General features: G+C 45.4%; 46 protein-coding genes and 1 riboswitch (1 of these 47 running past the window's edge). Of the genes, 22 read left to right on the top strand and 24 right to left on the bottom strand.

Going from position 1 to position 57,671, the window contains the following annotated elements:
- Positions 1 to 523 carry the 5' portion of a Na+/H+ antiporter NhaC family protein gene (locus tag ACVBIO_RS04440; RefSeq protein ID WP_447160925.1) on the bottom strand. It extends 830 nt beyond the left edge of the window, so only the first 523 of its 1,353 coding nucleotides appear in the window; it begins with the start codon at positions 521 to 523; its stop codon lies off the left edge, out of view.
- A 414-nt stretch (positions 524 to 937) separates the two neighbouring features.
- Here ACVBIO_RS04440 and ACVBIO_RS04435 point away from each other — a divergent pair, with 414 nt between their 5' ends.
- The 4 genes from ACVBIO_RS04435 (at position 938) to ACVBIO_RS04420 (ending at position 6,580) form a co-directional block, all read left to right on the top strand.
- Complete coding sequence (locus ACVBIO_RS04435) at positions 938 to 1,462, top strand: DUF3087 domain-containing protein (protein WP_447160926.1); 525 nt, start codon at positions 938 to 940, stop codon at positions 1,460 to 1,462.
- A 233-nt stretch (positions 1,463 to 1,695) separates the two neighbouring features.
- The gene (locus ACVBIO_RS04430) at positions 1,696 to 2,976 is read left to right on the top strand and encodes an O-acetylhomoserine aminocarboxypropyltransferase/cysteine synthase family protein (RefSeq protein ID WP_447160927.1); all 1,281 of its coding nucleotides are present in this window, start codon (positions 1,696 to 1,698) and stop codon (positions 2,974 to 2,976) included.
- Between the two features lie 326 nt (positions 2,977 to 3,302).
- Positions 3,303 to 5,162: a diguanylate cyclase gene (locus ACVBIO_RS04425; protein ID WP_447172073.1), complete on the top strand. Its 1,860-nt coding sequence runs from the start codon at positions 3,303 to 3,305 to the stop codon at positions 5,160 to 5,162.
- Positions 5,163 to 5,398: 236 nt separating this feature from the next.
- On the top strand, positions 5,399 to 6,580 hold the full coding sequence (locus tag ACVBIO_RS04420; RefSeq protein WP_447160929.1) for a porin: 1,182 nt from the start codon (positions 5,399 to 5,401) through the stop codon (positions 6,578 to 6,580).
- A gap of 348 nt (positions 6,581 to 6,928) precedes the next feature.
- On the opposite strand, the gene ACVBIO_RS04415 is transcribed toward ACVBIO_RS04420, so the two are convergent.
- The 3 genes from ACVBIO_RS04415 to ACVBIO_RS04405 all read right to left on the bottom strand — a co-directional run bounded on the left by ACVBIO_RS04415 (position 6,929) and on the right by ACVBIO_RS04405 (position 9,916).
- Complete coding sequence (locus tag ACVBIO_RS04415) at positions 6,929 to 7,642, bottom strand: oxidative stress defense protein (protein ID WP_447160930.1); 714 nt, start codon at positions 7,640 to 7,642, stop codon at positions 6,929 to 6,931.
- Positions 7,643 to 7,826: 184 nt separating this feature from the next.
- Positions 7,827 to 8,471: a 5,6-dimethylbenzimidazole synthase gene (bluB, locus tag ACVBIO_RS04410; RefSeq protein WP_447172072.1), complete on the bottom strand. Its 645-nt coding sequence runs from the start codon at positions 8,469 to 8,471 to the stop codon at positions 7,827 to 7,829.
- Positions 8,472 to 8,599: 128 nt separating this feature from the next.
- Positions 8,600 to 9,916: an anaerobic C4-dicarboxylate transporter gene (locus ACVBIO_RS04405; RefSeq protein ID WP_447160932.1), complete on the bottom strand. Its 1,317-nt coding sequence runs from the start codon at positions 9,914 to 9,916 to the stop codon at positions 8,600 to 8,602.
- A gap of 374 nt (positions 9,917 to 10,290) precedes the next feature.
- Here ACVBIO_RS04405 and mpl point away from each other — a divergent pair, with 374 nt between their 5' ends.
- The 5 genes from mpl to ACVBIO_RS04380 all read left to right on the top strand — a co-directional run bounded on the left by mpl (position 10,291) and on the right by ACVBIO_RS04380 (position 14,741).
- Complete coding sequence (gene mpl / locus ACVBIO_RS04400) at positions 10,291 to 11,685, top strand: UDP-N-acetylmuramate:L-alanyl-gamma-D-glutamyl-meso-diaminopimelate ligase (protein WP_447172071.1); 1,395 nt, start codon at positions 10,291 to 10,293, stop codon at positions 11,683 to 11,685.
- Positions 11,682 to 12,335 carry a flavin prenyltransferase UbiX gene (locus ACVBIO_RS04395; protein ID WP_447160934.1) on the top strand — a complete coding sequence of 218 codons (654 nt, stop codon included), beginning with the start codon at positions 11,682 to 11,684 and terminating at the stop codon, positions 12,333 to 12,335. The genes mpl and ACVBIO_RS04395 overlap by 4 nt, the downstream gene beginning before the upstream one ends.
- Positions 12,336 to 12,342: 7 nt before the next feature.
- On the top strand, positions 12,343 to 12,876 hold the full coding sequence (gene hpt, locus ACVBIO_RS04390) for a hypoxanthine phosphoribosyltransferase (RefSeq protein ID WP_447160935.1): 534 nt from the start codon (positions 12,343 to 12,345) through the stop codon (positions 12,874 to 12,876).
- 147 nt (positions 12,877 to 13,023) lie between these two features.
- The gene (locus ACVBIO_RS04385) at positions 13,024 to 13,968 is read left to right on the top strand and encodes an ABC transporter ATP-binding protein (RefSeq protein ID WP_447172070.1); all 945 of its coding nucleotides are present in this window, start codon (positions 13,024 to 13,026) and stop codon (positions 13,966 to 13,968) included.
- Between the two features lie 2 nt (positions 13,969 to 13,970).
- Complete coding sequence (locus ACVBIO_RS04380) at positions 13,971 to 14,741, top strand: ABC transporter permease (protein WP_447160982.1); 771 nt, start codon at positions 13,971 to 13,973, stop codon at positions 14,739 to 14,741.
- Between the two features lie 128 nt (positions 14,742 to 14,869).
- Here the strand turns inward: ACVBIO_RS04380 and ACVBIO_RS04375 are convergent, their stop codons facing one another.
- The 9 genes from ACVBIO_RS04375 to sfsA form a co-directional block, all read right to left on the bottom strand.
- Positions 14,870 to 15,208, bottom strand: coding sequence for a DUF4144 family protein (locus ACVBIO_RS04375; protein WP_447163152.1), 339 nt, complete (start codon positions 15,206 to 15,208; stop codon positions 14,870 to 14,872).
- A gap of 85 nt (positions 15,209 to 15,293) precedes the next feature.
- Positions 15,294 to 15,800 (bottom strand): DUF4124 domain-containing protein, encoded by a 507-nt coding sequence (locus ACVBIO_RS04370; RefSeq protein ID WP_447172069.1) that lies wholly within the window; start codon positions 15,798 to 15,800, stop codon positions 15,294 to 15,296.
- 489 nt (positions 15,801 to 16,289) lie between these two features.
- Complete coding sequence (panC, locus tag ACVBIO_RS04365) at positions 16,290 to 17,141, bottom strand: pantoate--beta-alanine ligase (RefSeq protein ID WP_447163153.1); 852 nt, start codon at positions 17,139 to 17,141, stop codon at positions 16,290 to 16,292.
- A 64-nt stretch (positions 17,142 to 17,205) separates the two neighbouring features.
- Positions 17,206 to 18,000 (bottom strand): 3-methyl-2-oxobutanoate hydroxymethyltransferase, encoded by a 795-nt coding sequence (gene panB, locus ACVBIO_RS04360; protein WP_447160940.1) that lies wholly within the window; start codon positions 17,998 to 18,000, stop codon positions 17,206 to 17,208.
- 135 nt (positions 18,001 to 18,135) lie between these two features.
- The gene (folK, locus tag ACVBIO_RS04355) at positions 18,136 to 18,630 is read right to left on the bottom strand and encodes a 2-amino-4-hydroxy-6-hydroxymethyldihydropteridine diphosphokinase (protein WP_447160941.1); all 495 of its coding nucleotides are present in this window, start codon (positions 18,628 to 18,630) and stop codon (positions 18,136 to 18,138) included.
- Entirely contained in the window at positions 18,630 to 19,934 is a 1,305-nt protein-coding gene (gene pcnB, locus ACVBIO_RS04350) for a polynucleotide adenylyltransferase PcnB (RefSeq protein WP_447163154.1), read from the bottom strand. Before pcnB ends, folK begins: the two co-directional genes overlap by 1 nt.
- 180 nt (positions 19,935 to 20,114) lie before the next feature.
- Positions 20,115 to 20,993, bottom strand: coding sequence for a tRNA glutamyl-Q(34) synthetase GluQRS (gene gluQRS, locus ACVBIO_RS04345; RefSeq protein ID WP_447160943.1), 879 nt, complete (start codon positions 20,991 to 20,993; stop codon positions 20,115 to 20,117).
- Between the two features lie 54 nt (positions 20,994 to 21,047).
- Complete coding sequence (gene dksA / locus ACVBIO_RS04340) at positions 21,048 to 21,491, bottom strand: RNA polymerase-binding protein DksA (RefSeq protein ID WP_248998233.1); 444 nt, start codon at positions 21,489 to 21,491, stop codon at positions 21,048 to 21,050.
- Positions 21,492 to 21,650: 159 nt separating this feature from the next.
- A complete protein-coding gene (sfsA, locus tag ACVBIO_RS04335; protein ID WP_447160944.1) occupies positions 21,651 to 22,355 on the bottom strand; it encodes a DNA/RNA nuclease SfsA in 705 nt (234 codons plus the stop codon).
- A gap of 302 nt (positions 22,356 to 22,657) precedes the next feature.
- On the opposite strand from sfsA, the gene pepB reads away from it, so the two are divergent.
- Complete coding sequence (gene pepB, locus ACVBIO_RS04330; protein WP_447172068.1) at positions 22,658 to 23,935, top strand: aminopeptidase PepB; 1,278 nt, start codon at positions 22,658 to 22,660, stop codon at positions 23,933 to 23,935.
- A 271-nt stretch (positions 23,936 to 24,206) separates the two neighbouring features.
- Complete coding sequence (locus ACVBIO_RS04325; protein WP_447172067.1) at positions 24,207 to 25,274, top strand: winged helix-turn-helix domain-containing protein; 1,068 nt, start codon at positions 24,207 to 24,209, stop codon at positions 25,272 to 25,274.
- A 331-nt stretch (positions 25,275 to 25,605) separates the two neighbouring features.
- On the opposite strand, the gene ACVBIO_RS04320 is transcribed toward ACVBIO_RS04325, so the two are convergent.
- Positions 25,606 to 25,917, bottom strand: a complete 312-nt coding sequence (locus ACVBIO_RS04320; RefSeq protein WP_447160947.1) for a hypothetical protein — start codon at positions 25,915 to 25,917, stop codon at positions 25,606 to 25,608.
- 65 nt (positions 25,918 to 25,982) lie between these two features.
- Entirely contained in the window at positions 25,983 to 26,504 is a 522-nt protein-coding gene (gene thpR / locus ACVBIO_RS04315; RefSeq protein ID WP_447160948.1) for an RNA 2',3'-cyclic phosphodiesterase, read from the bottom strand.
- Positions 26,505 to 26,672: 168 nt separating this feature from the next.
- Here thpR and hrpB point away from each other — a divergent pair, with 168 nt between their 5' ends.
- Both hrpB and mrcB read left to right on the top strand, forming a co-directional pair.
- Positions 26,673 to 29,177: an ATP-dependent helicase HrpB gene (gene hrpB, locus ACVBIO_RS04310; RefSeq protein ID WP_447172066.1), complete on the top strand. Its 2,505-nt coding sequence runs from the start codon at positions 26,673 to 26,675 to the stop codon at positions 29,175 to 29,177.
- 24 nt (positions 29,178 to 29,201) lie between these two features.
- Positions 29,202 to 31,565 carry a penicillin-binding protein 1B gene (gene mrcB, locus ACVBIO_RS04305; protein WP_447163159.1) on the top strand — a complete coding sequence of 788 codons (2,364 nt, stop codon included), beginning with the start codon at positions 29,202 to 29,204 and terminating at the stop codon, positions 31,563 to 31,565.
- A 127-nt stretch (positions 31,566 to 31,692) separates the two neighbouring features.
- Here mrcB and ACVBIO_RS04300 read toward each other — a convergent pair whose 3' ends face one another.
- From ACVBIO_RS04300 to ACVBIO_RS04275, 6 genes are all read right to left on the bottom strand, one after another.
- Positions 31,693 to 32,865 (bottom strand): sugar transporter, encoded by a 1,173-nt coding sequence (locus ACVBIO_RS04300; RefSeq protein ID WP_447160951.1) that lies wholly within the window; start codon positions 32,863 to 32,865, stop codon positions 31,693 to 31,695.
- 423 nt (positions 32,866 to 33,288) lie between these two features.
- Positions 33,289 to 33,723: a GNAT family N-acetyltransferase gene (locus tag ACVBIO_RS04295; protein ID WP_447163160.1), complete on the bottom strand. Its 435-nt coding sequence runs from the start codon at positions 33,721 to 33,723 to the stop codon at positions 33,289 to 33,291.
- A gap of 285 nt (positions 33,724 to 34,008) precedes the next feature.
- On the bottom strand, positions 34,009 to 34,782 hold the full coding sequence (locus ACVBIO_RS04290; RefSeq protein ID WP_447172065.1) for a PepSY-associated TM helix domain-containing protein: 774 nt from the start codon (positions 34,780 to 34,782) through the stop codon (positions 34,009 to 34,011).
- A gap of 381 nt (positions 34,783 to 35,163) precedes the next feature.
- Complete coding sequence (locus ACVBIO_RS04285; protein ID WP_447160954.1) at positions 35,164 to 35,916, bottom strand: hypothetical protein; 753 nt, start codon at positions 35,914 to 35,916, stop codon at positions 35,164 to 35,166.
- Positions 35,917 to 36,130: 214 nt separating this feature from the next.
- Complete coding sequence (locus ACVBIO_RS04280; RefSeq protein ID WP_447160955.1) at positions 36,131 to 36,658, bottom strand: FMN-binding protein; 528 nt, start codon at positions 36,656 to 36,658, stop codon at positions 36,131 to 36,133.
- A 177-nt stretch (positions 36,659 to 36,835) separates the two neighbouring features.
- The gene (locus ACVBIO_RS04275) at positions 36,836 to 38,014 is read right to left on the bottom strand and encodes a porin (RefSeq protein WP_447160983.1); all 1,179 of its coding nucleotides are present in this window, start codon (positions 38,012 to 38,014) and stop codon (positions 36,836 to 36,838) included.
- A gap of 312 nt (positions 38,015 to 38,326) precedes the next feature.
- Here ACVBIO_RS04275 and ACVBIO_RS04270 point away from each other — a divergent pair, with 312 nt between their 5' ends.
- From ACVBIO_RS04270 to ACVBIO_RS04245, 6 genes are all read left to right on the top strand, one after another.
- Entirely contained in the window at positions 38,327 to 39,031 is a 705-nt protein-coding gene (locus tag ACVBIO_RS04270) for a DUF3581 domain-containing protein (protein ID WP_447172064.1), read from the top strand.
- Positions 39,032 to 39,417: 386 nt separating this feature from the next.
- A riboswitch (glycine riboswitch) is annotated at positions 39,418 to 39,551 on the top strand.
- Positions 39,552 to 39,758: 207 nt separating this feature from the next.
- Positions 39,759 to 41,129, top strand: a complete 1,371-nt coding sequence (locus ACVBIO_RS04265) for an alanine/glycine:cation symporter family protein (protein WP_447160957.1) — start codon at positions 39,759 to 39,761, stop codon at positions 41,127 to 41,129.
- A gap of 424 nt (positions 41,130 to 41,553) precedes the next feature.
- Entirely contained in the window at positions 41,554 to 45,243 is a 3,690-nt protein-coding gene (locus ACVBIO_RS04260; RefSeq protein WP_447160958.1) for an ATP-binding protein, read from the top strand.
- Entirely contained in the window at positions 45,243 to 45,896 is a 654-nt protein-coding gene (locus tag ACVBIO_RS04255; protein ID WP_447160959.1) for a hypothetical protein, read from the top strand. The genes ACVBIO_RS04260 and ACVBIO_RS04255 overlap by 1 nt, the downstream gene beginning before the upstream one ends.
- A 1-nt stretch (position 45,897) precedes the next feature.
- Positions 45,898 to 47,118 carry a phosphoenolpyruvate carboxylase gene (locus tag ACVBIO_RS04250; protein WP_447160960.1) on the top strand — a complete coding sequence of 407 codons (1,221 nt, stop codon included), beginning with the start codon at positions 45,898 to 45,900 and terminating at the stop codon, positions 47,116 to 47,118.
- A 483-nt stretch (positions 47,119 to 47,601) separates the two neighbouring features.
- The gene (locus ACVBIO_RS04245; protein ID WP_447172063.1) at positions 47,602 to 48,864 is read left to right on the top strand and encodes a dicarboxylate/amino acid:cation symporter; all 1,263 of its coding nucleotides are present in this window, start codon (positions 47,602 to 47,604) and stop codon (positions 48,862 to 48,864) included.
- Positions 48,865 to 48,948: 84 nt separating this feature from the next.
- On the opposite strand, the gene ACVBIO_RS04240 is transcribed toward ACVBIO_RS04245, so the two are convergent.
- Positions 48,949 to 50,331, bottom strand: a complete 1,383-nt coding sequence (locus tag ACVBIO_RS04240) for a sigma-54-dependent transcriptional regulator (protein ID WP_447160962.1) — start codon at positions 50,329 to 50,331, stop codon at positions 48,949 to 48,951.
- Positions 50,332 to 50,403: 72 nt separating this feature from the next.
- A complete protein-coding gene (locus ACVBIO_RS04235; protein ID WP_447172062.1) occupies positions 50,404 to 52,422 on the bottom strand; it encodes an ATP-binding protein in 2,019 nt (672 codons plus the stop codon).
- Between the two features lie 405 nt (positions 52,423 to 52,827).
- On the opposite strand from ACVBIO_RS04235, the gene ACVBIO_RS04230 reads away from it, so the two are divergent.
- The 3 genes from ACVBIO_RS04230 (at position 52,828) to ACVBIO_RS04220 (ending at position 56,051) form a co-directional block, all read left to right on the top strand.
- Positions 52,828 to 54,618: a flavocytochrome c gene (locus ACVBIO_RS04230; protein ID WP_447160964.1), complete on the top strand. Its 1,791-nt coding sequence runs from the start codon at positions 52,828 to 52,830 to the stop codon at positions 54,616 to 54,618.
- A gap of 660 nt (positions 54,619 to 55,278) precedes the next feature.
- Positions 55,279 to 55,656 carry a hypothetical protein gene (locus tag ACVBIO_RS04225; protein ID WP_447172061.1) on the top strand — a complete coding sequence of 126 codons (378 nt, stop codon included), beginning with the start codon at positions 55,279 to 55,281 and terminating at the stop codon, positions 55,654 to 55,656.
- 44 nt (positions 55,657 to 55,700) lie between these two features.
- On the top strand, positions 55,701 to 56,051 hold the full coding sequence (locus ACVBIO_RS04220) for a RidA family protein (RefSeq protein WP_447172060.1): 351 nt from the start codon (positions 55,701 to 55,703) through the stop codon (positions 56,049 to 56,051).
- A 171-nt stretch (positions 56,052 to 56,222) separates the two neighbouring features.
- On the opposite strand, the gene ACVBIO_RS04215 is transcribed toward ACVBIO_RS04220, so the two are convergent.
- A complete protein-coding gene (locus ACVBIO_RS04215; RefSeq protein ID WP_447172059.1) occupies positions 56,223 to 57,299 on the bottom strand; it encodes a DUF5694 domain-containing protein in 1,077 nt (358 codons plus the stop codon).
- Positions 57,300 to 57,671: the final 372 nt, after the last annotated feature.

Below are 57,671 nucleotides of genomic sequence, written 5' to 3'. Positions count from 1 at the left end.
CGCCAGCCATAATGGCTAAGTCAATTTGCGCTTCGTTAGCGACGCCAAGTGCAATAGGGGCTACTGCTGCGATGGTGCCCATCGAGGTACCCATGGCTGTTGCGATAAATGCCGCTATCACGAAAAAGCCAGGTAGTAATAAGTTAGATGGCACTAGAGACAGACCTAAGGCGACAGTGGCATCAACACCACCGGTTGCTTTAGCGACTGCGGCAAAGGCACCTGCTAACAAATAAATCATACACATGGCAATGATATTTGAGTGACCGATGCCTGCGATAAAGGTTTCAATCGTTTGATTAAGCTTTTGCTTTGAAATCAAAATGGCAAAGATAATGGCCGGTAAAATTGCCACTACGCTGGGTAGCTGATAAAACGCAAAATCTACGCCTTGGCTTTGAAAGTAAACGCCAGCACCAATAAATAGCGCTAAAAACAAAAATAGCGGCGTAAGGGCTAAAAATGATGGGGCCGTGGCCGCAGCGGTGTTTTGGGCTTGTGGGGCATTACTGGAAGTCGTCAATGTTATCTCTCTTATCTTCAATCAGTCTTTGAACCATTGTTCCCATCGCCCTCCTAGCTGGAACAGACTCGTCATTAGTGTTAGCTAAATCATAGAATGGTACATCTCAATAGTTGAGAGGATATGAGATTGAAAGACGTCTGTCAATTTAGACGTCTAGATGTTTTTACCGCTAATCGAGTAATTAATGAAACTTGTGAACTCGGTTGGGTTATTTAGGTGTGGCTTAAGTAGTCGAGGCTCGTTACCAATTAGACACTACTCCATATGATGCTGGGTATATTGCTAGCGTGCTTTCATTTAGCATTTTAATATTTAGTTTTAGCGGCTAAGCGCTACTTGCAATATACTTTACTCATCGCGGCCATGGCATTATTCATCGGCTAAATAACGACTTTAAATAAGAGAACCCATATGCAATTGATGGAAGTTGATAAGCAAAGCTATCGTAAGAGCACTAACCTAGTGATCATGGGGTTCGTGGCAAGTTTGGCAATATTGGCGCTAGCTTTTGGCGCGTTGCTGATCCACTTTTTTGGTGCTCCAGTGTCAGCGAGTGGTGAATCAACCGGGAATTTTCATTTAAACTTTATTGGTGTGCTTTTAGCACTCGCCACCTGCAGTGCGGTGCTCAATAGTCAAAAGCAAAAGCCGTTTTTCAAAGAAGTGTATTACGTTTGGCGTTTAAAGCAGTTACATAACCAAATTTATCGAAAATTAGCCAAGATAAAAGCAGCAGCAGACAATGATGACACCAATGCGTTTATCATCTTGAGTTTTTACTTTGCTAGCTTAAAGCAGGTTTACACCCTCGATGACAACACACTGACGATATCCAAAGTAGAGCAAGATCAGGCGCAGCTAAATGAAAAGATAGCAGCGTTAGGGTTAACCATTACGCCTGAGCAGTTTGAGCCGGAAATACTCGATAAGATTTAAGATTGCTGTATTAGCTCTGCACCATTGGGGCAGCTTGGGCCATCGAGTCGCGTTTACAATGCAGGCGACTTTGAGTTTAAGCCCAAGCTTTAAAACTCTAGCTTTAAAACTCTAGCTTTAAAACTCTAGCTTTCAAACTTTAGCTTTAAAGTTCGGGCTTTAAAATTATTTAGACTTCTAGATGGCTAACTGTTATGTTCGTATTTCAATCAAATGGAATAGGACATGACGCGATGAAACTCGAATCTTTAGCTCTGCACCACGGATATAAATCGGAAGCGACCACCAAGGCTGCAGCGGTTCCAATTTATCAAACGACCTCTTATACCTTTGATGATACCCAGCATGGTGCAGACCTCTTTGACTTAAAAGTGCCTGGCAACATCTACACTCGCATCATGAACCCAACGACTGATGTGCTTGAACAGCGCCTTGCGGCGATAGAAGGCGGCATCGGTGCCCTCGCACTTGCATCGGGTATGGCGGCCATTACCTATGCGATTCAAGCGCTCACCGAAGTGGGCGACAACATCGTTAGCACCAGCCAGCTTTATGGCGGCACCTACAACTTGTTTGCTCATACTTTGCCGCGTCAAGGTGTTGAAGTACGTATGGCGGGCTTTGATGATTTCGAGCAGCTTGATGCATTGATTGATGATAAAACCAAGGCGCTATTTTGCGAATCGATTGGCAATCCTGCGGGCAATATTGTTGACCTACAGCGTTTAGCTGCCATTGCTCACAAGCACGGTGTGCCCTTGATTGTAGATAACACGGTTGCCACGCCTGTGCTGTGTAAACCATTTGAACATGGTGCAGATATCGTTATCCATTCTTTGACTAAATACATCGGCGGCCATGGCACCACTATTGGCGGCGCAATTATCGATAGTGGCAAGTTTGACTGGACAGCGCAGCCTAAGCGTTTTGCGCTACTCAATGAGCCCGACCCGTCTTACCATGGTGTGGTTTATACCCAGGCATTCGGTCCGGCAGCCTTTATTGGCCGTTGCCGCGTTGTGCCGCTGCGTAATACTGGCGCCGCATTAGCGCCTCAGAGCGCTTTCTTGCTGTTACAAGGGCTAGAAACCTTGGCGTTAAGAATGGAGCGTCATTGTGACAACGCTTTGGCCTTAGCTCAGTATTTAGCGTCGCACCCCAAGGTGAGCTGGGTGAACTATGCTGCGCTTGAAAATAGCCCGTTTCAGGATAACTGCCATAAAATTACAGGTGGTAAGGCATCAGGGATCATCAGTTTTGGAATAAAGGCCGATGATGGCAAAGTGGCTGGGGGGCGCTTTATTGATGCACTGCAGATGATTTTGCGATTGGTTAATATTGGCGATGCGAAGTCTTTAGCCTGTCATCCTGCTTCAACCACTCATAGGCAATTGGATGCAACAGAATTAGCCAAAGCTGGGGTGTCAGAGGATTTAGTGCGTATTTCAGTGGGCATCGAACATATTGATGACATCATTAGCGACGTGGCGCAGGCACTAGATAAAGCGAGTTAATGTACAGAACAAGCTGTAGTGAAGCGTTAATCCGTCATGTTCTTGCTGGTGTCGATTCAGTACAAAAGGCTAGCGCAGGTCGCTAGCCTTTTGTGTGTTTAATATTGATATTTACCGTTATCTTCATTGCTTATTGATATTAATATGAAGCGATTTTCTGCTGTTTTAGCATAAAAAATATGGGCTATGTAAAGGGGGGCTTCTAATGATAAGTCCTTATTAAATCAAGCCTATATACAGGATAGGTGTTTGTGTTAAGCTGGTTAAGGATTTTTGTAAAAGAACCTGGGTTGGCAGTGCTTGTTGCAACAAAATGGCTAAAGACAATGATACTTTTTACAGTGGCTTATTTGGCCTCTGTAGCGGGTATATGCGCGCAAGTATCACAATCATTACAATCTTTAGAGCAACAGCTTGCTGACGCTTCTACGGCCGATGGACTGACCCTTCTTGATAGTTTCGATTTAAATTTTACTCACGCCAGTATTCAAGACCAAGCCCAACTGCATTTTTTGTATGCTCAGCAATATGAAAAAAACCGTCAACTTGATCAAGCGATTGCCCGCTACGATCAAGCTATAGCCATCGCAAAGCCGCTTGGTGCATCTAACGTTTTGATCGACAGTTACCTAGAGCGCTCTTTTGCTCTCTACTTAAAGAGCAACGATCCCCTGGTTTATTGCGTCGACAGAAAAAAAGCCTTGGTATTGGCCCGACAACAAAGCGATAAAGAGCTCCTAGCCAAAACACTGACCCAAAATGCTTTTTGCTATAACAAGGTTACCAATGTTCATCAAGGCATTGCCTTGCTTGATGAAGCTATGCTGCTTATTGAAACTGAAGCCAATACTAATTATAACCGTAAGGCGATGATTTATAACGCTACAGGGTCGCTTTACCGTACGGTCGGTTTACATAAACGTGGCTATAGCAACTTTGAAAAAGCCTATCAAACATGGAGTGAGATAGACGATATTCAAGATATGTTTAACATGCAGCACAATATGATTAGTGAAGCGGTTAAGCTCGGTGACTGGGACAAGGCAAAGCATAATATTGAGCAGCAATTTAAATTAACGGAGTCGGCGCCAGAGTTTATCGACTTTGGTTTTTTTGCCCAGCTTAATGCAGGTCGAGTTGCACTGGCAACACACCAGTATGTCACAGCGATTGAGCACTTAGAAAAAGCGCTATCTTTGCAACAAACCACTCAAGAACAGTACTTTATTAGTAGTGGTTACCTGTTTTTAGCCGAAGCCTATTTGCGAACCGGAGATGTTGAAAGAGCAGCGGCGATGGCGCGTATTTTTAAACAAGACCGTAGTTTCCCTAAAAATATGACCAGTTTGACGCTAAAGGCTAATGCGATTATTGCCTTGGATGAGCAGCATTACTTAACTGCGGTAAACATCTTGCTAGAAGTGATCGATCAAGAGCGGCAAACTAATAATCAGATTATTGATAATGAAGTGATTGATTTAGCCTTAGATCATAACTCTAAAGTCGCTGAATTCGAGAATCTACTGCTAGCGAACAAGCTAGCGATTAATGAGCTGAGTTTAGCGGCGGTGGTCGATAAAGAGCGCATCTATGACTTAAGGTTAAGCATCTTCTTCTTAGTGGCCACAGTCCTTCTGATCGCAATCTTGTTTTTGTGGCAATCACGCAAAGCCTTTAAGCTTAGTGCACAAACCGATTTTCTAACGGGGATTGCTAATCGCGCGCATACCTTTAGCCTTGGGCAGCGTATGGTCGATAAAGCGCTTAAGAAGCAGCGACGTTTAGCGGTGATCATTTTCGATATCGACAACTTCAAATCCATTAATGATCAATACGGCCATTATGTTGGTGATCTCGCCATTCAAGCGGTGGCGAAACGTGGTGCTCGTTGGCTAAGAGAGAGAGACTTAATTGGCCGAATTGGTGGTGAAGAGTTTTTAATTGTCTTGCCAGAGACAAGTCAAGAGGAGGCGATGCAGATCTCCGACCGTTTGCGTGAGGGGATTGCCGCTCAAGCGTATACATTTGACGATGTGACTATTGAGTTGACCGTGAGTATTGGTGTTACGGCGTTAACTGAGCAGCAAAGGTGTTTAACAGAGCTAGTTAATCAGGCGGACAAGGGACTCTATAAGGCCAAATTTTCAGGCAAGAATGCGGTGTACTTTATCCAGAGTTACGCTTAAGTTCGAAACCACTATTCCCCTATCATATTCCACATGTTTCCCCGTGACTGAATGAGTATAAGCCTATTTCACTGTTTTCAAGTGATTAAGTCTGCCAAAACTTGTATTAAGTCATTTGTTTGCTATGTTTTTTATTTAGCGAGAGCTGAATTTTATTCGTGCTAGAGCGCGAGACTATTTCAGTTAGGATGTTCGCTAAACGGATTGATGAATAGATAACCAAGGTTGGAGATCCCATGAAAAAAGCGCTAGCAATATTACCCCTTGCCACATTGGCTTTAACGCCATCGGCTTTCGCTGTTGAAATCTATAAAGATGATAAAAACTCCATAGGAATTGGCGGCTACCTTGATGCACGTATTATCGATACCCAAGGACAGACTCAAGTCGTAAACGGTAGCTCTAGAGTCAATATTGGTTTTACACGTGAGATGTCTGATGACTGGAAGGCCTACGCTAAGCTCGAGTGGGGGGTAAACCCTTTTGGTGATACGAACCTGTCATATAGCAGTGAAAGTTTCTTTGAAACCACCACTGATAACTTTCTGAGCAATCGCTTAGGCTATGTCGGTGTTAGTCATGACAAGCTTGGCTCCCTCGCTATTGGTAAGCAGTGGGGGGCATGGTATGACGTTGTTTATAATACTAACTATGGCTTTGTATGGGATGGTAATGCATCTGGTACATACACTTATCAAGGAGATGGCTCCTTTAATGGTACGGGCCGTGCCGATAAAGCACTGCAGTACCGTAACAGCTTTGGTATGTTTAGTTTTGCGTTGCAGGCACAGTTAAAAGATGACTCCTTCGATGTTATCGAACCGGTAGACCAAGTAGCGGCAATGGTAACGACTCCTGCAACAGTCACTCATGTTGAGTATAACTATACCTACGGTGCAGGCCTGACTCTTGATGCAACCGATAGGCTGACCTTCACTGCTGGTGCCAACTTTGGTGAGTTTAAAGCGAGATCGTCTAATGGTTCGCGACTAACCGAAACTGATTATATTTATGGTGGCGGTGTTACCTGGGGAGCATGGGACGACGACGGGTTTTATGCGGCATTAAATGCCAATCAACAGCAATACCATGATACCGATAATATTGGGCGGATTATCCCGGATGCAACGGGTCTAGAGTCACTTTTCTCCTACCTATTTGAAGATGACTTTAAGGTATTTATCTCGTACAACATCTTAAAGGCGGGTGACGAATATGAAGACGCTTATAACGGTGATATTTTTGAGCGTGAATCACTCGTTGCCGGCGGGCACTATATTTGGCAAAACAGTGTTATTTTCTATCTTGAAGGCCGTAAAGATTTGAGTAACTTTGACAGTACTAATAAAGAGCAAGAAAAGCTGATGGGTAAACCTGAAGATGATGGTGTTGCAATAGGCGTACGCTTTATTCTGTAGTATATATACTCAAGCCACCTGAAGATGCAGGGTTCAGTGGGAATTTAATGCGCTTTAAGCAAGGCGTTGATTGCAGTTAATGGTTGTTCCCTTAGCAAGATCAATAACGCAGCAGAAAGTGCATTAAACCCCATCGAAGAAGGCTTTGCGCAAGCCCACTTCGTTGTTGCACTAGCTTAAAAGGGAGTTACCATTCCTACGCTAATACGCCTAGAATTGAACTCGCGCAAGGCCTCTGAAATGAGCATGTTCAAGTCGTTTGGGTATAGTTTTAATAACATTAAAGGCTTACCTAGTTGAAATTGAAACTGGGTAAGCCTTTTTTCTACTTCATTTAACCTAATAAGGCTATTTTAAGCGATAGGTCACTTCGACTCTATCTTGGATCACGACCTGCCCTTGCTGGTAAGTTTGAGCTGCATCGAAGCTTGCTGCTTCAGAGTTCATACGTAACATTACCGGTTGAATAGGGCGCTGCTCAAAGTAACTAATCTGCCAAACACCATCGAGTTTTTCCCCAAACCCTTCAGCCAGCATCTTCGCTTTCTGTTGGGCATCTTTTATCGCGGCCATTCTTGCTTGTTCAACATATTGCGTTTCTTTACTCGACTTTAGCGCGATGTTATTGATGCGGTTTATCCCTTGCTCAAGGGCTGAATCAAGGATGCTATTAAGCTTAGCTAAATCCATCACTGTGACCTTGATGCGGCGGCTAGCGCTATAACCGGTAAGCTGATTAGGCTTATCTTTCTCATAGCGGTATTGCGGTTGTAGGCTGATATTGGCGCTTTGCACTCGCTCTTTATTAACGCCAGCTTTTTCTAGGCGTTGTAAAAAGCGAGCCACGGCTTTATCTGATTCTGTTTTGGCTTCCAGTGCGGTCTTTGCTTTAATCACCACTTCAACATTAACTTCTGCCATATCCGCTTTTACGGTGAGCTGGCTTGTGCCTACAGTGTTGAGGCTAGGAAAATCTAGGCCGTCGGCTGCATGAGCGGTACTTATCATGCTAGTTGAAGCAATAAGGCCTGAGATGAGTGCTGCGATAATTGATGATTTCATAATGACTCCAAAAGTAAAAACGGATGAGATTTATCAAGGTTTGTTTATCTTGTTATGTATAAACGTAGTCATTTTTAAAAAGGGTTTTATTTTTTTAACTATTTTTTTAATTAGTTTTTTTTAATGTGGTTTTTCTAGCAGAGCGGTTCTTTAGTTTATCTCGATAGTTTTATGCCGCTTGGTATTAGTTAAAGCTCTCGGTAAATATCACCTGGCTCTTGTTTTTTTGTTTTTCCCAACCAGCAGTTTTTAACTCAGGTTCAGAGAGAAAATCTTCAACATAGCCAATACATAGATAGCCAATAAGCTCACTATTGCTGGGGGCATTGAGTATTGTTTTAATGGCTTCTGGATCGACGATGCTGACCCAACCTACACCAATATTGAGTGAGCGAGCCATTAACCAGAGGTTTTGAATCGCACAAACTACGCTAAATCGACCCATATCAGGCATGCTGGTCTGTCCCAGCACGGGCTTTGAGACTGGTTGATAAAAAACGGCTAAATTGACCGGGGCTTCCATGATCCCCTCAAGCTTTAAGTTCTGATATTGATGCTGTTTAGTAGAGCTAAACTGCTTAGCGCCAGTGGCATTTTCTTTAACAAATGATTGATGTACTTGTTGTTTAACGTTATCAGAGCGGATGACTACAAATTGCCAAGGTTGAGAATAGCCTACTGACGGGGCATTTAAGGCGGCGTTGAGTAGCTTATCCATGATGTCATTATCAATATCGGTAGCTAGAAAGCGATTACCTCTTACATCGCGCCTTAGTTGAATAATATCGGCAAGTAAAAGGCTGTCATCGGTTGAAAATTGGCGGCTCATAGGGTTATCTGCATGAAATAGTGCTCTCTGCATGAAATCGAGATAATAAAAAGGCGTCGTATATACAAAATATGACGCCTTAGAACTTAACTATATGTTTACTAAATCAGCTTTATTTTAGTTTAAAACTAATTGACCATCATAGAGATAAAGTAGCCTATAACCGTTGCCGTTACCACACCGATAAAGCCTGGCATGATAAAGCTGTGATTCACTATGTACTTACCAATATGGGTGCTGCCAGTTCTATCAAAGCTGATGGCGGCTAAGTCACTTGGGTAGAACGGGAAGAAAAAGTATGCGTAACAAGCTGGCAGGACACCGATAAGAACAGGTGCGGGAATACCTAATGAGAATCCAAGCGGTAGCATGATGGTCAGCGTTGCAGCTTGGCTTTTAAGAAATACCGAAGCGGTAAACATTGCTATGGCAAATGACCAGGGATGGGCATGAACAATATCGCTAACTGATTCAATCAAATACGCTTTGTGATGACCAATAATGGTGTCACTTAGCCAAGCAATACCGAAGATAATGATCACCGCTGTCATACCCGCGATAAACACATTGCTGTGTACGATTTTCTTCGGATCAATTTTAGTCGCCAGTAATATCACCGCACCAACCGATAGCATCATAAACTGAATTGCTACCGACATCTTGACCCCTTCAGGCAGCAGTTGTTCGCTGAATATGGCTAGGGCAATAACCGACAATATACCCAGTAGAAAAATACTTAACCCTTTCTTCGCGGTGCTGTCTGATTTAGCTACATCGTCAGTTTCAACTTCGCTATCAACTAGGCTATTTCTAAATTCTTCATCTTGAAGGCGCGCTTGAAACTCTGGGTCTTTATCCAGATCTTTACCGCGCTTAAGGCTCCAGGCTGATGCGACTAACACACCTATTAAGGTCGACGGAATCGTGACGACGAGTACGTCAACCAAGCTGATATCGAGATTGTTTTCCATCGAGGTGGCAATAACGACCGCTGCCGCTGCTGCAATTGGGCTAGCAGTGATCCCCATCTGCGAGGCTACAGTGGCTATTGCTAGCGGGCGCTCTGGGCGAATGCCTTTTTTATAGGCGATATCATAGATAACCGGCAATAGCGGGTAAACCGAGTGACCCGTACCCACCAATACAGTCAATGAATAAGTGCAAAGAGGGCCAAGAAAGACGATTTGGTTTGGGTGTTTGCGCAGTAGCTTTTCGGCGTAGCGAACCAATAGTTTGAGGCCTCCTGTGGCCTCAAGTGTCGCTGATGCGGCAACGACAGCGAGAATAATCAACATTACATTGATAGGGGGCGAGCCTGGCGCAATGCCAAATGCAAACGCTAATACCGAAACACCTAAACCACCGAGTAAACCAAAGGCCACACCACCGTGGCGGATCCCCACAAAAATTACAGTTAACAACAAGAGCATATGTATGAAAAACATAGCGGGGTTCCTTTAGGATTTTTGCGCAAACAGGCGTATTGACTGAGCGATAATGATAAAGCGTGCCATTGAAGCTCGCTGTTAAGATGGAGTTATACCGTATGTTACCGAATGCTTAAATAGCGCGATGACAGCAAGGTGATAGGGCGCAATCATTTGTCGAAGTTTTGGTAAAAACTGTGAAGTTACACATGCCCCCTGTGGCGAGAAATAGTGGCGAGAAATCACGGCACTAATCTGGTGTAAATAGTTTAAATGAGCTATGCCGTGCTAAGGCCGAGTGTGACTCAACAGATTTAAACGCGAGTTAACTGCCAAACTGGCACGCAATTGGGTAGAATGAGGCAGATTTTTCATTCATCAGAGTGACTGGTATGCACGTACATATTTTAGGGATTTGTGGCACTTTCATGGGCGGTCTAGCGTTATTGGCTAGAGCAGAAGGGCACAAAGTCACCGGCAGTGATGCCAATGTTTATCCGCCAATGAGCACGCAACTTGAAGAGCAAGGCATTGGGCTTATCCAAGGCTTCGATCCATCTCAGCTCGGTAGCAGTGAAGATGACGCGCCTGATTTGGTGGTGATTGGTAATGCGATGAGCCGAGGTAACCCTTGTGTTGAAGCGGTATTAAATCGTGGCCTTAAGTACACCTCAGGTCCACAGTTTTTAGCTGAGCATATTTTGCCTCAGCGCTGGGTGCTAGCGGTATCAGGCACTCACGGTAAAACCTCAACCTCAAGCATGCTCGCATGGATTTTGGAAGATTGTGGCTATGAGCCTGGGTTCTTGATTGGCGGCGTACCGCAAAACTTTGGGGTGTCAGCCCGTCTTGGTGGTTCATCTTTCTTTGTGGTAGAAGCTGATGAATACGACAGCGCGTTTTTCGATAAGCGTTCTAAGTTTGTACATTATCAGCCTCGCACCTTAGTGATTAACAACTTAGAGTTTGATCACGCTGATATTTTTGATGATTTAAAAGCGATCCAGCGTCAGTTTAATCACGTAATACGCACCGTGCCGGGCGAAGGCAAAGTTATATGGCCTGCCGATGCGGCGAGCGTGCAACAAGTGATAGATATGGGCTGCTGGAGCGAGCAAGAGACTTATCATCTTGCACAAAGCTCACAGGGTTGGTATGCGGTAAATTTGACCGAAGATGGTCATAAGTTTGAAGTCTTCTTCGATGGTGAATCACAAGGTGTGCTCGATTGGCAATTAATCGGCCAGCACAATATTGAGAATGCCGTTATGGCGATGGCAGCAGCAAGACATGTGGGCGTTAAACCTGAGGCTGCCATTGCTGCATTAACTCAGTTTGCACCGCCTAAGCGTCGTATGGAGCTGCTTGATACGGTTAATGGGATTGAAGTCTATGATGACTTTGCCCATCACCCAACAGCGATTACGACTTCACTTAATGGCATGCGTGCGCGTGTAGGCGACGCTAAAGTCACAGTAATTTTAGAGCCGCGCTCGAACACCATGAAAAGCGGCGTACATAAAGATACCTTGGCTAACTCATTAGCGTTAGCGAGTAATGCTTATCTGTATCAAGCTGGCAATATCGACTGGGATGTGAGTTCTGCAATGCGCTCTGCTTCAATTCCGGTCGAGGTCTTATTCGATATTGATGAGATTGTTGATAAGGTCGCAGCACAAGCGACTAGCACTGATACTATTATTGTAATGAGTAATGGTGGTTTCGGTGGCTTACATCAAAAGCTGCTTACTAAGCTTCGCAGCAAACAGGTAAATAATGAGTCATGACTTCAACATACCGTAAAGCAGAAAAGTCGATCAGCCTGGCGTGGACCGGTGCATCTGGTGCACCTTACGGACTGAGACTGCTCGAGATCTTATTGAAAAGTGATTATCAGGTGTTCTTGATGATCTCTTCTGCCGCTAGGGTAGTATTGGCTACAGAGCAAGGCTTGCAGCTGAGCGCTAATGGCGATAAAGCCAAGATGCAGCTACTGGCGCAGTTTGGTGACGTCGGCGGTGAGCTGATTGTACTTGGCAAAGAGGAGTGGTTTTCGCCGCCTGCATCGGGTTCTGCCGCACCTAAGCAGATGGTTATCTGCCCTTGTAGCACAGGTACGTTAGCGGCCGTTGCCACAGGTATGAGTAATAATTTGCTTGAAAGAGCTGCCGATGTAGTAATTAAAGAGCGTGGTCAATTAATCGTTGTTCCGCGAGAAACTCCGTTTAGTGCCATACACTTAGAGCATATGTTGTCACTTTCAAAGCTCGGTGTGACCATTATGCCCGCGGCGCCAGGCTTTTATCATAATCCCAAATCGGTTGAAGATCTGGTAGACTTCATGGTCGCCCGAATTCTTGACCATTTGGGCGTTAACCATGCACTAACGAATCGTTGGGGTTATGACAAACATAACGTTAGCGACATCGACTACTGAGAGTTTTATGAAACACACCACTGAAGTGATGATCACTGCTGAAGAGATCAATCAAAAATTGGATATTTTGGCTGAGCAGATCAATGCTCATTATGCTGATAGCGACCGTCTATTGATGGTAGGTTTGTTGAAAGGTTCTGTTGTTTTTATGGCAGATCTTTGCAGACGTATTAAAGGTCATGTTGAAATCGATTTTATGTCGGTATCAAGCTACGGTAATGAGATGAGTAGCAGCCGCGACGTAAAAATCCTTAAAGACGTACAGTCTGAAATTCAGGGGCGTGATGTACTGATCGTTGAAGATCTCATTGATTCAGGCAATACCTTGAACAAGGTGCGCGAAATGCTGATGCTACGTGAGCCAAAGAGCCTAGCCCTTTGTACGTTGCTTGATAAGCCTGAACGCCGCGAAGTAGATGTACCAGTTGATTTCATTGGATTTACTATCCCTGACGAGTTTATCGTTGGTTATGGTATCGACTATGCAGAGCAGTACCGTAACCTGCCTTACATCGCTAAAGTTGTCCCGTTAGAGGACTAACTAGGTATCAATTACGTAACAAAATAGGCATTGGAATTAGGCTGTGATTGCATACTGATTTGAGTGCTCATTTTGAGACGTAATTACCTTATCGACTCCCGCAATCGCGGGAGTTTTTATATATCTTTCAAATGGATTGAAATAACCATGGCAAATTCAGAAGCCGCCCTCGTTATCGACTCTCTTAAAAAAACCTACAAAGGCGGAGTAGAAGCGGTTAAAGGGATCAGCTTAACGGTAAATAAAGGTGATTTTTTTGCACTTTTAGGACCCAATGGCGCAGGAAAATCGACCACGATAGGCGTGATTAGCTCACTGGTACAAAAGAGCGCGGGTAAAGTCTTTGTGTTCGAGCACGACATCGATAAAGAGTTAGAACTGGCTAAGCTGTGTATTGGATTAGTGCCGCAAGAGTTCAATTTCAATCAATTTGAGACAGTACTGCAAATCGTGGTTAACCAGGCTGGCTATTACGGCGTAAAACGCGATGTAGCAATGGCTAGAGCCGAAAAATATCTAAGTCAGCTCGATTTGTGGGAAAAGCGCAATAGCGCTGCCCGTGAGCTTTCAGGCGGTATGAAGCGACGCTTAATGATAGCTCGCGCATTGATGCATGAGCCTAAGCTGCTTATCCTCGATGAGCCAACCGCAGGGGTGGATATTGAGTTACGCCGCTCAATGTGGACCTTCCTAACTGAGCTCAACGCCCAGGGCGTGACGATCATTCTTACTACGCATTATTTAGAAGAAGCAGAAATGCTATGTCGTAATATCGGCATTATCGACAAAGGTGTGCTGGTGGAATGCACTAGCATGAAGTCGCTGCTTAGTCGCCTAAATATGGAAACCTTCATTCTCGATTTAAGAGACGATTTGAGCATAGAGCCTCAGCTTGTCGGCGTCGAATGCCGTCTTAGCGATAGCCATACATTGGAAGTTGATGTGGCTAAAGAGCAGGGCTTAAATAGCGTATTTGTGCAACTCAGCGAGTTAGGTATTCAGGTATTATCGATGCGTAACAAGGCGAACCGTCTAGAAGAGCTGTTTGTTGAGTTAGTTGAAAAGGGTAAAAATAGCGGAGATGTGAAATGAATATGAATGCGCTGTATTTCACGGCTTTTAAAAGTATTTTAACCAAAGAGATTAACCGCTTCACCCGTATTTGGGTACAAACGCTAGTACCGCCAGCTATTTCTATGACGCTGTATTTCTTAATTTTCGGTAATCTTGTTGGTAAGCGGATCGGTGATATGGGCGGGGTGTCCTATATGGAGTTTATCGCGCCAGGCCTTATCATGATGGCGGTGATCACCAGTTCATATTCTAATGTGGCCTCATCATTTTTCAGCGCTAAGTTTCAGCGAAACCTGGAAGAGTTAATTGTTGCGCCAGTGCCTCATTATGTGATTATCGCCGGTTATGTCGGCGGCGGTGTTGCCCGTGGCTTATGCGTGGGCGCTATTGTCACCATGGTGGCGATGTTCTTTGTGGATATCACCATTCATCATGCAGGTTTAGTGGTCGTGACTGTGTTGCTGACGTCGATACTGTTTTCCTTGGGCGGCTTAATCAATGCGGTCTTTGCGAAGAGTTACGATGATATCAGTATTGTACCCACCTTCGTTTTAACGCCTTTGACCTACTTAGGCGGCGTGTTTTACTCGTTGTCACTGCTACCAGATTTCTGGCAAGGCGTGTCGGCACTTAATCCTGTTGTGTACATGATCAACGTATTTCGCTATGGCTTCTTGGGATACGCAGATATGAGCATCCCCTTATCTGTAGCTGTGATGGTGGGGTTCTGTGTTGGTTTGTGGAGTGTGGCTTACTACTTGATCTCTCGCGGCATTGGCCTTAGAAGTTGATCAGCGCTGAGCGCTTACAGCATCTCAATTGGTATAATAGCAATTGAGATGCTGATTGAAAAAACGCCAACAGTTTTGCTGTTGGCGTTTTTGTTTCTGTTGGTATTAGTATTGATCTTTGTATTGGCTTATTGATGCTCGATAAACGCGATAATCTCAAACAATGACCTTATATCCTTAGCACTGAGTTTACTGGTGCAGCAGTGTCCTGCTTGGCTAGCATGCAGACGTGTCCATTGGATCAGGGTCTCAAAATCGATTTGAGGTGAACACAAATGCAAACATGGCGTGTGATGACTCTTATCTAGCTGATAGCTTTTGCCATCACTATCGATAAAGATGGCGTTGTGAAGCTCAGCGAGCATGCTTGTCTGCTCTGCATAGTCATCTATAGAGTCAAGGTAGAAAAGCTCGTCTTGCTGCTTTTGTTTTAACAAAATAGGCCAATTAAGGGATTGGATATCCATTTGAAAAGTCTCCTTGTCGTCGACTCGGGCGGCCATTAAAAGATGTTGTTTAAATATGTAGGTAAGAGATGATAGCAATCACTGCTTAGTTTGCTGCAGTGGTTTCTTGTTCTATCAATGATTTTCTATCACTAAGCAGGGTAATGGCATCAGCGTTAACTTGCACGAGTTGGTCGAAGTGTAGATTCATCTCTTTGAGTGATGCTACATATTCAGGATCATTAAGTGGTTTCTTCTGCCAATAACGGTCACGTTCAAGTTTTTGCAATTCGCTGGCTCTGAGTATTTCGTAATAGCTGTTTTCTTGGCGTAGGCGATACACTTCGCTATCAAGTAGTTGAAGTAAGCGTTTTTTAGAGATGGTTTTTTTGTTAAGTAAGGCTTGTAGCGGATCTTGCACTTTGGTGCGTTTATCTGAATCGATTTCAGTGGTGATCCCTAGCTGATACTCGATTTTATGCTGACGGAATTCTTTTGGACACGACTGCTGACTAAAAACGATTTTGTCGTTTTTTATGCACTTAAAAATACTATTGGCCTGTGCAGAAGCAGTAAGAATCAGGCAAATTAAAGTGAAAATTACTCTCGCCATCCGGCTAACTATCCTTATTGACCGTCGATAACAGTACTTAGTCGATATCAGTAAATCTATGTTGATTTAGCGTGCAGGTTGTTTTTGATTAACAATAGTACTTAAAAATTAACAACGTGCGTACTATGGCTTAAGTTGACTGAAAACACCAGTTTTTTGACACTAAAAAATTGCACTTTAAAAGTATCGATAACTCCTATATAGCAGGCAGGGATGAGTTATTAACTTGATGATTTTTGGAGCTATTGCTTGATGGTTCTTTAATCTAGTGATTGGTGCTGTAACTGTGGAGAATGGCCATTTTTGGCAAGCTCTGCTGATGTTTGTGCAATAAAAAACGGCTCAAAACTAAGTTGTGAACCGTTAAATTGCACAGCATCAAAATGCTTATGGGCCGATACTTAAATTAGCACTTAAATCTAGCACTTAAACGCAAGTACTGGAACTTAAGCACTGAACGCAAGTACTGCAAGCACAGATAGATAAATGTTAGTTCGCCAAATTGACGACGAGATTGTCAATCAATCGTGTCGAGCCCATATAGGCAGCAACCAGAATGACCAATTCGCTATCATCCGCAGTCGCGCTAGCAAAAGTATTGGCATTTCGTACATCAAGGTAATCGTTTTTAAAGCCTACCTCGGTTAACTCGGCTTGCGCCTGTGCTATAACATCTTTAATTGCTAAGCCAGCAGTGAGCGCCGTGGCCATCTTGTCTAAGCTGCGCTTAATCTGTGATGCCTGAGCTTTTTGCTCCTCGCTTAGGTAACCGTTGCGCGAGCTCATGGCAAGGCCAGAAGCTTCACGTATGGTATCAACGCCGACAACCTCAATCGGCATAGAGAGGTCTTCAACCATAGTGCGGATCACTAATAACTGCTGAAAGTCTTTTTGTCCGAATACCGCAATATCGGGCTGTACTATGTTAAATAGCTTGCAGACGATAGTTGCCACACCTCTAAAGTGACCAGGGCGGCTAGCGCCACAAAGCTGCTCTGAAATACTCGGTACTTCAACATAGGTTTGTGCATCCATTCCTTTTGGATAGATGATGGCTGGCGTTGGGGTGAACAGCAGTTCGGCTCCCGCTGCCGTCAATGCGGCTTGGTCGTTGGCCAAGGTTCTTGGGTAGGCATCTAAATCTTCGTTTTGACCAAATTGCATCGGATTGACAAAGATAGAGGCAACGACATGGTCGGCACGGGTTTTAGCTTCTTTGACTAAGGTTATATGGCCTAAGTGCAAGTTACCCATAGTGGGGACAAATGCAACGGTTTCACCTTTTTGACGCCATGCTTTGATTTGCGCACGGATATCTGAAATAGATTGAGTCGTGATCATGGTTTTACTGCTCTAACACTCAATTTGAAAATGCGCTCCCAGTGGATGGACCAGGAGCAGATAATTAGTTAAAGGTATGCTCTTCGCCAGGAAAAGCGCCTTGAGCCACTTCGTCAATATAAGCACGAACAGCTGCGCGGATCTCACCGGTCTGCTTGAGGTAGTTTTTAGAAAAACGGGGAATATAGCCGCTAGAGATCCCAAGTACATCGTGCATAACTAAGATCTGGCCATCGGTGTCTTTACCTGCACCAATACCAATCACCGGAATAGTAAGTGCTTGAGTAATCGCTTTTGCTAACGGTGCTGGAATACATTCTACGACCAACAACTGTGCGCCTGCGGATTCTAAGGCTTTAGCCTCATCAAGAATGCGCTGGGCATTATCGGCGTCACGACCCTGTACTTTGAAGCCACCAAAAACATGAACTGATTGCGGCGTTAGTCCTAAATGAGCACAGACTGGAATGCCGCGCTCAGTCAGCATCGCGACACTTTCTAGCAGCCACTTACCGCCCTCAACCTTAACCATGCTAGCGCCAGCTTGCATCAGCGTTGTGGCATTAATCATGGTTTGTTCAGGCGTGGCATAGCTCATAAATGGCATATCAGCGATCAGCAGTGAACGCTCAATACCACGACGTACACAACGAGTATGGTAGGCAATATCGTCAACCGTTACTGGCAGGGTGTCGCTATGTCCTTGTAGTACCATTCCCATTGAATCACCGACTAATAACACGTCAATACCTTCACTATCGAACGCGCTAGCAAAGCTGGCATCATAGGCCGTTAATGCAGTGAATTTCTTACCTTCTTGCTTAAAGGTACGCAGTGTAGAACTTGTAATTTTGGACATAATGGTAATTTTAAAACCCAATTTGTGAGGTTGTTATATGCCAATAAAGGCTCAACTTCAATGATCTCGGTGTCGAATATTTATTTAAACAGATGCTCGCCATACTAGCAGAAATCAACATTGACTGAATGTCTGTTATTTCACAGTTGACGCTTGTGCCAATACTAACTCTGCTTTTAATGACTTATTGATAAGACTCGATAGCGGCGTATTATCTGGCAAGATGAGCTCTGGGGCGATATCGCTCAGAGGTACCAGTACAAAGCTGCGTTCACGCATGCCATAGTGGGGCACCACTAGGCGAGGAATATCGATGTGTTGATCGTCATAGAGTAACAAGTCGAGGTCGAGTGTTCTTGGTCCCCAGCGAAGTGCGCGTAAACGGCCTTGCTGGTTTTCAATATGTTGCAATGCATCGAGGAGTTCAATAGGAGGCAAGCGGGTGTGAAATCCAGCAACAGCATTAACGTAATCAGGCTGCTCGACATCTCCCATAGGGGCTGAGCGATAGTAGGGAGAAATGACAAGAGAGCCCGGACTTGCCAAACTCAATAATGCTTCACAAGCACTATTGAGCTGGCTAATCGGATCGGCTAAGTTTGCGCCTAATGCAATATATACTTGAGCCATTATTCTGCAGAATTTGGCGCCGGTTTTGTACCAGGCTTGCGGCGTCGGCGTTGATTAGAATTACGGTTACGGCCGCCTTTATTGGCTGAGCGAGCAATCACATTGCGCTGATCTTCATTGCCTTCGACAAAGCTCTTCCACCAAGCAGCATTTTTAGCGGTAAGGCCGCCTTCAGCATTGCCACGTAGCAAGAGTAGATCGTAAGCGGCCCTAAACTTAGGGTGCTCCATAAATCGATAAGCTTTGGTGCCCTTGTTACGCTCGAATCTAAGTTGTAACTGCCAAATGTCTTTGGCTACAGTGCTAAAGCGGCGCGGAATACTAATCGAGCGGCATTGCTGCTCCATAATATCACCCATAGCTGCAGTGTATGCATCATAGGTTGATAGGCCACTTTCTACTGCAATATCATCGGCACGCTGGCTCAATGGATACCAAAGCAGTGCTGCATAGAAAAATGCTGGGGTAACCGGTTTATCCTGGGCGACCCGCTCATCAGTACTTTGCATCATCTCTTGCATTAACTTAGCGGTTTCACCGTTTGGATATTCTTTTAGCAGTGTTTCTACTAATGGGAATAACGGTTCGAAAAGGCCAAATTCACGCATCATATTAAAGTTTTGCAGCGCTTTTCCGGCGAAAAACATCTTCAGTACTTCTTCATACATGCGGGCAGCTGGAATATCTTTAAGCAAACCCGCTAAACCTTTAATCGGTTCTGCGGCTTTCGCTTCAATAGTCATATCCAGTTTAGTGGCGAAACGCACTGCACGTAGCATACGCACAGGGTCTTCACGATAGCGCGTCTCAGGATCGCCAATTAAGCGAATAGTACGAGACTCTAAATCTTGTAATCCACCGCCGTAGCTGTGAATAGAGAAATCGCTGATATCGTAATACAGGGCGTTGACGGTAAAATCACGACGCTCGGCATCTTCATCAATACTGCCATAGACATTGTCGCGTAATAGACGACCCGACTCATTAGTCTTTGAGATTTTTTCACCGCTATCAACGTGATGGCCACGTAAGGTCGCAACTTCAATGACATCGCGTCCAAAAACGATATGCGCGAGACGGAAGCGACGGCCAACTAGTCGGCAGTTACGGAATAAGCGTTTAATTTCTTCAGGGGTGGCATTGGTAACAACGTCGAAGTCTTTTGGTTGCAAGCCCAATAAAATATCGCGTACACCACCGCCTACCAAGTAAGCTTTAAAGCCTGACTTGTGCAGTCTATAGAGTACTTTGATCGCATTGTCACTGATCTGTTTGCGAGAAATAGCGTGCGCATTTCTAGACACGACCTCTAAACTAAGACCTGTCTGTGTGTGTTCTTCAGCTTTTGGACTATCTTCAAATAGCTGTTTACAGAATTGGCTAATACGGCGAAAAATGGGACACCTCTGATTTGGATCTTAATTTGGGTAAAAACAAGTGCGCTATGATAACTCAATTAAAGCTTAATGAGTATACGATTGATCTCACGTATCAAGCAGTATTTCCGATTGTTTTGGCACCTTGGCCAAATCAAACTGACTCACGGCCTGTTCAATCATCTTACTTACGTGAGACTCCATAGTCACCGGACGTTGGCCTAGAAAAGCTAAGGCCGCGTTAATACTGGCTTGCGGGTGTAAATTATCGATCGCAGCAGCATGATTTTGCTTAGACAGTTTTCTGCCTTTTTCTGCACAGGCTAACGGCAAGTGTAGCCATTTGGGCACCGGTGCTTTTAGGATCTGATATAAGCTTTCTTGACGACAAGTCGGCTCCAGCAGATCACATCCTCTTACCACCTCAGTAATTTGCTGATGAATATCATCGAGCACGACTGCGAGCTGATAAGCATATAATCCATCGCTACGCTTGATAATAAAGTCTTCACTAGCAAAGCCTTTATCAACTGACACTCGCCCCATATGCTGGTCGACAAAATGCTCGATTGCGTACGGATTACGTACTCGAATCGCGCCTTGTGTCAGAGGCTGTAATAACGTGCCACATCGGCTGTCGTAACTACCGCCCATGCTTTGGATCTGTTTGCGTGTGCATTGACAATAATAAGCTTGATTATCAGCAAGTAACTGCTCAATTTTAGCTTGGTATGCATCAAGGCGTTGACTCTGATAGAGCACGCTGTCATCCCACTCTAAGCCATAGGCTTCAAGGGTTTTCAAAATAGCACTGCTTGCGCCTAAGATTTCACGTGGTGGGTCGATATCTTCGATACGAACCAGCCATTTTCCGCCTTGCGAGCGGGCACGCAAAAAACTGCCGAGGGCAGCGATTAATGAACCAAAATGAAGAGGACCAGATGGGGACGGCGCAAAACGGCCTATATAGGGAGTCGTATTAATCATGTGCTGATAATAAAACGAAAGAGCGGAGCCTAAGCTCCGCACTTCAGACAGAAATTAACCTGCCATTTGCTTTTCTTTGATTTCAGCAAGCGTTTTACAGTCGATACACTGATCGGCTGTTGGACGAGCTTCTAATCGACGAATACCGATTTCGATACCGCAAGATTCACAGAAGCCAAAATCATCTTCTTCAATCTTTTGCATTGTCTTTTCGATCTTCTTAATAAGCTTACGCTCTCTATCTCGAGCACGTAATTCTAAGCTGAACTCTTCTTCCTGAGCTGCACGGTCGACAGGGTCTGGGAAATTCGCAGCTTCGTCTTGCATGTGATTAAGAGTGCGATCGACTTCTTCACGCAATTGGTTACGCCATGCTTCAAGAATCTTCTTAAAGTGACCCAATTGAGCCTCGTTCATGTACTCCTCACCTGGTTTTTCCTGGTAAGGATCTACACCTGCGATAGCGAGCACGCCAAGTTTTCTAGTGCCTTGAGGCATAACGCATCTCCTGTTAATCATTTGCGTTGTAGGGCGTCATTTAATAACGGCCGCTATCTATACCAGAAAGCTTTATACTAGGCAAATAATTTGTGTTAATCGGGGTCTATTCTTTGACTATGTCCGCTATTACGGACAATTTCAACCCTATATTTTGAATTAAAGCCTAACTGGACAGGATTTAACCAAACGTGTCTCTATAGGCGATGAGTCGGCTTTATAGGCGATTATCTCTACACCTTTTAAATGAGCCTCGCTAAGTAGTGCGGCATAATCTGGGTCAATATGCGCCGCAGCTTGCACACTATTTATACCCGAATGCTGAACAACAAATAGTAATACGGCTCGTTGACCTTGCTGGACCATTTCCATCAGTTCTCGCAAGTGTTTTTGCCCACGTGTAGTGACAGCATCTGGAAAGTAACCTTGCCCCTCTTCTAATAAAGTACAACTTTTGACTTCTATATAGCAGTTAGCTTTATCAGCATCTTCGAGCAGAATATCGATACGACTATTTTCGCTACCATATTTTACTTCTCGGCGTAGTGAGCCATAACCTTGCAGTTCGCTGATAACACCGTTGTTAATCGCTTCTTCTGCGAGAGCATTAGCGCGGCCAGTGTTAATGCCAATCATATGGCCTTCAGGTGTTTCGGCTAGCTCCCAAGTACGGCTATATTTTCGCTTAGGATTGTCAGACACGGAGAACCACACCTTTTCACCTACAAATAAACAGTTTCTCATCGAGCCAGTGTTGGGGCAGTGAATTGTCACCTCTTCACCGTTATCAAGGGTAATGTCGGTTAGAAAGCGTTTGTAACGTTGGATGAGTACGCCACTTTCGAAGCTAGGGATAAATTGCATAAGGCTTCTTTATATGAATGATTTTGCGATAGGTTAACAGAGTTTTGGTTAAAGTTGGCGGTGGATGGCGAAGGCTTTGTATCAGTGGTTTTGTAGCTGTGGTTCTACAGCAGTCATTTTGTATTAAGGGCTTTAACCTGTCTTTAAATAGTTCCACTACTATAGCTGCGCAGTTTGAAGCGCTGCCTTTAGAAATAGATAAGGATCCAGTAGACTGCTTGCACTAAAAATAGGCTGGTTGTCGAAAACTCAGGCTACATAGCTACAGTCTTGGCAACATAGATTCATATAAAGGACCTAGAATGATAGATTTAATGAAAGTCACCCTAACTCACGAAGCTGCTGCAGCCCATTGGGGCAGAGCAGATGTTACCTTTCAAGGCGACGTTGCCTGTATTCATTTGATTGAGGGCGACGCCCTGCTTCATGTTCAGCAAGCCGCACGCAAACTCGAACTGCAAGGGGTCACTCAAGTGGCACTGACAGGCGCTCTATGGACGTTAGATCTGCAGTGGGCATTTGCCCAAGGCTTTGCTACCGCAATGACAACACCTGTTATTCACTGGACTGGCGATGATGCCACTCAGGCATTGCTGACTAGTCGCCTAGAAAGCGCCACTTTTGCGCGTCAGTTGATCAACGAAACACCTGAAAATCTCTCTCCCGTTGTTCTGGCAACGCAGGCGGCAAAGTGGCTCAGTACTATCGGTGGCGACAAGGTGAGCTATCGCATTATTGAAGGCGAAGAGCTATTAGAGAAAAAGTGGATTGGTATTCATGCTGTAGGTCGCGGCAGTGATCGCCCCCCAGCATTACTAGAGTTAGACTTCAACCCATTAACTGATGACGCGCCAGTCTCTGTTGCACTAGTGGGTAAAGGCATCACCTTTGACTCAGGCGGTTATAGCATTAAAGGCTCAGAAGGCATGCTGGGTATGAAATGTGACATGGGCGGCGCGGCAACGGTGACCGCAGCCTTAGGTCTTGCGATGAAATCTGGCCTTAATAAGCGCGTTAAGCTGTTTTTATGCTGCGCGGAAAACTTGATTAGTGGCCATGCTTATAAGCTAGGTGACATTTTAAAATACAAAAATGGCGTAACAGTTGAAGTGGTGAATACCGATGCTGAAGGTCGTCTAGTGTTAGCTGATGGTTTACAAGCTGCATCAGAAACCGGTGCGCCACTGATTATTGATGCTGCGACACTGACAGGCGCTGCTGTGATGGCGGTTGGCACTAACTATAATGCGATTTTCTCGCCAAAGGCTGAAGTGCTGGCGCTTGCACAGCAAAAGGCACTGGCTGTGGGTGAGCGTGTTTGGCCATTGCCACTGGATCCTTGGCATAAAGACAATTGCCCTAGCCCATACGCAGACACGGCAAACAGTCGCCCAATGAAAGGCGGCGGAGCAGGCGGTGCATCAAATGCAGCGGGGTTCCTATGGCGCTTTGTTTCGCCACAAGCTAATTGGTTGCACATTGATTTAGCCTCGGCGTTTTCTGATGCGGGTGATCACCTTTGGTCTCCGGGCGCGACGACCCATGGGGTGTTGACTATCGCGGGTTTACTTGAAGACTAATTTGTAAGGCTGTGATCATTGCTAAAATGAGTCGTTTAAATGTGCCATTAAGATGATTGATTAAGATTTAACGATTTTTAAGACTACAACGACTTACCATTCAAGGCCTCGCAATAGCGGGGCTTTCTTTTTGTGGTGGCAGTTGGTGGTTGGCGGTTAATAATCAACCACTAATACCAAAGGCCTAGCAATCAGTCTTTGCCAAATCTTGTGTTATGTTGCAGTATTGTTGCTTAACTACCATTGCAACAAAACATAGGCTCTTCTCCCAATGATGCTGAGTTTTAGTGAGTTCTCCATAGACAGTGAAGCATTAGAACTGTATATCGATGGCAATGGTGTGGCTATCGATGAACGAAATATCACTCTGTTGCTTACCTTGGCGCAGGCCTACCCTGAACACTGCAGTAAACAAGACTGTTTAAGCCTGATCTGGCCAGACACGGTCGTCTCAGATATGTCTTTATCTAAGCTTGTGTCCGATACTCGAAAACTCTTTAGCCAAGCTGGCTACCAAGGCCCACTCATTCATACGGTTCATGGTCGCGGTTATCGCTTAGAGCAGGTGCTGGGCAAGCAGCTCATGGCTCAGGCTGAGCTAAAGAAGGCTGAGTTAGAACAGGCTGAGCTAGAACAGGTTGAGTTAAAGCAGGCAGAGTTAGCACAGCAAAGCCAGCAACAAGCATTGTTGCACAAGCAGCGCGCTAATAAAGCAGAGCAAAAGGGAACGGTTGAACGTGCAGAAGATAAGCCGCAGCCTGCAGCTTCACATCCGCAGCGTAAGGCCGGTTTGAACTGGCTGCCAGTTTGGTGGGAGAACGTTGCTAAGCTTGTCATTGCATTTTTGTTGCTACTCGGTCTGATATTGCAGTTTTGGCATGTTAGTCGTCCAAGTCACGAGCATGGTAACAGTGTAACCCTTGAGCATAATGAACCCGTAAAGCAACTGGTTTACAGTGAACAAAATGGTTCGATAGGGCGAGTGCTGTGGGTTGATGACCATCCCGAAAATAATTTGCTAGAAAAAGCTTTTTTTGAGCAAAAGGGGATCGGTGTTTATAACACTGTGACTTCGGAAGAAGCCTTAATGCTGTTATCTATGTATAGCTATCAAGCGGTGATCTCTGACATGGGCCGCCACGGAGACTCATTAGCTGGGCTCAAGTTATTACAATCGATTAGGGCGAGTGGTAATAAGACTCCATTTTATCTATACACCTATGTCGAGTCGGCGGGGGTTGTGGATGCGATTTATAAAAGCGGCGGGCAGGCCGTCGTGCTCGACTCTGAATCGTTATATAACTTGGTGCTTGCTCATTTTGAGCCTGAAAAGCGATAGGGTTGGAATGAATTCAACACTTTTCAGATTATTTCAAAGTTTGTAAGTGGGTCATTAAGGGAGTCTATGGTACCAATAGAGACAGCAAACAATCAGCAAGCGACGACAAGTTATCGTTTGTCTGCAGGCAGAGTGGCCCACAATTTTTTATGAATGAATTGAGTTGGTAACGAATTTTAGGGCTCTAACTGCTCACTATTTATCTTAGCTTGTTTAGCTTCATTTGATGGTTATCAATGGTTAGACACTAAAGCTTCTTCGATTAGCCACCTAAACCAGGTGGCATTTTTTTGTCTGCTTTTTGTCAGATTTGTTAATCTGGCTAAGACGCTTAATCGATAAATCCATCATGAATAAATAGATGCTTAGTTTGATTAAAGTTGCTCTCACTGCAATTAACAAAGTCGATAGCGTATTGAGCATTGTCTAATCTAAACTTGGCGATTTTGGCAATTTCATACTCATTCATCACGATATTCATCGCTTCTTGAGTCCACTCGGCTTCACCTGTACCAATTTTCACTTCTGGTGGATCGTAGTGAGTTACCATCCAGTTTTGTAGTGCTTCGGCATCGATCTCACCTAGCTTCCAAGAAGTGAGTAGAGCAAGCAGTTGCGCTTTGGTTATTTCGGTGTTTTCCATCGTTATCTCATTAGCAAGAACTTAATACTGCATAGGGTAGCTCAGATTGAATCGATGACAAAGGCTTAAGCTAAATCCCAGTGCTGGAGTGTTGGATATTCGACCCCATTGGTGCCGGGGTAGGATTCAAACAAATGCAATTGTAACGGTTGTAAGCAGATGGGGTGATAAACGACTGTTCTTGCTTCACCTTTAGCCTTGCGCGCAAGAGTAATGTGGGGGTTATAACTGTGCTCACTACAATGTAAGCCAAGCTTTGCGGCAATGAGCTGCGCATCTTGGGCGAATTGGCGCAAGCCGTTGTCGCTCGCATCCCCTTTGAGGCAGATAATTTTGGGCTTACTCCAATGGCTCAGGGTATCGAGCGTGACGCTAAACGTAGGTTTACTCATTTTATCGACACTATCGATAAGTGCTTGCAGTTGACTTGGGGTGGCAGCGCCTAAAAAGGCGAGCGTCATATGCAGGTTAGCACTCGGAACTAATCTCACCGTATCGACAAGTTGAGCTTGGACCGCCGTTATCTGCTCAGTTTGCGCGGCATTGAGGCTAAAGCCTAAGAATACACGTTTAGTTGTCGCTGGCATTTAAGGTTCTCAAAGTTTAGGTATTAAAGCCGATGATACGTTTAGCCTTAGGTGGCTTTTAGAGTACACTAGCGAGCATGGGTTTCATTTCATTCATGCAGATTAACGGGCATTTTTCCCGAATCACTCATGGCATGAACTTATTATAACGGTATAAAAGACCTTCTCGTGACCTCATTACCAATACATGCACTGCTACAACCATTGCGTGACGCTTTTAAGTGTCAGCAGCAGGTGATCCTCGAAGCTCCTACTGGCGCTGGTAAGTCAACAGCTCTGCCACTTGATATGCTCGATTGGCCAGAAATAAGCGGTAAAATTTTAATGCTAGAGCCTCGGCGGGTAGCTGCACGTAATGTTGCGCAGTTTATTGCCAAGCAGCGGGGAGGTGAATTAGGCAAAGAGGTGGGCTACCGAGTCAAAGGTGACTCGCGGGTCAGTGCTAATACCCGTTTAGAAATCGTTACCGAAGGTATTCTTACTCGTATGATCCAGCAAGATCCCGAGTTAACGGGTATTGATATGGTGATTTTTGATGAGATCCACGAAAGGCATCTCACCACAGATCTTGGCTTGGCGCTGGCGCTAGAGATCCAAGCGAGCTTTAGAGAGGACTTAAAAATCCTCGCCATGTCAGCGACGCTGTCTGGCTTGCCGCTTGCCAAGCTGATGCCTGAGGCCATAATGCTTAACAGTGAAGGACGCAGCTTTCCTGTTGAGCATAGTTATAGCAGTGTTCCGAGTCAGGGTCACTGGCTGGACCATATGGCGAAGGTGATCATCAATAGCCTTAATGAGCATTCACAAGGATCGTTGTTGGCATTTTTACCTGGTCAGGGTGAGATTAATCGCTTACACACCATGCTGAGCGCACGTTTAGACCCTAAAACGATCATTATCTGTCCGCTATATGGCAGCCTTAGTGCTAAGGCGCAAGATCTGGCGATTGCCCCAGCGCCAAGCGGGATGCGAAAAGTGGTACTTGCCACTAACGTGGCAGAGTCGAGTCTGACTATTGAGGGGATCACTCAGGTCATCGATTCCGGTTATAAACGCCAGGCGCGTTTTAACCCCAAAACCGGTGTCACTCGGTTATCACTAAAGCGCATCAGTCAGGCCTCGGCAGCACAGCGTGCGGGCCGAGCTGGGCGTCTTATGGCAGGCTTTTGTACTCGATTATGGAGCCAAGAGGAGCATGGGCGGTTATTAAAAGCCGATGAGCCAGAGATTGTTCATAGCGATCTGCTGTCAATGGTACTCGACGGTGCCTATTGGGGCGTTAAATCCTTAGGTGAGCTGCCAATGCTCACCCCACCATCGGTGGTAAATGAAAATGTAAGTTGGCACTTACTTCAAATTATGGGCATGGTGAATGACTCACACTCAATTACCTGCCACGGCCGCGCCGCGCACCAACTTGGTTGTAATCCAAGATTGGCGCACATGTTATTGCTTGCCAAGCAGCAAGCTGGGCAACAGCAAGATATTAATCTCGCGGTACTCGCCTGCATTTTGGCGGCAACGTTAGAGTCACGTAGTCGTAGTAGGCAAGGTGCAGATATTAGCCGTTATCTTAATGAAGCGATTCAGGGTGAGACACGCCAGCAGATCCGTAACTGGGTCAGCACATTAAACCTCACCGCATTAGGCAACATTGATCTGAACGAGGCGGTGCGCCATGCCAGCAATGATGATATCGCCATGCTGCTGGCTTTTGCCTTTCCAGACAGAATTGCCAAGGCCCGTGGGGTCAGTGGATATCAATTGGCGAACGGTAGTGGTGTTGAACTGGCGAGTGAAGATGCGCTAGCAGGGGCAAGTTGGTTAGTGGTTGCAGATCTGCAAGAAACTGAAGGTCGCAGCCAAGGTAAGGTATATTTAGCGGCATCGCTCAATGAGCAATTGTTTGATACCCAGTTAGCCAGCTTGGTTGAAAGCGTAGAGTATTGCGGCTGGGATGAGGTAAAAGGGCGTTTCTATGCTGAAAAACAGCGTAAAGTTGGCCAAATATTATTAACCAAAGAGGCGATTAAAGTCGTCGATAAGCGGTTAATAAAGGGCGCCCTTTTAGAGCAGATAAGATTAAAGGGCTTGGCATTAGTTAATTTCAACAGCAAATGTCAGCAATTGCAAAATCGTGTCGCCTTAGCGACGCAGTACTGCCCAGAACATGCTTGGCCAGCATTAGATAATGACTCATTACTAAATGAGCTTGATGACTGGCTAGCCCCTTACTTAGATGACGTGCGCAGTTTGGCACAATTACAGCAAATAGATTGTTATACTCTGCTGCTTAATTTATTACCTTGGGAGTTGCAGCAGCAACTTGAGGCGTTACTTCCAAGAAGTTGGCCAATGGCGACAGGGACGCAAGTTCGCATCGATTATGATGCTAACGGCCGCGCATTGTTGAGCGTAAGGCTACAAGAAGCATTGGGTATGCCACAAAGCCCAATACTTGCACAGGGCAAACTCATTGTGACGATGGAGTTGTTGTCCCCTGCACATAGGCCGTTAGCGTTAACCGCTGACCTTGCGAGTTTTTGGCAAGGGCCCTATGAGCATGTTAAGAAAGAGATGAAGGGAAGGTATCCGAAGCATTTATGGCCCGATGATCCCGCCAATACCCAACCGACCAAATTTACTAAAAAGAAGACGTTTAGCTCGCAATAAGCTTGAGCACGTCGCGGACCGATAATGACAGATAAAGCTACACCTAAAACAGGCGCTAAAAGAGCGCCGGCGAAGAAGAAAACCGTCGCGAAAAAACCGCGAGCAACAAGAAAGCCCACTCAAAAGAAAACGAGTCGTGGTTGGGGGCAAAAAATCTGGTCCATCAGCTGGAAGCTGGGCCTTGTCTTAGCCGTGATCATCGCATCTTATGCTATCTATCTTGACCAAATTATTGCCCGTAAGTTTGAAGGGCAAAAATGGCATCTGCCAGCCCAGGTCTTTAGTCGCTCGATGGCGCTGTATCCTGGCGCTGCAGTGAGCCATGACCAATTGATGTCAGAGCTTAAATTGCTTGGCTATCGTAAGGTGGCTAATCCGCGTCAGGTCGGCGAGTTTTCAGCATCCAAGACTAAAATCGATCTATGGCGTCGACCATTTTTGCATCCTCAAGGCGAGCAAGCTGAGCAGAGGGTGATGATTACCTTCGACAGTAATGGTGTGGGATCTGTAGCGCGCAATAGCGATCAACGTCAATTGGCCGTATTCCATCTAGAGCCTGTGCTGCTCGACAGAATTATCACTGGTGATGGTGAAGATAGACTGTTTGTGGCGACCGATAAGATCCCTCAACCTATTGTTAACGCACTTATCTTAGTTGAAGACCGCAGTTTCTATGAGCATCACGGCGTTAATCCGTTCGCCATATTACGTGCTGCTATGGTGAATATCAGCGCAGGGCGCACAGTACAAGGTGGTTCTACCTTGACTCAGCAGCTGGCAAAGAACTTCTTCCTATCGAGTGAACGCTCACTGAGTCGAAAGCTGCGCGAAGCGCTGATGGCGATCATTATCGATTTTCGTTATGAAAAAGGTGAGATTTTAGAAGCCTACCTCAATGAAGTGTATATGGGCCAAGATAAAGCCCGTGGCGTGCACGGTATGGGCTTAGCTTCGCAGTTTTACTTTGGTCGCCCAATTGCAGAATTGACGGTACCGCAGCAGGCATTTTTGGTGGCGGTGATTAAAGGGCCATCTTATTACAATCCGTGGCGCTACCCTGAGCGTGCGCAGGAGCGACGTGACTTAGTATTGCGTTTGCTAATGGAAGCTGGTGACTTGAATGTGAGCCAGTATCAAGCGGCGGTAGAGTCGCCTTTGGGGCTTCGATTAGCCAACAAGTCAGTGCACCAGAAACTGCCTGCGTTCTTTTCTGTGGTGAAGCATGAACTTGCTAGCCGCTATGGTGACGCTTTACTGCAAGAGTCAGGGATAAAAGTCTACACCACGCTAGATCCAATGGCGCAAGAGGCGGCAGAAAAGGCGGTCGAACACACCTTAAAGCAGCTGGGTAAAAATGATAAAAGTCTGCAAGTGGGTATGGTTCTGACCGATAAGTATTCGGCAGGTATTGCTGCGATGGTGGGCGATAAAGTGCCAAGCTATAAAGGCTTTAACCGTGCGGTAGAAATTCGCAGGCCTATAGGTTCATTGATCAAGCCATTTGTGTACGCCACAGCGTTGAATGATGGTAAGCAATATAACTTGATGACGCCTTTAAAAGATCAGCCCATTACGCTGAAAAATGGCCAAGGCAAGACCTGGTCGCCGCAAAACGTTGATAAAAAGTTCCGAGATCAAGTGCCTTTACTGACAGCATTTAAGAACTCGATGAACGTGCCGACGGTTAACCTTGGCATGGCGATAGGCGTGAGTAGTGTAGCAACCACGCTAGATAAAGCAGGCTGGAAAGATACGATCCCTGAGTATCCTTCTATGCTACTTGGCGCAGTCAATGGCTCACCATTAATGGTTGCGCAGGTGTTCCAAACTATTGCCGATGATGGTCGTTACCGCCACTTAAATTCGGTGACTACGGTATTGAATGCCCAAAACCAGCCGCTGGCAGCCTCTAGGCCGCAAGCGGTGCAAAGTATTCCTGCAGCCAGTAACTACTTAGTTAAATATGCCATGACTCAAGTGGTTGAGTCAGGTACGGCTAGACGTTTGGGTAATGCATTCCCTTATGTGACGCTAGCGGGTAAGACTGGCACCAGTAACGACTCGCGCGATTCCTGGTTTGCCGGCTTCGATGAGCGCAATGTCGCCGCCATTTGGGTTGGCCGAGATGATAACGGCAAAACCGGACTCTATGGCAGTAGCGGCGCTATGGCGGTTTATCAGGCATTTCTTAATCATCGTGCGCCATTAAGCTTACGTATGGCGCCAGTTGATGGGGTTGTGCAGGGCTACTTTGAGCGTGACACAGGTAAAGCGCAAGAGCCACAATGCGCCAATGTGGTAAAGGTGCCAGCACTGAGAGACAGCTATCAACCTGCGGCCAATTGCGGTGAACCGCTGCCTTGGTGGAAGAAACTGATAGGTGGATAACGGATTAGATGAATAACTAATACGTAGGTGACTAATAGGTCAAGCGCTAAGGTATTAGCTAATAAAGTGAAGATGGCCAGTGATGCTTTGTATCTCTGGCCATCTTTGTTTGTAGAATCGAGTAATACTAGCCTGCTAGCGTTTGCACACGACGAGCCCTTAGTAGATAAATCAAGGGAATAATGGCTAGAGCCACCAGGAAAGCGGCCCAGTTGCCATTTTGAACGACACCATATTTTGCCGCAACGATACTGCCCAGCAAAGCGCCGCCACCAATGCCAACATTGAATAGACCAGAATAGATAGCCATAGCCACATCGGTAGCATCTGGCGCGAGCTTGAGCGCCTTTGATTGTAAAGATAGGCACATCAACATCATGCCCGTACCCCATAAAATACACAGTGGCAGCAATAACCAGATCTGACTCGCAATGAAAGGTAATATCGCCATGCAAGTACCGAGCGATACTATCGCTAAGGTAAGCAGTTGTTGAGCATGACGTGCTTGATAGCGACTAAAAAGCGCACTGCCAATTAATCCTGCCGCACCGAATATCAACAAAATCATAGTGGTGATATTGGCTGAGTAGCCAAAGTGCTCTTGCAACAAAGGCTCTAGGTAAGTGTAAACGCTGTAGTGTGCAGTAACGAGCGTCATGGTTAACAGATACAGCCAGAGTAGCGCTTTATTACGAGCCAAGCTTGGTAGGCTTCTCCAGCTACCGCCATGGGTTGCGGGTAAGTTTGGTAGACCGCGCCACAGTAGTAACATCATGCCTAGAGTGAGTAAGCCAATTAAGGCGAAAATACTACGCCAACCGATTAATTGGCCTATTACTCGTCCCAGTGGAATACCAAGTACTAGCGCCAATACGCAGCCAGTGGCGAAGATACTTAACGCTTTTGCGCCTTGTCCTTCAGGGGCTAAACGTACCACTAGCGCCGGAGCGATAGCCCAGAAGAGTGCGTGAGTTAAGGCGATGCCGATGCGGCCAGATAGTAAGATGTCGTAGCTTGGCGCCCAGACGCAGATCCCATGGCTAATGATAAAGATAGACATTAACCCAAGCAGCAGCTTTTTACGCTCAAAGCGTGCAAACAGCAGCACCGCAGGCAGTGATGCCAGCGCAACCACGGCGGCATACACTGTGAGCATCGGGCCGATAGCAACCGCGCTCATATTAAAGCTTTGGCCAAGGGCTGATAATAGGCCTACAGGAACAAATTCAGTAGAGACAAAAACGAAGGCAGTTAGTGCCAGTAGCCACACTGGAGCCCAAGCGAGGAGGCGCTGTTTCATCGGGTTGAAGATCCAAAATTGAAAGGGCGGCAAGTCTACGCCCAAATCGGATTTTTGGCGAGAGGGTTAGCGATGGTGTGAGATATAAAATGTTTAACTTGTGAGCAGTGAGACAGTTTGACTTAACGCATATTATTTTGATTATTTAGGACCTAGGACCTAAGACCTAAGACCTAAGACCTAGGTCCTAAAAGCTAAAAGCCTAGAGCACTCGTAAACTCGCTGCGAGGACGCTTTGCTGTTAGAGCGGACTGCGTCCAGCTATACTGGCAAGAGCCTGCATTGTGTTTTCAATGTAGGTTGGGCTTTAGCCCATCACGGATGAGGATTAACTAAAGGGGAAATGACGGCATAAATGCCGAGCTACTATAAAGAAGGCTCTAGGCTCTAGGAGCCAGAACCTGCTTTTCCTAGAACCTTATTTTAATACCTCTTCAATAAAAAATAGCGTTCGGGGCTTTTCGCGGTGCTAGGTACAGTGCCAATAATTTCAAAGCCGAGTTTTTGATAAAAGACCGGAGCCTGAAAAGAAAGGGTATCGAGTTGCGCCATAGTGCAACCGCGCTTTTTGGATTCAGTCTCGGCTTGCAGCATAAGCTTGCGGCCAAGTCCTGTGCCTCGCGCTGCTTTATCTACCCACACCACGTTAATTAGAAAGTTGTCGTAAATAGTACGTCCGGCAACGCCACCAATAAGTTTGCCGCTGCCACTACTATCACTAGAGTCATGGGCAACCACCGAAAGAGCTTTGGAGGTTTCAGGCCCCATATGGGCAAAGTTGTGTTGCCTGACGCCATCAACCAAAGCATCAAATACGGACTGAGATTCGCCATGGATCACATCTATTTTAACTTTCATTTCAACTTCCAAGTTGCGTTACTATTTTAGTGTTATTACTTTAGTTTTCCGTCTCAGCTTAAACTATCTTAGCTTTGTGCTATTCCGTCTCAGCCCTTCCTATAACCTGCTTTCTCTAAGACCTAGAATCTAGAACGCTTCGCGGCTAGAGCGGACTTCGTCCTGCTATACAGTCAAAGATGTGTATGGTGTTTCTGATGTAGGTTGGGCTTTAGCCCATCAGCCTTGCCGTTAAACATACCTGGATTGACGGCATAAATGCCGACCTACATTACAAAGAAGGACCTAGGACCTAGGACCTTTCCTTGTTCTAGGCGGTTTTTGCTGTAACCAGATATAGCATCCTGTAAACGCCATAATCAATAAACTTAATGCCACTAGATCCATTATCCAAGGGCCGAGAGAACCGAAGAATCGACCGCTGTGCATATCGAGTAATACCCGCTCCCACGTTAACCGACTCGCTCTAATTTGCTCTGCAACCTTGATTGTTTCTGCGTTATCTATAGGGCTAACCCAATTAATAACAGCCGAAGGCGCTTCCGCAGTCCATTCGATAATATCGTTATCGGCCTTATACTGGCCACTTGTTGTTTGTAGCCACCACGCTTCGCTGTATCCAATTGCCTGAATATGATCAGGTAACCCCGTGGCTGAGCTTTGGGTTTCAAGTAATACGCCTTGAGGGGAGAGTAAATACAGGTGTTGGCTATCGATGGCGACAATCATCTCTTGGTTGACGGCGACGGCCAAAACCTCACTGCCCGCTTCTAATATTAACTTATCGTTTAACCAAACCTCATTGTCAGAGCTGGCGAGGTGATAAGGGCTGAGTTGGTATATGGCAACGTCAGTGGGTGGTTTTATCCCATAGTAATCGAGTAACCATGTCTGCTTAACATGTGCGGTATCGAGAGATAGGTGATTGCTGTGATTGATTAACACGCCAGTGATAGCGATAAAAATAACCAACAAGGTAGAAAAAATACCGATTCTGCGGTGCCAGGGGCGAAGTTGACGTAATAGTCTAACTCTAAAATTTGGGTGTTTTCGGGTCATTTTAGGGCCTGTTGACCTTCTAGTTGTTTTAATGAGTCGTCATTGTGTTGCTTAAGGCGCATTGCTTAATTGGTTGCTTAGGGCATACTCAGTTAAGACGTTAAATACGAATGCTGCTCATTTACTTTACAGCAACCGCTGCCACTACTGAACCGTTAAATGTTGTTGCTAATGGGTTGTTTAGTTTTTCGTCGTGCTTTACTTCTCAAAATAGAGAATAAAGCAATGCGGTTGATGGCGTTGAGTAAGAATGTCGTTCAAGCGAATAGGCCAGCCTAACAGCAGGCCTACTCAAGGAAAGACTAACTTAAAGTTACTCACTTACTGACTTAATCAATCACTTAGTAGGCTATTTAGTCGGTCATTCACTAAGCCTTAAAGCTAGAACCAACTTTGTTCAATCGCGGTTGAATAAACAGAAGAATAATCAGCTAAAATAGCGCGATGACCCGTAGTAAACATCGCAAATGATGCATCGGTGGGCACTGTTACTTCACTACTGGTGACATTGACGATTAATTCTGGAAATAACAGGCTGTTGGCTGCATTAATCAGATCTTGCGCTTCAGTTAATGAATAATCATCATTACTTATTGAAACTGCAGAAATATTTGATAGCTGAGAATCAGATACACGAATTGTCACAGATAAATTATCGAGTGTTGCAATTGACTCTTTGGCATCATTTACCAAATCAGCTGTAGCAAAATCAGTGGGTTCTTGCCAAGTGTACTGATAACCATCATTGAACTGGTAAACTCGGCTGTTTTCAAATTCAATATTGGCAGTGGCGCCGTCTGCGGGCAGATGAAAAATAACTCGGCTTACAGCGGTGCTTTTGGCGTAATCATTTTTCTGAATCACATCGTTGTAAGCGTATTCAACTCTGACTTCTTGTTGACTTGTTTCAACATTAAATTGGGTGATGCATTTAACGCTAACCTTATTTGTCGCTGTACATAAACGGGTTATGGTGTCATCAGATAAACCGAGTTGCAGCGCATCATTTCTGAAGTTGTTATCGACGATCACTTCATTACCATCATCTGGGTGCAATATATTGTCGATATATTCACAGCCACTGATATTCAGACATAACAAACTTGTCGCTAGTATTTTGACTTTAGAATTCATTAGTTACTCTGCCATTGATAAGGCAAACGGTAAGCATAATTTAGCACTGTTTTTATTGGCAAGAGTAGTGATATTTACTCAGATGTACCATTAGCGCATCTGAGTATTAGCGCCGGTGCAACAGAGATCATGTCTGCGAACTGCAGTTATGTTGCGCCGTTACTGGTATGGTTTTACTCGAGGTTACTCTGGTTCACTTTGTCGTTGTTATTACTTAGTTTTTGGTGGTGATATACCCATCTAGGTAAAGCGCGATACGTGATAACTTGGTCAGCGCTCTTACTGATAATGTTGCACCGGTAATGCCGTCGATATGGGTATCAAGCTTGAGTGCTGGGGTGAGCTTGGCTGACTTGAATTGGTCAGTAAAAAAATCATGCCTGACTTCATCACCGCGGCTTTCTCGGTAAACCAAGACTTTAGTTTGGGCTATTTGATGGTTTTTAACATGAATGCCGACGGTGATAGGGGCTTCTTTACCGAGTTCATTCATCACCCACACACTTTCATCGCCTTGTTGCCAATAACGCAGACGCATTTTTTTAAAACTATGGGCGAGAATCGATTCAATTACGCTTTTGGTCTCGTCATCAATCCATAGCACTTTAGCTTTAGGAACTGTGCTATTAAAGGCTTGAGATATAAAGTCTTCAGGAGTTTGATAGGTTCCGCGAGCGTGCGCCACACTTGTCAGCAGCGATAAGCTGATAGCAGTGATAAAAATGACTAAGGGTAACTTCATATATAACAACTTATTTTAACAGCTTATTCGAATTGATTTTAAAAGAGCGCCCGAGTTGGACGCTCTTTTGGTAACAGCCTGCATTAGCTTAACGTCATTTAAACTAACGTTGTTAAAGCTAATCCCACAGAAGCTAACGTCATTGGAGCTAACGTCATTGGGAGCGGGCTGTTTAGCTTAGAACTGGTAGCCAACACCTAAATTAAAACCGTCAGCATCTTTAGCGCCGCCCACGGTTTCATAGTCAGCTTTAAACACTACGTTCTCGTGCAACCAGTAGTTGATACCTACGTTAGTTTGCTCAATTTTAGTGTCTTCGTTATTACCCGCATTGTTGTCATATTCGTTATAGCGAGCAAACACACCAAAACTTTCGTTGATGCGGTAAGACGGCTCAATGTACCAACCGTTTTGCTCGTTACGACCAAGGGCTTTTGCTTCTTTACCGTCTATATCCCACTGTGCATACAGTGCTTTAACGGTGAACGCTTCAATAGAATAGATAGCATGTGCTGTCAGTAATGTCGCCGCGGCATTATCAACGCCAGCAGCGCCCTGAGTTAAATCAGATTGATACTGCGCAGTTGCTGCTAGCTCTAAACCGGTCACACCTGTGTATTTAACATGGGCGGTGTAAGCAAGATCAGAGGCGTCTGCTTTAGCAACTTTTTGACGGCCGCCACGAATATTATAAGTGTCATCCACTTTAAGACCTGAAGTGATAGCACCATCAAATACAAGGCCTGGAGCGGCTTTAACATTTAGCAGTGCACCTGCTTCCCACCATGTTGCTGGAATGATGTTCTTCTCAACAGGGTTACGCTCAACACCGTAAAATGCTGGTGGCTCGTGAGTTTCGTTAATGATGCCGACAGGGATGAGGAATAGACCCGCTTTACCTGTGAACATTTGATTGAAGTCATGCTCGATATAAGCTTGCTCTAGCTCAACTTCACCAGGCTTATCGTTACCCGATAGAGCGTGTTCAATTTCTAGCTCAGAGAAAAAACGTGTATTTTCAGTGAATTCGTGGCCAAAGAATAATACGAAGCGATGAAAATCGATGGACTTCTTATCGTTACCAGTTTTGTTATCAGTAATGTTGTTGTAGTGAAGCTCACCATAACCACCGATAGTCGTCGAACTTTCAGTGACCGATACAGAGACTGATTCTTCAACAACGTCAGCAGTTTGTTCAACACGCTTTTCTGTTTCGTCGAGACGTTTTTCAAGATCTTGAAGTACTTGCTGTTGTTGTTCGATAATTTTTCGTAGTTCTGCTGAATCATCGGCTGCAACGGCAGTTTGAGACGCAAACATGCCAACTAGCGCTGTGGCAAGTAAGGTTTTTTTCATCATTTCATTCCCCAAATGTTAAATCAATTTGCTTTATTTGTCGCAGATTGTATCAATTGCTTATCATAATGCAAACTATTCTCATTCAGGTTTGTGTTTGAGTTGGGTTTTATTGGGAGTTTTTTGGGCGATTTGTGGTTTTTTTAATTTTTATTCATGGGGTTAGAGGGAGGCTTTATTTAGACTAAAAAATTCTGTTCGACGGTGCAGGTTCATTTCATCGGCATTCACCAAGTCATCGGGTGAGTGAAAATTGAATCTTGGTATACACTGTCTGGTCATTTTTATGGCTAAATAGATTTTTGAGTGAATATGTTTCTAAGTTCTTATTTTAAAAGAGAAAATCAATCTGTATCTATCACTCCTCAGCAGGCGAGTGATTTTGCCAAAATCGTCGCGCAAGATTTTAATCCAATTCATGATGTTGCTGCCAAACGCTTTTGTGTTCCTGGCGACCTGTTATTCGCCTTAGTGCTTAATGAGTATGGTTTAAGCCAGAAAATGACCTTCAACTTTGCCGGTATGGTTGGCGATGGTGTCAAGTTGCAGTTTCCTGCAGCTGTTGCTGAAGACTTTGATATCCGAGATGACAAAGATAAACGTTATCTGGAAGTACATCGAAGCGGTGATGTGCGTCAGTGCGAGACACAGATAGAGTCATTTATTCGTAAATATGTGGCGTTCTCAGGTCTTAATTTTATGCACATTTTGGTGCCTATGATGAAGCAGCAGCAGATGATGATTAACCCTGCTCGCCCCTTGGTGATCTACGAGAGCATGTCTTTTGATTTAACCACCCTAGATTTTAACGAGGTAAGCTTGTCTCTGGTTAAGCAAGAGCTAGCGATCGAAGGCAAACGCGGCGATGTGACGCTAACCTTTGAGCTACTCAGTGGTGATACCGTAGTCGGTACCGGGGTTAAAACCTTGGTCATGAGTGGTCTGCGCCCATACGAAGATGAGCCCGCGCAGAAGATGTTTGATGCCTATGAAAGCCGCAGAATCGCCTTCGGCTAAGTTAGCTTTTTATACGACTTGGTATTAAAACTGCGCTTTATATACCTGCTTTAAGCCACTTTAAGCTAACTTGCTTGAGTGGCTTTTATGTTTTTTAGCTTTGTGGTTTTAGAACAAAATAGCGCCAGCTTGATTTAAAAGCGCTCGAATGAACGGTTAACCTTAAAAATGTGACTAAGCTCACTTGATGCCAGCGCGCAGAGGGCGCATTCTACGTGTCCCCATCACTTGCTGACCCTAATGGTTAGACAAGGATTGGGATCCGTTCGGATGAAGGTAGCAGGAGAGTGGGGAGTAACCCCACACCGACGAGGCAACTTTGTTATTGCTAATGGCAGTTAACAAAGCACTCTTTCAGGTGCCACATAGTGGTGAGGACTGTTACTGGACGAGCCTCTGGAGAGACTGTGAGCAGCTAAGTGTTCGAAGCTTAATTGTCACACAGCGCCGAAGGCGAAAGTGTTTACTCTATACACTGAGTAAACGCGAAACGCTCAGGCAAAAGGACAGAGGAGAGGATGACTGTGTTGGTTAATATTAACCACATACACCAGTCACTGTCGTTTGTCGCTGCGCCTTTTTCTACCTAACTTACGTTTAGTAATGTTAGCTAGACTCAATTGCTCGTTGCAAACGCCTGTGATGTGCAACAGCCATTTCTTTTCCTCCTCCGATTATTAATAACTCTTATTTAGAGAGTTTTGTTGTTTAATACTCGAGGAATACCATGAATTTTCACGCGCTTTTAGCCGATATCAATGCCATAGTCTGGGGACCTGTTACCCTTTGCCTATTGGTCGGTACCGGTCTTTATCTCACAGTTCGACTCAAACTTATTCAAGTCTTTAAGCTGCCTATGGCGCTGGGTTTATTGTTTAAGCCTGCAAGTGGTAAGGGCGACTTATCCTCTTTTGCTGCCTTATGTACCGCGCTATCGGCAACTATTGGTACCGGTAATATTGTTGGTGTGGCCACCGCGATTAAGATTGGCGGCCCCGGGGCACTTTTTTGGATGTGGCTTGCCGCCTTCTTTGGCATGGCAACCAAGTACGCCGAATGTATGCTGGCGGTGAAATACCGCACCACAGATGCAAAAGGTAATATCGCCGGTGGTCCAATGTACTATATCGAGCGTGGTCTCGGCCTTAAGTGGCTCGCTCAAATCTTCGCTATTTTCGGTGTGGGTGTCGCGTTTTTTGGTATTGGTACCTTTGCGCAAGTTAACGCGATTAGCGATGCCATGACGATCGCCTTTGACGTGCCAGCCTGGGTGACCGCGGTCGTTCTTACCTTAATGGTTGCAGCGGTGACATTGGGCGGTGTTAAGCGCATCGCGAACGTGGCGCAAAAGCTGGTGCCGACGATGGCGCTGGGATATGTACTTGCCTGCATGTGGGTGCTGTTTACCTTTTCAGATCAGATCATGCCAGCGTTTGAGTTAGTGATCCATTCAGCCTTTACGCCTATCTCGGCAGCGGGTGGCTTCCTTGGTGCAACCGTTGCGCAGGCGCTGCAAATTGGTATTGCTCGCGGCGTGTTCTCCAATGAGTCAGGCCTGGGGAGCGCACCGATTGCAGCTGCAGCGGCTAAGACCAACGAACCGGTTGAGCAAGGTCTGGTAAGCATGACGGGGACTTTCTTCGATACCATATTGATCTGTACCATGACAGGGCTTGTGCTGATCATTACCGGCGTATGGAGTGGTGATACCGCAGGTGCCGCTATGACCAGCGCGGCATTTGCAGCGGGAGGTTCGGCAATCGTAGGTCAATACGTGGTGACTATTGCGCTGGTTTGTTTTGCCTTTACCACCATTTTAGGTTGGCATTATTATGGCGAGCGCTGTTGGTATTACCTAACCGGTAGTCGTCTTGGTGAGAAGGGCGTTAAGCTTTATCAATTTACCTTTCTAGCCTTGATTGCTGGTGGTGCCTTTATTCACTTAGATCTTATCTGGATGCTGGCTGATACCGTTAACGGTTTAATGGCTATTCCCAACTTGATTGCAATTTTAGGTTTAAGACACGTGATCTTAAAAGAGACGCGCAAGTATTTTGCTAAGCAGCAAGCCTTAGCAACGCAAAGCTCGCTGGCTTAAGTGACTCGTACACTCAGTAATGCTTAGCGCTAACAAGAACAAAAAAGTGCTTAACTGCAGCGTTTTGTAAAGAGTTCAGTAATTTAGCCAAAGTCAAAATTCGAGCCCGTCTTATCATTAGTGAGACGGGTTTTTTATTGGTTGTCAGTTTAAGTTTCTCGCTAATGGCGTCGCTTGTTAACTGCCGATTGATTGAGCATCTAAATACCCAAAAATGGCGTATGATCTCGCTTCAGATACTTGGTCACAAAATTACAGCAAACCGCCTCTTTTGTCGCTTAGACACGATTGCCAAGCGCGGTGCTTTCCTTTAATTTAGTGACCATCAAAATTTTTTATAGCCCTAACATTAGACCTGACATTTTTAGCTTAATGTAAGCCCATAGCGCTTACTGTTACGGCTCTGTTTGGATTAAGGAATGCAATGCCAAGCTTAAATCGCATCATACTTATCGATACTCATCTACCTGGCGTGGTAGAACTGGCTCTGGATGGCCACACCAATATTTGCGGCACTAACGCATCGGGTAAAACTACCCTACAGCGGTTGGTACCGGTTTTTTATGGTGAATACCCGAGTCGAGTGGTGCCATCAACCCGTGACAGCTTTGAGCGCTGGTACTTGCCTCATGATTCAAGCTACATCATTTATGAATACATCAAGTCTGACGGCCTCGCTTATCAGGCTGTGCTCGCTTCTGCGGGTGATGGTAAAGGGGTTAATTACCGCTTTATTGCGAAGGGGTTTGAGCTTGAGGATTACATCAAGACAAAACAGGGGGATAGCATTCAGTGTTACACCATGGCTGAACTTGGCCGTGAGATGAAGCGCGCAGGTGTGGCGGTAACTAATCTGCTCAATACTCGCGAATATCGCGCCATTATCCAGAATGATCGCGCGCTATTAAGCACCGGCAGTAATCGCAATGAACTGCGCAACTATGCGCGCCAGTTCTCCTTGTGTGAAGCTGAGCATTCACTGCGCCATATCGAAAAACTGGCTAAAGCGGTGCACTCGAAAGAGGGCAAGATGGAAACGATCAAATCAATGATCGCAGCCATTTTAGAAGAGGACGGTGTTAATCCGCCTAGCTCTCGCCTTAATCCACAACGTGTTGAAGCGTGGATCCGTGAGAGTCAGCTTATCCAGGGGTTTGAGCAAATTCGCCCAGAGTTTGAAAAGCTGGAGCAAGAGTTTAACCAATTACTCAGTACCGAGCAGCGCCTAGCTAGCCTACGTCGTGGTTATAGCAAAGACGAAACCACAGAAATTGAGCGCCAGGAGCATCATCAAGACCTGTCTAAAGCTTTAAATGCTCAGTTGCGTCAGTTAGATGATGAGTGGAAAGAGCAGCGCGACGAACTTAACCTCGACTTGTCAGCCGCCAAAGGTGACGTGGCTAAGTGTGAGCATGAGCTGGACTCAATTGAAGATCAGCATGCTAACTTCCAAGACGCCGACATTGAACAAGCTAAGTTAGATTTAGAGCAGCTACCGAGCTGGCGCGGCAGTTTAGAGAACCTAAGCGAGCGTCATAAGTTACAAACTGAAAAGCATCAAGATATTGAGGCGGCTTATAACGCCCGTCGCAGCAAGATTGGCGAAGGCCTTAACCGTGAGCTAGAAAACTTGCATCAAGAGCAAGATAGCCTGCGAGAGTCGCGCGATAAGCAAAGAGAGGTGGGCCGCAGTGAGCTTGCTGAGCTTGAGCAAGAGTGGCGTGAATCGACCGAAAAAGGCCAGGCCCAATTTAGCGAGCAAGCCTACCAGCTCAAAGTCTCTGCTGCTGAGCTTAAGGTTCGCGTCGACAGCGTGACTTACTCAGAAGATGAAAAGCTTGCCCTTGCGGTATTTGATGAGCGCATATCTGGCGCGGATGAAAATCAAGAGGCCTGCAATGCTAAAGTCGATCGCCTATCGAGCGAGGAGCGTAAGCTTAGGGCCAAGCGCGATCAAGCCAACGAGAGCCTGCGTGTCGCCGGTATTCGAGTCACCGAGCGCCAAAGTGAGCTTGAAGAGCTGCAACATATTTTGTTCCCGCAGTCGCATACCTTGCTGGAGTTTTTACGTAAAGAAGCTAACGGCTGGGAAAACACCTTAGGTAAGGTGATTAACTCTGAGCTACTGCACCGTAGCGATCTACACCCAAGCCTAATTAGCGATAAGTTAAACAGCGACAACCTAGAAGCGCTATACGGCATTGCACTCGACTTAAAAGCTATCGACGCGCCAGAATATGCCGCTTCAGAGCAAGAGCTAAGAGTTAAGCACGCCGCTGCCGAAGAGATGTTAGCCAGCGCTAAAGAGCTGCAAGCGGAAGCGGAAGATATCTTAGTTGCTAGCAACACTGAGCTGGATAACCTGCTGCGCGAGCTAACGTTTGCCCGTACGGCTTATAAGAATAGCCGTGATGATCTGCGTCGCCTGTTTGATGACAAGCGCGCCGAGCAAGAAAAGATTAACCAAGCGCTGAATGAGCGCAAAGCAGCATCGCAAAAGCAACTTGCCCGTATCGATAGTGATATCAAGCAATTGCAAAGCCAGCAGCAGGAGTGGCTTGCAGAGCAAAAAGAGCAAGCGCTTGAAGCGCGCATGGAGAAAAATGCTTACTGGCAAGAAGTGGTTGGCGCATTAGACAATCAACTTGGGCAAGTGAAAGCCAATATTCAAAACCGCCGAGATCACGCTGCAAGCGAGCAAAAAGCCTGTGAGCAGTGGTACAAGAATGAGCTTAAGTCTCGTGGTGTCGACGAAGCCAAAATCGTTGCCCTAAAAGCGGAGATCCGCACGCTAGAAAGCAATATCAGTAAAGCCGAGCAGCGCCGTAGCGAAGTATTGCGTTACGAAGACTGGTATCAGCACACCTGGCTTAAACGTAAGCCAAAGCTACAATCTGAGCTGAGCAAAGTTAAACATGCCAGCCTAGATCTAGAGCAACAGCTAAAGAGTAAAGCTAACGAAGTTAAAGCTAAGCGTAACGAGCTAGATGGTGAGCGTAAGCGCTCTGATGCGGTGCAAATTGAAGCATCGGAGAACTTAACTAAACTGCGCAGCGTGATGCGTAAACTGAGCGAGCTTAAGCTACCGCCAAATAATGATGATGCACAGGGCAGCCTGTCTGAGCGTTTGCGTCAAGGTGAAGACCAACTGCTTAAGCGTGATTCTATGATGGGCTCAGTTAAGCAATATGTTGAGCACTTTGACTCAGTGATCGCCAGCAAATCAGGTTCAGGTTTATCAGAGACCTGGGAGCGCGCCCGTGAAGAATCAAGCTTTGTTAATGACAAAGGCATTCGCATTATCGATTACCGCAAGTTGGTGCCACAGCTAGAGCAGCTGCTGAACGTGATGGTGCCGCAATCGATTATGGCGCTACGTGAGCAAGGGCGAATTTTTGGTGTCGACTTAACGGCCTTCTACGATGTACTCGCCGATATCGACCGCCGTATCGCCTCACAAAGTGCGCGTATTACACGCGAGGTGGGTGAAGAACTGTTCCTTGACGGCGTATCAGAATCAGCCGTTAGAATTCGTTCACGCATTAGTGAGCTTGAGTTCTGGCCTGAGCTGGAGCAGTTTGTTAAGGCGTTTAAGCGCTGGAAAGCCGATGGCTTTAATGACTTACCGGGCGAGGATTACACCAACAGCATGCGCCGCGCGTTAGACATTATCGGCCGCGCAGCACTGTCAGGTGGCATTGCTAAGCTGCTAGAGATTGAATTGCGCCTAAAAGAGGGCAATAGCGATTTGATTATTCGAACCGACAGACAGCTAAATGAATCATCGAGTCACGGTATGGCTTACTTGATTTTGTGTAAGTTCTTACTGGCATTTACCCGTCTGCTTCGTGGCCGCGCCGAGGTGACCATTCACTGGCCGATTGATGAGCTAGGTACCTTGCACCACGGTAACGTGAAGAAGATTTTTGATGCCTGTGAGAACAACAACATCTCAGTACTGGGCGCGTTTCCGAACCCAGAGTCAGAGGTGTTGAGCCTGTTTGCTAACCGTTACATCATCAATAAACAAACTAAGAAACTGCAGGTGGTTAAGCCTCAAGTTAATCCTATCGCCGATAAACTTAATCAGCGACGCACTCAGGAGGCCGTGTAATGAGCCAAGTAACCGAAACCGCCATTGTAGGGACTAGCGCCCTGATCGAGCGTTTACTTAAAGGTCAGTTTATCTGCCGCACCACTGATGAAGACGGTTGGCGCGCACTTAAAAGCCCGTCGACTCGTGAACATGTTGAAAACTACCTTAACCAGATCAACCGTACTATCGGCTCTGCCAGTGAAGGCGAAGTGTTTTTCTGTGGTTATCAGCAGCTAGGTGATAGCGAGCGTAAAGTCATTTCATCGCAGTTTAAAGATATCTGTAATGCGCTTATCCCGCTGGTGGAGTGGCTAGTGTTAGTGCAAGAGGGCAGTGGCCAAGACGCCCCGCTTTCTGAAGGTGTTGCGGTGCGTTTAACTGAGCTGCAAACCCGCATTGAAGACACGCCAGCATTTCGTGAGCAGTTAGCAAAAATCAGTCACTACCGCCTGTTTGGCTCTACCAGTACCAATGTAGATGCACAGATAAAGTTAGTGTTTAAGCGCTTGGTCGAGCTAGGTTATCTGACTCGCCCTAACAGTGAGAAGCAAATTTATATCGCCACCGGTAAGCTCGATTACCTGTATGAAGTGATCCGCTTTATCGATGAGACCGAAGGCTTAAGTCTTGAAGCGCAGGCCGAGACCGCAACGCAAAGGGATCTGATCTAATATGAGCAGTAACTTACACCAAGCTGGTGTTAAGCTGCTAAAACAGCTTGGACGCCATGCAGAGCTGGTGATGGACGTTTACTTGTCAGGCTCGGTCTCGATTGATGAGAGCAACGCTGGCGCCATCGATAAGCTACAGAAAAGCGATATCTTGTGGCGACCAGAGCCTGAGCAGGAGCTGCGCCTTAAGCGTTCGGTGCGAGCCTTGCTTGAGGAAGCCTTGAGCGATGAGCGTAATCGTCAGATTGACTCTAATGTTGGCTCGTCACTGGCGACCATTAAAACCTTGGCTGCTCACTATAAAGAGGCGCGTCATAATGTCGACTTTGCAGCTTCTGAGGCTTACCTTGCCGACTTAAGTGAACATGTTTACAGTTTTGCCGATGGTCTACGTTACTCAATTCGTGTGCTGTGGAGCCGCATCAACAACGAATTTGGCTATGTAGGCAGCATTAACGCGAAAATCCGCGAAAATGAGTTAGCTCAGAGCCAGGTATCTGAGCTGCTAAATGGCCTTGAGATGTTCCAGTTTAGTGAGCTCGGTGAGATCGCTGGCGATATTCGAGAGCTTAGAAAGCTGCTGGTTACCACCTTGCAAGAAACCTTAAGTGACTGTACTCAAGAGCTTAGTGTTGTGCAGGCACGTTTACTTGAATTGCTTGGGCGTTTTCGCCAAATTCGGGGCCGTACTCGATTGCTAAAAGGTTGGTTGTTGTATACCGACTTACACCCTGATTATCGCCCTGCAGATCACGTTAGCCACAAGCAGCTCCCGGCGTTGTTTAATATCGCTGAGCCACTTCTTGCGCCTGCGGCAGTAGATGTACAAAACCATAGCTTAGAGCCTGAGTTATTAGAGATAGTCTCAAATATTAAACGTATCGACCGCTTAAATGATGTTGGCGTTATGCGTGAGCAAGATGTCTCAGTAGATTTGACCCAGGTGGAAGATTTCGATATTCCCGATAACCCGCTCAAGATAGCGGTAGATGGCTATTTCTGTGCCGTAATCGACTCGGGCAAGAGCCAGTCAGCATTGGATTACCTCGATGAGCATGGTCTGCCTTGGGATAGAGAATCATGGTTGTATCAGGTGATCTGCGGTTATGAGGGCCTGCCAGAAGAGCATCGTAGCTACTTCGAGCTTGAGCATATCGGTGAGCCAGACCCTGTGTATAGCGGTAACTTCATCATTAAGGATGTGGAGCTGTGGTTGGCGTAATCGCCAGTCTAAATCAAGGCTAAAGCAAGCCTAATAGGCCGCAAAACAGCTTAATAAAAAGCACCTTTTAAGGTGCTTTTTTTATGAGCATTAGTCGGTGTTATTGTCTCGGGGTGGCGGTATCGTGCTGTGTGTGTGGTATTTTATAGTTTATTGCTCTTTCATATGGATTTCTGGTGACATTTTTGACTATTCTGTTTTTAAGTTTCTGTGTGGAAAATGATGCGGATATGTTGCTGGTGTAAAAGTTGTGAAATTTAAGTCGTGTTTTGTGGTTGGTGAAAAGCGTTGCTTATCAATGGTTTGATTGCTGTTGTGCTGAGTGGTTACCTGCCTGTATCAAAAACTTATTATGCCATTTTGATTGAAATTTTTGCCAGCATGTTTCACTATCCTTGGCACATAGAGATGAAAACCTATAATTCATCAAAATTGAAGGCAATAGAAGGCATGCGTTAAGACATGTCCTAATAAGGCAAGCAAATGACTAAATCACTTTCGACTCGGATCTTTATCGGTCTATTTTCAGGGCTAATTTTTGGCTCTATCATCCAATACTTCCTCGCTGATATCAGCTTATTCTCTGGCACTATCGTTGACTTGGCCTCAGGCGCAGGCACCATGTTCGTTAATATGATCATGATGCTAGTGGTACCGTTAGTGTTCGTCAGTATCGTTTGCGGTGTGTGCGAGCTTAAGGATCTCAACAGCTTCGGCCGCCTAGGCGGTAAAACATTCGGTTTTTACATCATCAATACTCTAGTGGCTATTGTCGCGGCATTAGGGGTGGCGTTATTGCTTGCTCCTGGTAAAGGCGTCGATATGTCCAGTGGCGGCGGTGTCGATATTGTCGCCACTGAGCTACCTAACCTTGTAGATTTAGTGGTGAGCATAGTGCCGAGCAACCCCGTTGCGGCATTTAGCTCGGGTAACATGCTACAGGTTATCTTTATGGCGCTGCTACTTGGTGGCGTGATTAAATCCTTAGGCGATGCGGCGCAAAGCGCGGTAAATGGCTTTCAAGTTGCTAACAAGATCATGATGAAGTTGATTAGCGTCGTGATGCAATTAGCCCCTATCGGTGTGTTTGCCTTGATGTTAAAGCTTGGTGCAACACTAGAAGCGGCGATATTTGGCAGTGTGGTTGAATATCTGGCGTTGATCTTAGGCTTATTGTTGTTGTGGATTTTCGTAGTGTATCCATTTGCCGTTGGCATGTTCACACAAGTTTCAGCAAAAGAGTTTCGCGCTAAGACCCGCGAGCAAATCTTGTTTTCACTGTCGACTGCGAGCTCAAACGCCACTATCCCAGTGACTATGCGTACGCTTACCGAAAAGCTGGGTGTGAGCCGCGCAGTGGCAGGCTTTGGTGTACCTCTCGGCGCAACCATGAACATGGGCGGCGTGTCGATTTATATCACGATTGCTATCTTCTTTGTGGCTAATGCGTTCGGCGCACCAATTTCAATGGAGCAGCTACCAGCATTGATGTTCAGTGTTTTCTTACTGTCAGTTGGCGCAGGTGGCGTACCCGGTGGCGGCATGGTGATGATTGGGGTGCTTATTCATCAGATGGGTCTACCTATCGAAGCATTCGCAATCGTGGCAGCACTTGACCGTTTAATCGATATGGTACTGACCTCTTGTAACGTGGTGGGTGACACTGCTGTTTTGACCATCGTTGATGAAACAGAAAAGAGCAGCGAGGCTAAGGTCGCAGCAGCTCAGACTCAAGCTCAAGCTTAAACTGCACTAGAACCGCTATTTCAGGATAAAAAATGCCAGCAATTTGCTGGCATTTTTGTGTTCAGTTTACAGCATAGAAGCTGCTTACTTTTCTTTAGTGATGCGCCGGCTTAGCGCGCTTTGGCTGATGCCAAGCATTTGCGCCGCTGCAGTTTGATTGTTAGCGGTGCGGTTCAAGGCTTCGTGAATTAACGCATCGCTCATCTGTGCTAATGTCGGCAAATTCTTAGGGAAGATAAACTGGTCGCTATCAGACGTATTAGCCGGTTTGCTGAGGTTCATTGCTTCCATAAACGGGGTGATATTAAGAGAGATCCCGTCACTGCGACTGACCGCATCAAACACCATGCCTTTAAGCTCATGCAAGTTGCCAGGAAAATCGTATTCCGATAACTGCTGCGCCAGTGAGCTGGGTTGTTGCGGCTCTGAAAGCCCCATATCCTTCGCTGCTAAGCTAATAAAGTGATTGATAAGCATAGATAGATCTAGCTTACGCTGTCTCAATGGTGGCAGTTTGATTGTGTGTGATCGTAGGCGATATAAAAGATCACTTCTAAATTTCCCCGCTTGATTAAGTGCAAGCAGATCATGCTGGGTCGAGGTAATGATTTTACACATTACCGGATAGGCTCTGTCGCTACCGATTGGGTAATACTGTTTATGCTCAATCACATCCACAAGTTTAGCTTGAGCTTCAATTGGCAAGTCACCAATTTCATTTAAATAGAGTAAGCCCGTTTGCACCTGGTGCAATACCCCCGCTTGAGCACTGATCTGGCCATCGTCCTGAGTATGAATTTGGCCAAATAACTGCAGCTCAAAGGCTGAGGTGCTAATACCGGCTAAGTTGACGTTAATAAACGGCGCATCAGCACAAATAAGCTGATGGCACGATTTGGCAAATTCATCTTTACCTGTGCCACTTTCACCCTGAATTAAAATCGGTTCAGGGCTTAAGGCGACCGCCTCAAGATAGCGGAATTGGTCAAGCAGCGCTGGCTCGCAGGTGAGAATATTATTAAACACCTCGGGACGATTTAAGGTACGGCTTAAAAAGCTTTCTTTAATCCTTAAGTAGTTCCGCTCAAGGCCAACCACTTCTAATGCGCGGCGCACTGTGCGGGCAAGGTCGTCGACGTTATCGGTTTTAATAAAGTAGTCATACGCGCCGTTTTTAATGCAGCGCACGGCAGTGTCAACTTCGTTCACACCTGTGACTATCAACACTCGTGTTTTAGGAAACTCGCTACGGATCATCTCTAGTAAGTCTTCGCCGGAGTGAAATGGCATGGTCAGATCGAGCAGCACAAGGGCGTAGTCACCGGTCTGCAATCGACTCATCACCTGGCGGCTATCGACGCAGGTATCAATTTTCGCTTCCGGTACTAAGCGGTTAAGCGTGATAGAAAGCGTTCTAAGCCAAGAGGCTTCATCGTCAACAAGAAGAATATTTCTAGCAAGTTTCATTTGATACCAATCCTATTAAATATCTGTTCTAGAGCCCAGTGGCTTTCAATTCAAGGTGTATTGATGAAGAAATTAGTACTCCAACGGAAAGCGAATTTTAATCTCAGTCCCTTCGCCAAGACGTGAACTGATCTGCATGTCGGCCTTGTGTTCTTTGATGATGCGGCTGCACACCGATAAGCCCAGTCCAGTGCCACCACTTGAGCGGCGGGTGGTAAAGAAGGGCTCGGTAATTCTTTGTAATGTTGCTCTATCCATACCGACTCCTTTATCGCTAATGACAAGGCAGATATGGCTCTGCTCTACACAGGTTTTGATATCGATGTGATTGCCGCATTCATAGCACTCTGCGTCCTGCCTTATGGCATGACAGGCATTCTGGATAAGATTAATCAGCACTTGATGTAGCTGCTGGGCATCACCCATAACAACAGGTGAGGGAGTTAGCAGGTCGGTAGTGACATTAAATATCTTAGTCTGGTTGGCTGTAAGGCGCAGCGATACCGCTACTACTTCATTAAGGCTAATTGGCTGATATTCGTTGGCTAGGCTCGGTAAGGCATAACGTTTGAGATCGTTAACAATGCGACTTATCCGCTCTGCTCCCTCGTGAATAGACTGGCCACTTAACTCAAGTTCGCCCATTGCAGAGTCTGGAGGCAAGCCTGCCACTGTCCAAAACGGGTTCTGCTTCTGATAATGGTTGCTGGCCTCAGAAAGATCCTTTAGCGCGTCATTAATAAAGGCGATAGCGTGGACGATAATCCCGGTAGGATTATTAATTTCGTGGGCAATACCCGCCGACAGTTCACCGAGGGATGCCAGGCGGCTGGCTTCATCATTAGCTTGGCGTAGCCTATGCTGCTCAGTGGCTTCCTCTAGCAGAATTACCACCTGTAGTTTGCTGATAGGGTGTAACTGCAACTGCCAATACTGGTTGTTGATCTGCATATCTGCGGTTTGCGATTTTTGCTCAGCTAGTGCGCCAGATAGCGCATGGCTCAAGTTAAAGGTTTCGCCATCAATGTAGTGAAACTCAGGGTTTGTCAGTAGGTCGTTATTATTGTCATTACTCCATAAGCATTCGCCGTCTTGGTTAAACAGAGTCACACCATGGGGAATGCCGTCGAGCACTGACTGGAACTGTTTCGATAGGCTAGATATGGCTAACTCGGCTTTTTTGCGCTGGGCTAGCTCTTTTTTAAGCGCCTTAGAACGCTTACGTAGGCTAAGACTGATAAAGCCGGTGAGTAGCATACCGACGGCAGAGAGCAAGCTGACAAAGATGGCTAACGATAACATTCTTTTTTGAGCGGAGTTCAGATCAACTTTCTCGCGGCCAGTACCAAACCACTTATTGACTAAGCGGTCGTACTCACCCGATAGCTTTAATTGTCTGAGGGCATCATTTATCTGAGCCATCAGCGCATCATTCTTATGGTTACTCACAAAGTTGAAGGCGCCATAAATAAGCGGATCACTTGAGCTACGGACTGATGGATACAGTGGCATTAAACGTCTAGCCACGAAGTTCTCAGCGATGACCACATCGACTTCACCTTTTATCAGCTTTTGAAAGCCGGTTTCATACAGGTCGACATCGACGCGGGTAAAGTCCTGCTTTTTTCCTGAAATATACACATCGACAAACGCACCTTTTTTAATGGCGACACGTTTACCTACTAGATCAGCCCAGCCATTAATAAATGACTTACCTTGCAGGGTATACGCTTTGGCATGGGTAGCGTAAATAGGGTCTGACTGGCTCAACTCTCTGTCGATGCTAATCGGGCTCACAACCGCAATCACATCAATTAATGAATCTGGATTATGTACATCATTGAGCAGTTGTTGAAAGCTTTTGCGGCGGGTGACAATGCGTTTACCTGTGAGCTGGCCGATGCGGTCCATTAACTCAAGATTAAAGCCTTGGTCGACACCGTTGTTACGCCACTCTAGCGGCGCAGTTTTTGAATGAACCCCAAAGACGATGTTTTGCTTAAGGTGTGGCTCTTCAGCATGCAACGGCTGCGAGAGTGCTAATATGTAGAGAGTGCAAAGACTGCAAACTAAGTTAACAAATGTTTTCATATTTGAATCTTAGCATGAGCTTATGCAGCATAACTGTGCGGGGTTTCTCGCTTTTAAAGCAATACGTACTGGCTTTAAGTGCTACCGAACCCTTGGTTTATCAGGTTTTTATCATTGTAAGCATCTTTAGCTTTTGAGTTTGGCCGGTTTGTGATCTTGTTAACCTAGTCTTATGCATTTTTGCATAACTGCCTATCAGGTTATGCATGTTTGCATGGCCGCTTTTACAAGCTGTGATCGAGTGTTCAGTTTCTCTAGCTACTTGGTACATGCAGTTGATGCCTTAACGCAATAGGCAGACAATTACCTCGAATTGAGTATTTAAGACAGCGTTTATGACTGTCGTATATAACGTGATAGCTTTTTGCGCTGCTAAGAACAGCAATAAAAAGGCGAGGAAATGAGATGAAAAACTTTAAAAAAGCAGTGTGTATTGCAACACTTCTCGGCTCAGCAGGCTTTATGTCTAACGCCATTGCGGCAGACAACTTGGCAGAATTCCACGGTGAAAACCAAGAGTGTGATAGCTGCCACATGCCAGATGGTGAGCTTTCAAACGACAGCTTAACTTACGAGAATGAACAGTGTGTAGCTTGCCACGGTACACTCGCTGAAGTTGCTGAAGAAACTAAACATGAGCACTACAATGCCCATGACTCTCATTTCCCTGGCGAAGTGGCTTGTACTTCTTGTCACAGCGCTCACGAAAAATCGATGGTCTACTGTGACTCTTGCCATAGCTTCGACTTTGACATGCCTTACACTAAGAAGTGGGAACGTCATGAGCCAAGCATCGATGAGTTATTAAAAGACACTGAAGATCGTCAAGCAGCCCTTGCTGCAGCACCACGTGACACCGTTGATGTCGTTGTTGTCGGTTCAGGTGGCGCAGGTTTCTCTGCAGCGGTATCTGCAGTTGATCACGGCGCTAAAGTGATTCTAATTGAAAAAGAACCTGTTATTGGCGGTAACGCTAAGCTTGCAGCAGGTGGCATGAACGCCGCTTGGACTGATCAGCAAAAAGCAAAAGGCATTAAAGATAGTGTTGAGTCTATGTACAAAGACACTATGAAAGGTGGTCGTGACCTAAACGAGCCAGAGCTAGTTGAAGTACTCACTTCACACTCTAAAGGTTCTGTTGATTGGTTAACCGCAATGGGCGCAGATCTTAACGACGTAGGTCGTATGGGCGGCGCATCAGCCAACCGTTCACACCGTCCAACAGGTGGTGCAGGTGTGGGTGCTCACGTAATCCAAGTACTTTACGATAACGCGGTTAAGCGTGACGTTGATATGCGTATGAACACCCGTGGTATCGAAATTCTTAAAGACGATAAAGGCAATGTTAAAGGCCTACTCGTTAAAGGCATGTACAAAGGTTACTACTGGATTAAAGCTGACGCAGTTATCCTAGCAACAGGTGGTTTTGCTAAGAACAACGAGCGTGTATCAAAACTTGATCCTAAGTTAAAAGGCTTCATCTCAACTAACCAACCTGGTGCCACAGGTGACGGTATCGACGTAGCAGGTAATGCTGGCGCGGCGATGACAGATCTACAGTACATTCAGGCTCACCCAACATTATCTGTTAAAGGTGGTGTGATGGTTACTGAAGCGGTTCGTGGTAACGGCGCAATCTTGGTTAACCGTGAAGGTAAGCGCTTCGTCAACGAAATCACCACACGTGATAAGGCTTCTGCAGCGATTTTGAACCAAACAGGCAAATCAGCCTTCCTAATCTTTGATGACTCAGTACGTAAGTCGCTAAGTAAGATTGATAAGTACATCGGTCTAGGTGTTGTACCAAGTGCTGACTCGCTAGTTAAACTAGGTGAGCAGACAGGTATTGACGGTAAGAACCTAACTGAAGCTGTTGCACGCTACAACACACTTGTTAAGAGCGGTAAGGATGCAGACTTTGAACGTCCTAACCTACCTCGTGCTCTTAACGAAGGTAACTACTACGCAATCGAAGTGACTCCTGGTGTTCACCACACTATGGGCGGCGTGAAGATTGACTCTAAAGCTGAAATTATGAACGCGAAGCAGCAAGTTATCCCAGGTCTATATGGCGCAGGTGAAGTAACTGGTGGTGTTCACGGTGCTAACCGTCTAGGTGGTAACGCTATCTCTGATATCGTCACCTTCGGTAGAATGGCTGGTGAGAATGCAGCGGCTTATTCTAAAAAGAATTAGTCTAAAAAGAATTAGTCTAAGAAAAACTAATCTTAGATTGTTAGTCGGGGTTGGGATTTGAGTTAAGTTTCAGCCTCAGACTAGAAAACAAAAGCCTTCATCTTATAGATGGAGGCTTTTTTGTTTTCTCAATTTCAGTTGAGAGTGATTGATGCCAAAGGCGTGATAAAGGTCGTGGTGCTTCGCTCCACATTGGCAATGCATCAGGCGGCGCCTGACCAACGTCGTGGGATTCCATCCCACCCCCTAGCAAGGAGGACTGCTCGTCCTTATCCTCCTTGCATCCACCATGACGCCCCGACGAAGTTGTTGATCCTCATGCTCCAATAAAAATTGCCTAACGGCTCAGATGGGACATCCATGTCCCGCCGAGCCTGAACCATCATCCATGATGCTTCCACGGCATTTTCATCTACGTATTTCGGCAACTCCGATGGGGATTGGGTGTTTTTTGTGAGTCTCTAAGTTTCATTCGGCATTTAATTGTGAAGCTGAATCTAGAAAACATTCTAATTTAATGGCGAGAGGCTGAGTCAGTTGCCTGTCAGTCAAAAGTGCTGAAAATGATGTGCGTGAAGTTTCCTCAATTGATTAGTATGCAGCAGTGGGTAGTGTGAAGAGCGTTGTAGGTGAATATTGCTGGTAGTGAGGCGCAAAGGCATGAGATTTAATGAGTTAAAGGCAGAAGTAACAGATGCTTATATGAAGTATTACGTTGAAGGCTTTAAGAGTAATGATTTATTGCTAATTGATAAAATAGTGCAATACCCTCTCGCGTATATAAAAGGTGGAGCAGTAAAAATGTGCGATTCTTATCCTATCAATCCCAAGGAACTAAAGTTCGAAAAGCAATGGGATCATTCCATAGATTGGTGTTTTGAAGTGACTGCTGTTAATGAAGGGGATGCTCATGCTGTTGCATCTGCAATACGTTGCCGCAAAGATGGAACGAAAATAGAGCATGTACATGGCTTCTATGCTTTTACGAAAAAATCAGGCAAATGGAAAATGTATGCTGTAGCAGATACGACGTTTTAGTAATAACGAGTTACTAGGGATACTGATTAAACTTAGGGATGAAAATGATAGAAAGAAAGCGTGGCATATATCAAGGTAGGAATAAGTCGTCATCATATAAAGATTTAGTTTGGACAGTTGCTACCGCATCAGATACATCGCTTGAGATAAGCGGTCAAACTAAGTTAGCTCTTCAAACGATAGATGATAACTTGAAAGAGCTCGGTTCTAATAAATACCACATTATGAGTGCTCAAGTTTTTATTGCCTGCATGGCTGATAAACCCAGAATGGATAAGGTTTGGTGTGATTGGCTAGGAGAGGATCCAGAGCACTGGCCACAACGAGCATGTCTAGGCGTAGCATTGGAAGGAAATGTTCTAATTGAAGTTACAGTCACAGCTGTTAAAAAATAGCTTTACCAAAGATATCAACCTAAATGCTGGCCGACAGAAGCCGCTTTGATTTTCACTGGTAATGCATCGGGCTGCGCCTGACAAAAGTAGTGAATTGGAGGTTGAGCCTCTGAGTCAGTAACTACTTTTGTTGTTGGACGTAGCCTAACTCAATAGTCTAATTTACCTGAACTATTGATTCATCGGTGCATAATCCTCAAATTGCACAATATTGACGCCAACCATACTTGATAAGTATTGCTCTAAGAAAACCTTGTGATTGGCTCCTATTATAATAACAACTTTACCGCCAACGTGATCAGCGACTACCCGCATTATATTTGAAGCCATATTGAGGTTTCGTATCTCCCATAGGGCGACCCTCGCCAGTGCAGATTTAGGCTCCAAATCTTTATCTACAAAGCCTAACCATTCTTTATTGATTACGTCAGATTGATACTCTTCGCTATTGAACCAGTAAAACAGAGGCAGCCAATTTCCTGTTTCCAGTGCTTGAGACTTTAACTTCTCGGGTTTGGTTATATATTCGCTTGAGCGGAATTCTGCCCAAAAAGTTGATTTTTGGTAAGACGGCATTAACTCGTTAACGACTTTACCGTAAATGTCTTTGTCTAAATGATCATCAATAGGATATAAACGATTTAGGTTAAGTCTTTCAGCTAATTCGACTGCAATGACATTTATTTCGTTGTTACGATTTGTTTGCTTATTGAGAAATGTTTTCAGTTCTTTCGAAAGGCTATCATTAGGGATGTTAGCATCTAAAAGATTCCAGTTCAGGGTTGCTGTATCACGGTTGTAGCCTGCTATAGCTAGCTTGATAAGCTCTATTCTTTTCTGCTGGTTAAACTGGTTTTTAGCCAGCAATTTATTCATTTTGTTAATCGCATCATTAGCTGAAATCCCTAAAGCTTTCTGCTCTTTTCCTGCTAATGACAAAAGTGTATCACCGACAAATTGTGATAAAACTTCTTGATACTCTTCTGGGCCATTGAGCATAGTAATTATGTCTTGAGCCCTTAGTGATTCGATAGCGACAGCGGTAGGGTTAAATGTTTCTAGCATTTGGATGACGGGGACAAAATCTTCCCTGTTTAGCTCACCCTTAATTGTATTGAGGTGTCCACTCCCTAAGATCATGACTTCTGTTTTATGTTTAGCTTTGGCATTTAAACTTTGAATATGCTGCTTTGCAAAAATATTATGCGATATCAACAGACATATAATTAAGGCTAAAAATCTACACATCTACAGTCCTCCTTGATTGGGTTTTTTACAATATATGAGGTTTGGTTAGGGTTTTAAACCGTAGAGTGCTGGATAAGATGTAAAGTGCATACAAACGTTGGAAATGCACTGTTTCACAGTATATATATCTGCTTTTATATTTTGACTTTCATTAAATAAGTCAAAAATCACATCGTAATATGGTGTGGTTTAGGTCACTTATTGAAATAAATGGGTCAGAGTCTGACGAATCCCCACAAAAAGATAAACAGAAATAATGAGATAGGCAAAATAATAAGGAACATTCATGGCATTCGGTGATCAAATTTATCGCCAAACAAAAATTACCACGAGTAAATGCCATGAATGCAAAGCAAGTTTTATCAAAATGCC

The sequence above is a fragment of the Shewanella sp. 0m-8 genome, from assembly GCF_052977265.1.
This window is presented reverse-complemented; position numbering and strand designations above follow the sequence as displayed.

Coding starts and splice junctions, on each gene's coding strand:
- ACVBIO_RS04435 (WP_447160926.1), top strand. CDS start 938: ATGCAATTGATGGAAGTTGATAAGCAAAGCTATCGTAAGAGCACTAAC.
- ACVBIO_RS04430 (WP_447160927.1), top strand. CDS start 1,696: ATGAAACTCGAATCTTTAGCTCTGCACCACGGATATAAATCGGAAGCG.
- ACVBIO_RS04425 (WP_447172073.1), top strand. CDS start 3,303: ATGATACTTTTTACAGTGGCTTATTTGGCCTCTGTAGCGGGTATATGC.
- ACVBIO_RS04420 (WP_447160929.1), top strand. CDS start 5,399: ATGAAAAAAGCGCTAGCAATATTACCCCTTGCCACATTGGCTTTAACG.
- ACVBIO_RS04415 (WP_447160930.1), bottom strand. CDS start 7,642: ATGAAATCATCAATTATCGCAGCACTCATCTCAGGCCTTATTGCTTCA.
- bluB (WP_447172072.1), bottom strand. CDS start 8,471: ATGAGCCGCCAATTTTCAACCGATGACAGCCTTTTACTTGCCGATATT.
- ACVBIO_RS04405 (WP_447160932.1), bottom strand. CDS start 9,916: ATGTTTTTCATACATATGCTCTTGTTGTTAACTGTAATTTTTGTGGGG.
- mpl (WP_447172071.1), top strand. CDS start 10,291: ATGCACGTACATATTTTAGGGATTTGTGGCACTTTCATGGGCGGTCTA.
- ACVBIO_RS04395 (WP_447160934.1), top strand. CDS start 11,682: ATGACTTCAACATACCGTAAAGCAGAAAAGTCGATCAGCCTGGCGTGG.
- hpt (WP_447160935.1), top strand. CDS start 12,343: ATGAAACACACCACTGAAGTGATGATCACTGCTGAAGAGATCAATCAA.
- ACVBIO_RS04385 (WP_447172070.1), top strand. CDS start 13,024: ATGGCAAATTCAGAAGCCGCCCTCGTTATCGACTCTCTTAAAAAAACC.
- ACVBIO_RS04380 (WP_447160982.1), top strand. CDS start 13,971: ATGAATGCGCTGTATTTCACGGCTTTTAAAAGTATTTTAACCAAAGAG.
- ACVBIO_RS04375 (WP_447163152.1), bottom strand. CDS start 15,208: ATGGATATCCAATCCCTTAATTGGCCTATTTTGTTAAAACAAAAGCAG.
- ACVBIO_RS04370 (WP_447172069.1), bottom strand. CDS start 15,800: ATGGCGAGAGTAATTTTCACTTTAATTTGCCTGATTCTTACTGCTTCT.
- panC (WP_447163153.1), bottom strand. CDS start 17,141: ATGATCACGACTCAATCTATTTCAGATATCCGTGCGCAAATCAAAGCA.
- panB (WP_447160940.1), bottom strand. CDS start 18,000: ATGTCCAAAATTACAAGTTCTACACTGCGTACCTTTAAGCAAGAAGGT.
- folK (WP_447160941.1), bottom strand. CDS start 18,630: ATGGCTCAAGTATATATTGCATTAGGCGCAAACTTAGCCGATCCGATT.
- gluQRS (WP_447160943.1), bottom strand. CDS start 20,993: ATGATTAATACGACTCCCTATATAGGCCGTTTTGCGCCGTCCCCATCT.
- dksA (WP_248998233.1), bottom strand. CDS start 21,491: ATGCCTCAAGGCACTAGAAAACTTGGCGTGCTCGCTATCGCAGGTGTA.
- sfsA (WP_447160944.1), bottom strand. CDS start 22,355: ATGCAATTTATCCCTAGCTTCGAAAGTGGCGTACTCATCCAACGTTAC.
- pepB (WP_447172068.1), top strand. CDS start 22,658: ATGATAGATTTAATGAAAGTCACCCTAACTCACGAAGCTGCTGCAGCC.
- ACVBIO_RS04325 (WP_447172067.1), top strand. CDS start 24,207: ATGATGCTGAGTTTTAGTGAGTTCTCCATAGACAGTGAAGCATTAGAA.
- ACVBIO_RS04320 (WP_447160947.1), bottom strand. CDS start 25,917: ATGGAAAACACCGAAATAACCAAAGCGCAACTGCTTGCTCTACTCACT.
- thpR (WP_447160948.1), bottom strand. CDS start 26,504: ATGCCAGCGACAACTAAACGTGTATTCTTAGGCTTTAGCCTCAATGCC.
- mrcB (WP_447163159.1), top strand. CDS start 29,202: ATGACAGATAAAGCTACACCTAAAACAGGCGCTAAAAGAGCGCCGGCG.
- ACVBIO_RS04300 (WP_447160951.1), bottom strand. CDS start 32,865: ATGAAACAGCGCCTCCTCGCTTGGGCTCCAGTGTGGCTACTGGCACTA.
- ACVBIO_RS04295 (WP_447163160.1), bottom strand. CDS start 33,723: ATGAAAGTTAAAATAGATGTGATCCATGGCGAATCTCAGTCCGTATTT.
- ACVBIO_RS04290 (WP_447172065.1), bottom strand. CDS start 34,782: ATGACCCGAAAACACCCAAATTTTAGAGTTAGACTATTACGTCAACTT.
- ACVBIO_RS04285 (WP_447160954.1), bottom strand. CDS start 35,916: ATGAATTCTAAAGTCAAAATACTAGCGACAAGTTTGTTATGTCTGAAT.
- ACVBIO_RS04280 (WP_447160955.1), bottom strand. CDS start 36,658: ATGAAGTTACCCTTAGTCATTTTTATCACTGCTATCAGCTTATCGCTG.
- ACVBIO_RS04275 (WP_447160983.1), bottom strand. CDS start 38,014: ATGAAAAAAACCTTACTTGCCACAGCGCTAGTTGGCATGTTTGCGTCT.
- ACVBIO_RS04270 (WP_447172064.1), top strand. CDS start 38,327: ATGTTTCTAAGTTCTTATTTTAAAAGAGAAAATCAATCTGTATCTATC.
- ACVBIO_RS04265 (WP_447160957.1), top strand. CDS start 39,759: ATGAATTTTCACGCGCTTTTAGCCGATATCAATGCCATAGTCTGGGGA.
- ACVBIO_RS04260 (WP_447160958.1), top strand. CDS start 41,554: ATGCCAAGCTTAAATCGCATCATACTTATCGATACTCATCTACCTGGC.
- ACVBIO_RS04255 (WP_447160959.1), top strand. CDS start 45,243: ATGAGCCAAGTAACCGAAACCGCCATTGTAGGGACTAGCGCCCTGATC.
- ACVBIO_RS04250 (WP_447160960.1), top strand. CDS start 45,898: ATGAGCAGTAACTTACACCAAGCTGGTGTTAAGCTGCTAAAACAGCTT.
- ACVBIO_RS04245 (WP_447172063.1), top strand. CDS start 47,602: ATGACTAAATCACTTTCGACTCGGATCTTTATCGGTCTATTTTCAGGG.
- ACVBIO_RS04240 (WP_447160962.1), bottom strand. CDS start 50,331: ATGAAACTTGCTAGAAATATTCTTCTTGTTGACGATGAAGCCTCTTGG.
- ACVBIO_RS04235 (WP_447172062.1), bottom strand. CDS start 52,422: ATGAAAACATTTGTTAACTTAGTTTGCAGTCTTTGCACTCTCTACATA.
- ACVBIO_RS04230 (WP_447160964.1), top strand. CDS start 52,828: ATGAAAAACTTTAAAAAAGCAGTGTGTATTGCAACACTTCTCGGCTCA.
- ACVBIO_RS04225 (WP_447172061.1), top strand. CDS start 55,279: ATGAGATTTAATGAGTTAAAGGCAGAAGTAACAGATGCTTATATGAAG.
- ACVBIO_RS04220 (WP_447172060.1), top strand. CDS start 55,701: ATGATAGAAAGAAAGCGTGGCATATATCAAGGTAGGAATAAGTCGTCA.
- ACVBIO_RS04215 (WP_447172059.1), bottom strand. CDS start 57,299: ATGTGTAGATTTTTAGCCTTAATTATATGTCTGTTGATATCGCATAAT.